56 protein-coding genes, 2 tRNA genes and 3 pseudogenes (1 of these 61 only partly in view) are annotated in these 57,671 nt (G+C 38.9%); 49 read left to right on the top strand and 12 right to left on the bottom strand.

The genetic code is table 11. The features are described from left to right. The 18 genes and pseudogenes from HMPREF2876_RS00590 to HMPREF2876_RS00505 form a co-directional block, all read left to right on the top strand. Positions 1–441, top strand: a pseudogene (locus HMPREF2876_RS00590) (TIGR01906 family membrane protein); it begins 197 nt to the left of the window's first position. Then, on the top strand, positions 441–1,391 hold the full coding sequence (locus tag HMPREF2876_RS00585) for a CPBP family intramembrane glutamic endopeptidase (protein ID WP_081333909.1): 951 nt from the start codon (positions 441–443) through the stop codon (positions 1,389–1,391). The pseudogene HMPREF2876_RS00590 and the gene HMPREF2876_RS00585 overlap by 1 nt, the downstream one beginning before the upstream one ends. A gap of 78 nt (positions 1,392–1,469) precedes the next feature. Then, the gene (gene ndk / locus HMPREF2876_RS00580; RefSeq protein WP_021001604.1) at positions 1,470–1,892 is read left to right on the top strand and encodes a nucleoside-diphosphate kinase; all 423 of its coding nucleotides are present in this window, start codon (positions 1,470–1,472) and stop codon (positions 1,890–1,892) included. Between the two features lie 151 nt (positions 1,893–2,043). Next, positions 2,044–2,934: an RNase adapter RapZ gene (rapZ, locus tag HMPREF2876_RS00575; protein WP_024052263.1), complete on the top strand. Its 891-nt coding sequence runs from the start codon at positions 2,044–2,046 to the stop codon at positions 2,932–2,934. Then, the gene (locus HMPREF2876_RS00570; RefSeq protein ID WP_024052262.1) at positions 2,931–3,908 is read left to right on the top strand and encodes a YvcK family protein; all 978 of its coding nucleotides are present in this window, start codon (positions 2,931–2,933) and stop codon (positions 3,906–3,908) included. The genes rapZ and HMPREF2876_RS00570 overlap by 4 nt, the downstream gene beginning before the upstream one ends. Then, on the top strand, positions 3,905–4,816 hold the full coding sequence (gene whiA / locus HMPREF2876_RS00565) for a DNA-binding protein WhiA (protein ID WP_024052261.1): 912 nt from the start codon (positions 3,905–3,907) through the stop codon (positions 4,814–4,816). Before HMPREF2876_RS00570 ends, whiA begins: the two co-directional genes overlap by 4 nt. Positions 4,817–5,097: 281 nt before the next feature. Then, positions 5,098–5,619, top strand: a complete 522-nt coding sequence (gene pyrR / locus HMPREF2876_RS00560) for a bifunctional pyr operon transcriptional regulator/uracil phosphoribosyltransferase PyrR (RefSeq protein WP_024052260.1) — start codon at positions 5,098–5,100, stop codon at positions 5,617–5,619. 4 nt (positions 5,620–5,623) lie between these two features. Continuing rightward, on the top strand, positions 5,624–6,892 hold the full coding sequence (locus HMPREF2876_RS00555) for a uracil-xanthine permease family protein (protein WP_024052259.1): 1,269 nt from the start codon (positions 5,624–5,626) through the stop codon (positions 6,890–6,892). A gap of 58 nt (positions 6,893–6,950) precedes the next feature. Next, complete coding sequence (locus HMPREF2876_RS00550; RefSeq protein WP_024052258.1) at positions 6,951–7,874, top strand: aspartate carbamoyltransferase catalytic subunit; 924 nt, start codon at positions 6,951–6,953, stop codon at positions 7,872–7,874. A gap of 38 nt (positions 7,875–7,912) precedes the next feature. Further along, positions 7,913–9,001, top strand: a complete 1,089-nt coding sequence (locus HMPREF2876_RS00545) for a carbamoyl phosphate synthase small subunit (RefSeq protein ID WP_024052257.1) — start codon at positions 7,913–7,915, stop codon at positions 8,999–9,001. 28 nt (positions 9,002–9,029) lie between these two features. Then, the gene (gene carB, locus HMPREF2876_RS00540) at positions 9,030–12,209 is read left to right on the top strand and encodes a carbamoyl-phosphate synthase large subunit (protein WP_024052256.1); all 3,180 of its coding nucleotides are present in this window, start codon (positions 9,030–9,032) and stop codon (positions 12,207–12,209) included. 106 nt (positions 12,210–12,315) lie between these two features. Continuing rightward, on the top strand, positions 12,316–13,275 hold the full coding sequence (locus tag HMPREF2876_RS00535; protein ID WP_024052255.1) for an ROK family glucokinase: 960 nt from the start codon (positions 12,316–12,318) through the stop codon (positions 13,273–13,275). Between the two features lie 151 nt (positions 13,276–13,426). After that, positions 13,427–13,774, top strand: coding sequence for a 50S ribosomal protein L19 (gene rplS, locus HMPREF2876_RS00530; RefSeq protein ID WP_003024326.1), 348 nt, complete (start codon positions 13,427–13,429; stop codon positions 13,772–13,774). Between the two features lie 39 nt (positions 13,775–13,813). Continuing rightward, positions 13,814–13,885, top strand: a tRNA-Arg gene (locus HMPREF2876_RS00525). 129 nt (positions 13,886–14,014) lie between these two features. Continuing rightward, on the top strand, positions 14,015–14,758 hold the full coding sequence (locus tag HMPREF2876_RS00520; RefSeq protein ID WP_070583914.1) for an alpha/beta fold hydrolase: 744 nt from the start codon (positions 14,015–14,017) through the stop codon (positions 14,756–14,758). A gap of 347 nt (positions 14,759–15,105) precedes the next feature. Next, positions 15,106–15,564 (top strand): hypothetical protein, encoded by a 459-nt coding sequence (locus HMPREF2876_RS00515; protein ID WP_024052212.1) that lies wholly within the window; start codon positions 15,106–15,108, stop codon positions 15,562–15,564. A gap of 274 nt (positions 15,565–15,838) precedes the next feature. Further along, complete coding sequence (locus tag HMPREF2876_RS00510; RefSeq protein ID WP_003024352.1) at positions 15,839–16,513, top strand: response regulator transcription factor; 675 nt, start codon at positions 15,839–15,841, stop codon at positions 16,511–16,513. Then, positions 16,503–17,849: a sensor histidine kinase gene (locus HMPREF2876_RS00505; protein WP_003024354.1), complete on the top strand. Its 1,347-nt coding sequence runs from the start codon at positions 16,503–16,505 to the stop codon at positions 17,847–17,849. Before HMPREF2876_RS00510 ends, HMPREF2876_RS00505 begins: the two co-directional genes overlap by 11 nt. A 433-nt stretch (positions 17,850–18,282) precedes the next feature. On the opposite strand, the gene HMPREF2876_RS00500 is transcribed toward HMPREF2876_RS00505, so the two are convergent. After that, on the bottom strand, positions 18,283–19,731 hold the full coding sequence (locus tag HMPREF2876_RS00500) for an alpha-amylase (RefSeq protein ID WP_070583912.1): 1,449 nt from the start codon (positions 19,729–19,731) through the stop codon (positions 18,283–18,285). A 176-nt stretch (positions 19,732–19,907) separates the two neighbouring features. Here HMPREF2876_RS00500 and HMPREF2876_RS00495 point away from each other — a divergent pair, with 176 nt between their 5' ends. Beyond that, a complete protein-coding gene (locus tag HMPREF2876_RS00495; RefSeq protein ID WP_070583910.1) occupies positions 19,908–21,521 on the top strand; it encodes a M20/M25/M40 family metallo-hydrolase in 1,614 nt (537 codons plus the stop codon). Between the two features lie 48 nt (positions 21,522–21,569). Here HMPREF2876_RS00495 and HMPREF2876_RS00490 read toward each other — a convergent pair whose 3' ends face one another. The 3 genes from HMPREF2876_RS00490 to coaA form a co-directional block, all read right to left on the bottom strand. After that, entirely contained in the window at positions 21,570–22,079 is a 510-nt protein-coding gene (locus HMPREF2876_RS00490; RefSeq protein ID WP_070583938.1) for a DNA topology modulation protein, read from the bottom strand. A gap of 63 nt (positions 22,080–22,142) precedes the next feature. Next, the gene (gene rpsT / locus HMPREF2876_RS00485; RefSeq protein ID WP_020999623.1) at positions 22,143–22,394 is read right to left on the bottom strand and encodes a 30S ribosomal protein S20; all 252 of its coding nucleotides are present in this window, start codon (positions 22,392–22,394) and stop codon (positions 22,143–22,145) included. A 53-nt stretch (positions 22,395–22,447) separates the two neighbouring features. Further along, positions 22,448–23,368 (bottom strand): type I pantothenate kinase, encoded by a 921-nt coding sequence (coaA, locus tag HMPREF2876_RS00480; protein WP_024052207.1) that lies wholly within the window; start codon positions 23,366–23,368, stop codon positions 22,448–22,450. A 92-nt stretch (positions 23,369–23,460) separates the two neighbouring features. On the opposite strand from coaA, the gene HMPREF2876_RS00475 reads away from it, so the two are divergent. The 8 genes from HMPREF2876_RS00475 to HMPREF2876_RS00440 all read left to right on the top strand — a co-directional run bounded on the left by HMPREF2876_RS00475 (position 23,461) and on the right by HMPREF2876_RS00440 (position 31,200). Beyond that, a complete protein-coding gene (locus tag HMPREF2876_RS00475; RefSeq protein ID WP_024052206.1) occupies positions 23,461–24,054 on the top strand; it encodes a class I SAM-dependent methyltransferase in 594 nt (197 codons plus the stop codon). Beyond that, complete coding sequence (locus HMPREF2876_RS00470) at positions 24,051–25,328, top strand: pyrimidine-nucleoside phosphorylase (RefSeq protein ID WP_024052205.1); 1,278 nt, start codon at positions 24,051–24,053, stop codon at positions 25,326–25,328. Before HMPREF2876_RS00475 ends, HMPREF2876_RS00470 begins: the two co-directional genes overlap by 4 nt. An 18-nt stretch (positions 25,329–25,346) precedes the next feature. Next, positions 25,347–26,009: a deoxyribose-phosphate aldolase gene (deoC, locus tag HMPREF2876_RS00465; RefSeq protein ID WP_070583908.1), complete on the top strand. Its 663-nt coding sequence runs from the start codon at positions 25,347–25,349 to the stop codon at positions 26,007–26,009. Continuing rightward, a complete protein-coding gene (locus HMPREF2876_RS00460) occupies positions 25,996–26,385 on the top strand; it encodes a cytidine deaminase (RefSeq protein WP_024052203.1) in 390 nt (129 codons plus the stop codon). Before deoC ends, HMPREF2876_RS00460 begins: the two co-directional genes overlap by 14 nt. A 72-nt stretch (positions 26,386–26,457) precedes the next feature. Further along, positions 26,458–27,513 (top strand): BMP family lipoprotein, encoded by a 1,056-nt coding sequence (locus HMPREF2876_RS00455; protein WP_024052202.1) that lies wholly within the window; start codon positions 26,458–26,460, stop codon positions 27,511–27,513. A 136-nt stretch (positions 27,514–27,649) separates the two neighbouring features. Continuing rightward, positions 27,650–29,185, top strand: a complete 1,536-nt coding sequence (locus HMPREF2876_RS00450) for an ABC transporter ATP-binding protein (RefSeq protein ID WP_003024370.1) — start codon at positions 27,650–27,652, stop codon at positions 29,183–29,185. Further along, positions 29,178–30,242, top strand: a complete 1,065-nt coding sequence (locus HMPREF2876_RS00445) for an ABC transporter permease (RefSeq protein ID WP_003036657.1) — start codon at positions 29,178–29,180, stop codon at positions 30,240–30,242. The genes HMPREF2876_RS00450 and HMPREF2876_RS00445 overlap by 8 nt, the downstream gene beginning before the upstream one ends. 1 nt (position 30,243) lies before the next feature. Continuing rightward, positions 30,244–31,200 carry an ABC transporter permease gene (locus HMPREF2876_RS00440; RefSeq protein WP_024052200.1) on the top strand — a complete coding sequence of 319 codons (957 nt, stop codon included), beginning with the start codon at positions 30,244–30,246 and terminating at the stop codon, positions 31,198–31,200. Between the two features lie 110 nt (positions 31,201–31,310). Here the strand turns inward: HMPREF2876_RS00440 and trhA are convergent, their stop codons facing one another. Together trhA and HMPREF2876_RS00430 are read right to left on the bottom strand one after the other, a co-directional pair. Continuing rightward, positions 31,311–31,958: a PAQR family membrane homeostasis protein TrhA gene (gene trhA / locus HMPREF2876_RS00435; RefSeq protein ID WP_024051674.1), complete on the bottom strand. Its 648-nt coding sequence runs from the start codon at positions 31,956–31,958 to the stop codon at positions 31,311–31,313. Then, a complete protein-coding gene (locus HMPREF2876_RS00430; RefSeq protein ID WP_024051673.1) occupies positions 31,942–32,400 on the bottom strand; it encodes a DUF1836 domain-containing protein in 459 nt (152 codons plus the stop codon). The genes trhA and HMPREF2876_RS00430 overlap by 17 nt, the downstream gene beginning before the upstream one ends. A gap of 113 nt (positions 32,401–32,513) precedes the next feature. Between HMPREF2876_RS00430 and yaaA the strand changes: the two genes are divergently transcribed. Beyond that, the gene (yaaA, locus tag HMPREF2876_RS00425; protein WP_024051672.1) at positions 32,514–33,245 is read left to right on the top strand and encodes a peroxide stress protein YaaA; all 732 of its coding nucleotides are present in this window, start codon (positions 32,514–32,516) and stop codon (positions 33,243–33,245) included. 42 nt (positions 33,246–33,287) lie between these two features. Here yaaA and HMPREF2876_RS00420 read toward each other — a convergent pair whose 3' ends face one another. After that, a complete protein-coding gene (locus tag HMPREF2876_RS00420; RefSeq protein ID WP_070583906.1) occupies positions 33,288–33,839 on the bottom strand; it encodes an NADPH-dependent FMN reductase in 552 nt (183 codons plus the stop codon). Between the two features lie 66 nt (positions 33,840–33,905). After that, on the bottom strand, positions 33,906–34,352 hold the full coding sequence (locus HMPREF2876_RS00415) for a MarR family winged helix-turn-helix transcriptional regulator (protein WP_024051670.1): 447 nt from the start codon (positions 34,350–34,352) through the stop codon (positions 33,906–33,908). 84 nt (positions 34,353–34,436) lie between these two features. Between HMPREF2876_RS00415 and HMPREF2876_RS00410 the strand changes: the two genes are divergently transcribed. The 6 genes and pseudogenes from HMPREF2876_RS00410 to HMPREF2876_RS00385 all read left to right on the top strand — a co-directional run bounded on the left by HMPREF2876_RS00410 (position 34,437) and on the right by HMPREF2876_RS00385 (position 39,953). Then, a complete protein-coding gene (locus tag HMPREF2876_RS00410; protein WP_024051669.1) occupies positions 34,437–34,925 on the top strand; it encodes a cell wall elongation regulator TseB-like domain-containing protein in 489 nt (162 codons plus the stop codon). Further along, positions 34,922–36,100: a pyridoxal phosphate-dependent aminotransferase gene (locus HMPREF2876_RS00405; protein ID WP_070583904.1), complete on the top strand. Its 1,179-nt coding sequence runs from the start codon at positions 34,922–34,924 to the stop codon at positions 36,098–36,100. Before HMPREF2876_RS00410 ends, HMPREF2876_RS00405 begins: the two co-directional genes overlap by 4 nt. 48 nt (positions 36,101–36,148) lie before the next feature. Next, positions 36,149–36,295 (top strand): annotated as a pseudogene (locus tag HMPREF2876_RS10715) (glyoxalase); the annotation flags it as partial. Between the two features lie 19 nt (positions 36,296–36,314). Continuing rightward, positions 36,315–37,661 (top strand): asparagine--tRNA ligase, encoded by a 1,347-nt coding sequence (asnS, locus tag HMPREF2876_RS00395; RefSeq protein WP_024051666.1) that lies wholly within the window; start codon positions 36,315–36,317, stop codon positions 37,659–37,661. Positions 37,662–37,772: 111 nt separating this feature from the next. Continuing rightward, positions 37,773–38,966 (top strand): MFS transporter, encoded by a 1,194-nt coding sequence (locus HMPREF2876_RS00390; protein WP_024051665.1) that lies wholly within the window; start codon positions 37,773–37,775, stop codon positions 38,964–38,966. 237 nt (positions 38,967–39,203) lie between these two features. Then, the gene (locus HMPREF2876_RS00385) at positions 39,204–39,953 is read left to right on the top strand and encodes a PHP domain-containing protein (RefSeq protein ID WP_024051664.1); all 750 of its coding nucleotides are present in this window, start codon (positions 39,204–39,206) and stop codon (positions 39,951–39,953) included. Positions 39,954–40,038: 85 nt separating this feature from the next. Here HMPREF2876_RS00385 and HMPREF2876_RS00380 read toward each other — a convergent pair whose 3' ends face one another. Both HMPREF2876_RS00380 and HMPREF2876_RS00375 read right to left on the bottom strand, forming a co-directional pair. Then, positions 40,039–40,362, bottom strand: a complete 324-nt coding sequence (locus HMPREF2876_RS00380; RefSeq protein WP_024051663.1) for a nuclear transport factor 2 family protein — start codon at positions 40,360–40,362, stop codon at positions 40,039–40,041. Positions 40,363–40,373: 11 nt separating this feature from the next. Beyond that, a complete protein-coding gene (locus tag HMPREF2876_RS00375; RefSeq protein WP_070583935.1) occupies positions 40,374–40,826 on the bottom strand; it encodes a DUF1694 domain-containing protein in 453 nt (150 codons plus the stop codon). 174 nt (positions 40,827–41,000) lie between these two features. Between HMPREF2876_RS00375 and eno the strand changes: the two genes are divergently transcribed. From eno to HMPREF2876_RS00355, 4 genes and pseudogenes are all read left to right on the top strand, one after another. Further along, the gene (gene eno / locus HMPREF2876_RS00370) at positions 41,001–42,305 is read left to right on the top strand and encodes a surface-displayed alpha-enolase (protein WP_003029634.1); all 1,305 of its coding nucleotides are present in this window, start codon (positions 41,001–41,003) and stop codon (positions 42,303–42,305) included. 78 nt (positions 42,306–42,383) lie between these two features. Further along, positions 42,384–43,124 carry an NAD-dependent protein deacylase gene (locus HMPREF2876_RS00365; RefSeq protein WP_024051661.1) on the top strand — a complete coding sequence of 247 codons (741 nt, stop codon included), beginning with the start codon at positions 42,384–42,386 and terminating at the stop codon, positions 43,122–43,124. Positions 43,125–43,256: 132 nt separating this feature from the next. After that, a pseudogene (locus HMPREF2876_RS00360) lies at positions 43,257–43,930 on the top strand (SatD family protein). Beyond that, positions 43,923–44,603: a DUF3307 domain-containing protein gene (locus HMPREF2876_RS00355; RefSeq protein ID WP_070583902.1), complete on the top strand. Its 681-nt coding sequence runs from the start codon at positions 43,923–43,925 to the stop codon at positions 44,601–44,603. Before HMPREF2876_RS00360 ends, HMPREF2876_RS00355 begins: the two are co-directional and overlap by 8 nt. 93 nt (positions 44,604–44,696) lie before the next feature. Here HMPREF2876_RS00355 and HMPREF2876_RS00350 read toward each other — a convergent pair whose 3' ends face one another. After that, the gene (locus tag HMPREF2876_RS00350; RefSeq protein ID WP_024051657.1) at positions 44,697–45,542 is read right to left on the bottom strand and encodes a DegV family protein; all 846 of its coding nucleotides are present in this window, start codon (positions 45,540–45,542) and stop codon (positions 44,697–44,699) included. Positions 45,543–45,675: 133 nt separating this feature from the next. Between HMPREF2876_RS00350 and HMPREF2876_RS00345 the strand changes: the two genes are divergently transcribed. From HMPREF2876_RS00345 to nt5e, 4 genes are all read left to right on the top strand, one after another. Then, positions 45,676–46,260, top strand: coding sequence for a TetR/AcrR family transcriptional regulator (locus tag HMPREF2876_RS00345; protein ID WP_070583900.1), 585 nt, complete (start codon positions 45,676–45,678; stop codon positions 46,258–46,260). Between the two features lie 17 nt (positions 46,261–46,277). Next, positions 46,278–46,745 carry a deoxycytidylate deaminase gene (locus tag HMPREF2876_RS00340; protein WP_003024408.1) on the top strand — a complete coding sequence of 156 codons (468 nt, stop codon included), beginning with the start codon at positions 46,278–46,280 and terminating at the stop codon, positions 46,743–46,745. Between the two features lie 47 nt (positions 46,746–46,792). After that, positions 46,793–47,428, top strand: coding sequence for a tetratricopeptide repeat protein (locus HMPREF2876_RS00335; protein ID WP_070241638.1), 636 nt, complete (start codon positions 46,793–46,795; stop codon positions 47,426–47,428). A gap of 159 nt (positions 47,429–47,587) precedes the next feature. Then, the gene (nt5e, locus tag HMPREF2876_RS00330) at positions 47,588–49,741 is read left to right on the top strand and encodes a cell surface ecto-5'-nucleotidase Nt5e (RefSeq protein ID WP_070583899.1); all 2,154 of its coding nucleotides are present in this window, start codon (positions 47,588–47,590) and stop codon (positions 49,739–49,741) included. A gap of 37 nt (positions 49,742–49,778) precedes the next feature. On the opposite strand, the gene plsY is transcribed toward nt5e, so the two are convergent. Beyond that, a complete protein-coding gene (gene plsY, locus HMPREF2876_RS00325; RefSeq protein WP_024051653.1) occupies positions 49,779–50,426 on the bottom strand; it encodes a glycerol-3-phosphate 1-O-acyltransferase PlsY in 648 nt (215 codons plus the stop codon). A gap of 182 nt (positions 50,427–50,608) precedes the next feature. Here plsY and parE point away from each other — a divergent pair, with 182 nt between their 5' ends. From parE to HMPREF2876_RS00295, 7 genes are all read left to right on the top strand, one after another. Next, positions 50,609–52,558: a DNA topoisomerase IV subunit B gene (gene parE, locus HMPREF2876_RS00320; RefSeq protein WP_024051652.1), complete on the top strand. Its 1,950-nt coding sequence runs from the start codon at positions 50,609–50,611 to the stop codon at positions 52,556–52,558. 11 nt (positions 52,559–52,569) lie between these two features. Continuing rightward, a complete protein-coding gene (locus HMPREF2876_RS10580) occupies positions 52,570–52,728 on the top strand; it encodes a hypothetical protein (RefSeq protein ID WP_024051651.1) in 159 nt (52 codons plus the stop codon). Then, the gene (locus HMPREF2876_RS00315) at positions 52,712–53,086 is read left to right on the top strand and encodes a hypothetical protein (RefSeq protein ID WP_024051650.1); all 375 of its coding nucleotides are present in this window, start codon (positions 52,712–52,714) and stop codon (positions 53,084–53,086) included. Before HMPREF2876_RS10580 ends, HMPREF2876_RS00315 begins: the two co-directional genes overlap by 17 nt. A 429-nt stretch (positions 53,087–53,515) precedes the next feature. Beyond that, complete coding sequence (gene parC / locus HMPREF2876_RS00310; protein ID WP_070583898.1) at positions 53,516–55,972, top strand: DNA topoisomerase IV subunit A; 2,457 nt, start codon at positions 53,516–53,518, stop codon at positions 55,970–55,972. A gap of 121 nt (positions 55,973–56,093) precedes the next feature. Then, positions 56,094–57,131: a branched-chain amino acid aminotransferase gene (locus HMPREF2876_RS00305; protein WP_224784207.1), complete on the top strand. Its 1,038-nt coding sequence runs from the start codon at positions 56,094–56,096 to the stop codon at positions 57,129–57,131. A gap of 103 nt (positions 57,132–57,234) precedes the next feature. Next, positions 57,235–57,465 carry a DUF2969 domain-containing protein gene (locus HMPREF2876_RS00300; RefSeq protein ID WP_024051647.1) on the top strand — a complete coding sequence of 77 codons (231 nt, stop codon included), beginning with the start codon at positions 57,235–57,237 and terminating at the stop codon, positions 57,463–57,465. A gap of 52 nt (positions 57,466–57,517) precedes the next feature. After that, positions 57,518–57,598: transfer RNA gene (locus HMPREF2876_RS00295), tRNA-Tyr, on the top strand. Positions 57,599–57,671 lie beyond the last annotated feature (73 nt).

The raw sequence follows: 57,671 nt of genomic DNA, 5'->3' as shown, positions 1-57,671 counted from the left end.
GCAAAAGCTCTTCATGCCTGATTTTCGCTCATCAGCAGCAGGTCTGCACCATTTTCAAGTCGTGAAATATCTTTTTCATCTGGCGCAAGTTGCTTTTCTAGTAACCTTACCAGCGGTTTGTTTGTTTGTAAAAAGCATTATAAAAAAAGATACCTATCTGTCTTTTCCAAAGTGATTTTAGCTATTATTTGGTTACCTATTGTAATTGCTGGTGTGGCGCTGGGGATTGGCTTTGATGCGTTTTTTACTCTCTTTCATCAGATTTTATTTGTTGGGGATAATACTTGGTTATTTGACCCTGCTAAAGATCCTGTCATTTGGATATTACCAGAAGAATTTTTCCTCCACGCCTTTCTTTTGTTTTTTGTTCTTTATGAAGGCTTTGCTGTGGGGTTATACTTGTGGAGTCGAAAAATCTATTTGAAGAAGGAGGAAAAATGATGTCAGCCAATCAGCAAGTGCGAAAAGATGTTAGTTTATTTTCTGCTTTGTGTCTGATTTATGTCTTCGTCGTGACAATGATTAGCTTAATCTATCAGACGATTGTAACCTTGTTTCAAGCGATTCGTTATTTCGGAAATCTTGAGAGAATCCAAAAAGCAACGGAAAGTTTTATGTCACGCGATGGCAGCTATTATCTAATTGCTGTTTGTGCAGGAGTATTTATCTTTTGGTTGTATCGGGACGGAAAATTATTTAAGTCTGATTTACGAACGCAGAAAAGGGTCATGACTCCCAAAACGTTTGGAATAGTTTTATCATTCTTACTTCTGGGTCAATTAGGTTTTGTACTCTTTAATCAAATATTTGAGGCAGTATTGAATATCTTTGGATTTAGCTTATTTAAAGCCATTGAATCAGCTTCCGCAGGCTCAGATAGTGTAACGATGTTTTTGTATGCAGGTTTTTTCGGTCCTGTTTCAGAAGAATTGATTTTTCGCGGGGCAGGCTTACGAACATTTGAAAAATATGGAAAAGTCTTTGCGATTTTGATGTCTTCCCTCATATTTGGTTTATTTCATGGAAATATCCCGCAGTTCTTTTTTGCGACTTTTGTTGGAATTATCTTCTCTTATGTGACCTTGGAGTATTCAATTCTCTGGGCAATGGTTTTCCACGTTTTTAATAATTTGGTCATTGGAGATGGTTTAACTTATTTGTATTCGTTTTTGCCGGACGATATAGGTGGTCTCTTACACTTATTTATCCTGCTAGTCGGTGCAAGTGTCGCAGTAATTTTCCTGATTAATAACAAAGCAGACATAAAAATGTATGTACAAGAAAATCGTTCATTTACAGGGGCCTATAGGCAAGCTTTTCGTTCTGTTTGGTTCTGGATTTTTACAATCTTCATGTTTTTAACATCTTTGACCTTGATAAGTCATTTGTGAAAGAAGATTTTTGAAAGGACTTTCAACTTTCTTTCATTTATGATAAAATAAAGGTAACAAAAGAGGAGCGTGTCAATCATGGAACAAACATTTTTTATTATAAAACCAGACGGCGTAAAACGTGGCTTGGTTGGAGAAGTACTGAAGCGCGTAGAACAACGTGGTTACAAAATCGAACGTTTGGAAATGAGAACCAATGTTTCAAATGAGTTAATTGATCAGCATTATGAAGCCCTGTTAGCGAAAGATTTTTATCCTTCAATCCGTGATTATATGACAAGCGGATCTGTGATTATCGGTGTTTTATCGGGAAGCCAAGTGATTTCAGGTTGGCGTCACATGATGGGCGCTACTCGTCCGGAAGAAGCTCTACCGGGAACTATTCGCGGAGATTTTGCACAAGCAGCTGAAGCTGGTGAAACGATTCGAAATGTTGTTCACGGTTCAGATTCTGAAGAGTCTGCCAAACGGGAAATTGCGCTTTGGTTTGGTAATCATTAAAACATAGTAGTATAAATTCTAGAGAGTACAGATAGTGATTGCTTTTGTTCTCTCTTTTTTACTATCCGAATTGTACTGGGTGTGTTATAATAAAAAGGAATTGGAAATATTTTAATATACTGGAAATTGATTGTTTTATCAAGGAGGAAATATGTCAGACAAACAAATTCATTTGGTTATCGTGACGGGAATGAGTGGAGCGGGAAAGACCGTGGTCATCCAGTCTTTTGAAGATTTAGGCTATTTTACGATTGACAATATGCCTCCTACACTTGTTCCTAAATTTTTGCAGTTGATCGAAACAACGCAAGACAATGACAAGATTGCTATGGTTGTAGATATGCGCAGTCGTTCCTTCTTTTCTGAGATTCAGAAAGTTCTAGATGAGATTGAAAGTAACGCTGGACTTGATTTTAAGATTTTGTTTTTAGATGCGGCAGATACGGAATTGGTTGCTCGTTATAAAGAAACGCGTCGCAGCCACCCCTTAGCAGCAGACGGTCGTATTTTAGACGGGATTAAGCTAGAACGTGAGTTACTGGCACCGTTGAAAAACATGAGTCAAAATGTAGTAGATACGACCGAATTAACACCGCGTGCACTGCGTAAAACCATTTCTGAACATTTTTCAGATCAGACAAAGCTTCAATCGTTTCGCATTGAAGTGGTGAGTTTCGGCTTTAAATATGGTATTCCGCTAGATGCCGACCTTGTATTTGATGTGCGTTTTTTACCAAATCCATATTACCAACCAGAACTTCGCAATCAAACAGGACTTGATAAACCAGTTTATGATTATGTGATGAATCATATGGAGTCAGAAGAATTTTATCAGCACTTAGTGGATCTTATCAAACCGATTTTACCGGGCTACAAAAAAGAGGGGAAATCTGTTTTAACAATTGCGGTTGGTTGTACAGGCGGTCAACACAGAAGCGTAGCTTTTGCACAACGTCTAGCAGATGATTTGGCAAGCGAATGGACCGTTCACTCATCACATCGAGACAAAGACCGCAGAAAGGAAACGGTGAATCGTTCATGAGGAGACCAAAGATTGCTGTTATTGGTGGTGGCACAGGGATTTCAGTCATTTTGGATAGTTTGCGTAAGAAAGACGTAGACATTGCTGCTATTGTGACGGTCGCTGATGACGGTGGAAGTTCAGGGGAATTGCGAAAAAACATTCAACAATTAACACCACCTGGTGATTTGCGAAATGTTTTGGTAGCTTTATCGGACATGCCGCGCTTTTATGAAAAAGTTTTTCAATATCGCTTTGCGGAAGAAGATGGTGCTTTATCTGGACATCCTCTTGGAAACTTGATTATTGCAGGTATTTCAGAAATGCAAGGGTCGACTTACAATGCTATGCAGCTACTGACTAAGTTTTTCCATACAACTGGCAAAATTTATCCGTCTTGTGATACACCTTTAACGCTTCATGCTGTATTTACTGATGGAAGCGAAGTCGCTGGAGAAAGTCATCTCGCAGAACACCAAGGTATGATTGAGCGGGTTTATGTGACCAATACCTATAATGACCAGAAGCCGGTGGCTAGTCGCAAAGTGGTACAAACAATTTTAGAAAGTGATATGGTAGTTTTGGGACCGGGATCATTGTTTACCTCTATCTTACCCAATATGGTGATAGAAGAAATTGGGCAAGCGCTCTTGAAAACCCAAGCAGAGATTGCTTATGTTTGTAATATTATGACGCAGCGTGGTGAAACCGAGCATTTCACAGATAGTGACCACGTAGCTGTTTTGCATCGTCATCTTGGGAAAGCATTTATTGACACGGTTTTAGTGAACATTGATCAAGTTCCTCAAGAATATATGAATTCTAATAAATTTGATGAATATTTAGTGCAAGTTGAACATGATTTTCAAGGCCTGAAAAAACAAGTTCCTCGTGTCATTTCGTCTAATTTTCTTCGCTTGGAAAATGGCGGAGCTTTTCATGATGGTGAATCAGTCGTAGATGAACTCATGCAGATTATACAGGTGCGCAAATGAGTTTTACCATTAAAGTGAAAGAAGAACTGCTTGGTCTAGGCAAAAAAGATAAAACGGAATTATCTGCTATTATTAAGATATCAGGCAGTTTAGGAATTTCTAGTCAAGGCTTAACATTATCTGTTACGACAGAAAATGCAAAAATTGCTCGTCATATTTATGAATTGTTGGCAGCTTTTTATAAAGTCAAGTCGGATATTCGTCATCATCAAAAAGCGAATCTTCGGAAAAACCGTGTTTATACTGTTTTTTTAGATGAAGGTGTTGAACAAATTTTAGCTGATTTGCACTTGGCAGACTCTTTTTTTGGAATTGAAGCAGGTATTGATCAAGCTATTTTATCAGATGATGAGGCTAGCCGATCGTATTTACGAGGAGCATTTTTATCAACGGGCAGTATGCGTGATCCAGATTCTGGGAAATATCAGCTGGAAATCTTGTCGGTCTATTTTGACCATGCGGAGGATTTAGCAGCTTTGATGCGAAAGTTTTTATTGGACGCCAAGACAATTGAGCGCAAAAAAGGCTCAGTAACCTATCTGCAGCGAGCTGAGGACATTATGGACTTTTTGATTGTGATTGGGGCTATGGAAGCGATGACTGAGTTTGAGTCGGTCAAACTTTTGCGGGAGGCTAGAAATGATCTGAATCGGACGAATAATGCAGAAACAGCGAATATTGCTCGAACGGTGACAGCTAGCATGAAAACCATTCACAACATTAGCAAAATCATTGACACAGTTGGTTTAGAAAGCTTGCCGGTTGATTTGCAAGAGGTAGCTTATCTGCGTGTCAATCATCCGGATTATTCTATCCAGCAATTGGCAGAAAGTCTTAGTAAGCCTTTGACGAAAAGTGGTGTCAATCATCGCTTGAGGAAAATCAATAAAATCGCAAATGAGTTGTAGAAAATGCAAAGAAATGTGGCTTATATATTATAGTCGGAATCAATTTGAGAATTTCCATTAAAACTTTACGGTTTTCTCTTGAAGATTTTCAAAAAGTGTGATATAGTAATAAAAATTAAATAATCCTTTAAATCTGTCCTGTGAGGCAGACAAGGAGTCAAAGTATAAGATGGTGTAGCACAGTGAGGCTGTTAGTAGTTTCTCTGTGCTTACCTAGATTTTCTGAAGTCTCCTTGTGAAGGAGACTTTTTCTTTTATCTTTTTTATGCAGGAGGTTTTCCATGAAAACAAAAGAAGTTGTTGATGGTTTGACAATGAAACGTGCCATTACACGGATCACTTATGAAATCATTGAGCGCAACAAAGAGCTAGACAAGATTATCTTGATTGGTATAAAAACACGGGGTGTTTACATTGCACAGCGGATTCAAGAACGATTAGCGCAACTTGAAAAGATTGATGTACCCATCGGTGAGTTGGATACCAAGCCATTCCGCGATGATTTTAAAGTGGAAGAAGATACAACACATGTTCCTGTTGATATTACAGACCGCGAAGTCATCTTGGTAGATGATGTCCTCTATACAGGACGCACCATTCGTGCTGCTATTGATAATCTAGTTAGCTTGGGACGTCCATCACGCGTGAGCTTGGCTGTTTTAGTAGACCGTGGGCATCGTGAGTTGCCGATTCGAGCAGATTATGTTGGAAAAAATATTCCGACAAGCCGAACAGAAGAGATTATTGTAGAAATGGTAGAACAGGATGGTCAAGACCGTGTCTTAATTGCGGAGGAGTTATAAGAAAATGAGTCAAGATGTGAAATATGATGTGCACGATATGCCAAAACCTGGTTTGCTTGTAGGATTGTCCTTTCAGCATTTGTTCGCTATGTTTGGAGCAACGGTTCTTGTTCCCATTCTAGTCGGAATTGATCCAGCAGTTGCCTTGTTTTCAAGCGGTCTAGGAACCTTAGCACATTTAACGGTTACCAAGTACAAAGTGCCAGCTTATATGGGGTCTAGTTTCGCTTATATCGCAGCTATGCAAATGTTGATGAAAACAGACGGTATCGCAGCAGTCGCTCAAGGTGCCATTACAGGTGGTTTGGTTTACTTCATTGTAGCTCTTATTGTGAAGTTCGCTGGGAATGCTTGGATTGATAAGATTTTGCCGCCAGTTTTGGTAGGACCAATCATTATGGTTATCGGACTAAGCCTAGCAAGCACAGCTGTAAATGATGTCATGTTAAAAGATGGTAAATACAATTTAACTTATTTCATCATTGGAATTGTCACTCTCTTTGCAGTCATCCTCTTTAATATCTATGGTAAAAAGATTGTTGGAATTATTCCAGTGCTGTTAGGCTTGATTGTCGGATATGTCTTCGCGCTCATTCTTGGAGCGGTAACAGGAGAAGAAATTATTTCCTTTGCAAAAGTCTCTCAAGCTTCATGGTTCCATGTCCCACCTATGCATCTTCCTTTCTTAGACTACAATTTAAAATTTTATCCAAGTGCGATTTTAACAATGGCTCCAATTGCCTTTGTGACGATGACAGAGCACTTTGGTCATGTCATGGTACTGAATAGCTTGACCGGAAAAGATTTCTTTAAAGACCCAGGATTGGATAAAACTCTTGCCGGAGATGGCCTTTCACAAGTTATCGCTGGGATTTTCGGTGCGCCTCCAGTAACGAGTTACGGTGAAAATATCGGTGTGATGGCTCTGAACAAAATCTATAGCGTTTATGTGATTGCAGGTGCGGCAGTACTTGCGATTGTGATGAGTTTTGTTGGGAAAGTTTCTGCCCTCTTGCAATCCATTCCAAGTCCCGTTCTTGGAGGAATCTCCATTGCACTCTTTGGAGTCATTGCCTCTAGCGGCTTGAAAATTTTGATTGAAAAGCAAACAGACTTTGATAATAAGAAAAACCTGTTAATTGCCAGTGTAATTTTAGTTGCAGGGATTGGCGGCTTAACGCTTCAACTTTTAGGTCTGCAAATTTCAGGGGTTGCCTTGTCAACCGTTCTTGGTATTGTACTCTATCTTATTTTGCCTGAACCTAAAAATTAGTTTGAATTCTTAATTTTATTGAAAGAAACGCTGTATCTAATAAAAGGAGAAATACACCATGTCATCTAATCAAATCGCTCTTAAAAACGTTGTCTCTATGGAAACTCTTACCAATGAGGAAGTCTTAAGTTTAATCAAACGTGGCATTGGATTTAAAAATGGAGCAAAAGCTCATTATGATGAACAGCATATTATCGCTAATCTCTTCTTTGAGCCCTCTACGCGAACACATAAAGCCTTTGAAGTAGCGGAATTAAAGCTAGGTTGTGACCTGTTGGATTTTGATTCAAAGACCAGCTCTATCAACAAAGGAGAGACCTTATATGATACGATTTTAACCTTGTCAGCGCTCGGAGTGGATGTCTGTGTCATTCGTCATCCAGAAGTGGACTATTACAAGGAATTAGTCGAAAGTCCAACGATTACAACTTCAATTGTGAATGGTGGTGATGGCTCTGGACAACATCCGAGTCAAAGTTTGCTAGATTTGATGACCATTTATCAAGAGTTTGGGCATTTTGACGGCTTGAAGATTGTGATTGCAGGCGACTTAGATCACTCGCGCGTGGCCAAGTCAAATATGCAAATATTGAAGCGTCTGGGTGCAGAACTTTATTTTGCAGGTCCAGAGGTATGGAGAAGTGAAGAATTTGCAGATTATGGGCAATTTGTCACACTTGATGAAGTCGTTGACCAAGTGGATGTCTTAATGCTTCTGCGCGTGCAGCACGAGCGTCATGATGACGATTCACTCTTTTCAAAAGAAAATTATCATAGATTGCACGGCTTAACTCAGGAACGATATGACAGACTGAAGGATACAGCCATCATCATGCATCCAGCTCCAGTCAATCGCGATGTTGAAATTGCAGATCATCTGGTAGAAGCTCCAAAATCGCGGATTGTAGAGCAAATGACAAATGGTGTATTTGTCCGTATGGCAATTATTGAGTCTGTTTTAAATGGACGAAAAGAGCAATAGACACTAAGGTATTGCTGTAAGGACAAACGGAGGGGAAAATGGAAAAACGCTTGTTAATTCTGGAAGATGGGACAGTATTTGAAGGAGAGGCATTCGGGGCTGATATGGATGTGACCGGAGAAATCGTCTTTAATACAGGTATGACCGGTTATCAAGAATCTATTACAGATCAATCATACAATGGGCAAATTTTGACCTTTACCTACCCGTTAATCGGAAATTATGGAATTAACCGTGATGACTACGAATCGATCACTCCTACTTGTAAAGGGGTGGTTGTTTATGAGTGGGCACGAAGGGCAAGCAATTGGCGCAATCAGATGACCCTAGACGAGTTTTTAAAGTTCAAGAAAATTCCAGGAATTGCTGGTATTGATACGCGGGCATTGACGAAAATCATTCGGCAGCATGGAACGATGAAAGCAACAATAGCCAATGTAGGCGACCAAATGGTGCATCTGCAAGATCAGTTGAAGGCGACCGTTTTGCCGACTGACAATATCAAACAAGTCTCAACGAAAACGCCATATCCAGCACCGGGTTCAGGTCCTAGTATTGTGTTAGTTGATTTTGGATTGAAACATTCGATTCTTCGTGAATTGGCGGCACGCAATTGTAATGTGACAGTTGTTCCCTATGATACAAGTGCAGCAGATATTCTTCACCTTCACCCTGACGGTGTCATGTTATCCAACGGTCCAGGTAATCCAGATGATGTACCGCAAGTGCTAGAAATGATTCGAGGGATTCAAGGGGAAATTCCTCTTTTTGGTATCTGTATGGGACATCAACTTTTTTGTAAGGCTAATGGAGCTCAGACCTATAAAATGAAATTCGGTCATCGCGGTTTTAATCATGCTGTCAGAGAGATTGCGACAGGGCGGATTGATTTTACCAGCCAAAATCATGGTTATGCTGTTAGTCGGGAAAATTTTCCGAGCGAGTTGTTGATTACACATGAGGAAATCAATGATAAGTCTATTGAAGGTGTGCGGCATCGATTTTTCCCTGCTTTTTCAGTGCAATTTCATCCTGATGCTGCAGCAGGACCGCATGATGCCAGCTATCTCTTTGATGAGTTTATGGAAATGATTGATGCTTTTAAACAACGGCATAGTTCATTTTAATCAATGGATTAGGAAATAGGAGAAAGACATGCCAAAACGTACAGATATTCAGAAAATTATGGTGATTGGCTCTGGTCCCATTGTCATTGGACAGGCTGCTGAGTTTGATTATGCAGGAACGCAGGCTTGCTTGTCTTTGAAAGAAGAAGGCTACACAGTCGTTTTAGTTAATTCCAATCCTGCAACGATTATGACAGACAAGGAATTTGCTGATAAGGTTTATATTGAGCCAATTACGCTGGAATTTGTCACCAGAATTTTACGGAAAGAGCGACCAGATGCACTTCTACCGACTTTGGGTGGGCAAACAGGTCTCAATATGGCAATGGAATTATCTAAAGAAGGCATCTTGGATGAACTGGGTGTCGAACTTTTGGGAACCAAGCTGTCGGCTATTGACCAAGCTGAGGATCGTGATTTGTTCAAGCAACTCATGGAAGAGCTGAAACAGCCTATTCCGGAATCTGAAATTGTTAATAGCGTTGACGAAGCTGTTGCATTTGCTGCTAAGATTGGCTATCCAGTCATTGTTCGTCCGGCATTTACTCTTGGCGGCACAGGCGGCGGTATGTGTGCAGATGAGAAAGAACTTCGTGAAATTGCTGAAAATGGTCTCAAACTGTCACCTGTAACGCAATGTCTGATTGAGCGTTCTATTGCTGGCTTTAAGGAAATTGAATATGAAGTTATGAGAGATAGTGCAGATAATGCTCTAGTTGTCTGTAACATGGAAAATTTTGATCCAGTTGGTATTCATACAGGGGATTCTATCGTTTTTGCGCCAACGCAGACACTTTCAGATATCGAAAATCAAATGCTGCGTGATGCTAGTTTAAAAATTATTCGTGCCCTTAAGATTGAAGGTGGTTGTAATGTACAGCTGGCTCTGGATCCGCATAGCTTTAAATACTATGTCATTGAGGTTAATCCACGTGTCTCACGTTCATCAGCTCTAGCTTCTAAAGCAACTGGCTACCCTATCGCTAAATTAGCTGCTAAAATCGCTGTTGGTTTAACTCTGGATGAGATGATTAATCCAGTTGCGGGGACAACTTATGCCATGTTTGAACCAGCTTTGGACTATGTAGTGGCTAAGATTCCGCGTTTTCCATTTGATAAATTTGAACATGGTGAACGTCGTCTTGGAACACAGATGAAGGCGACTGGTGAAGTCATGGCTATTGGACGTAATATAGAAGAAAGTTTGCTCAAAGCCTGTCGTTCTCTGGAAATTGGTGTTGACCATAATGAAATGCCAGAACTAAATCTAGTGGCAGATGATGATTTACTGGAAAAGGTCGTCAAAGCTCAGGATGATCGTCTTTTCTATATATCTGAAGCAATCCGCCGTGGCTATGATATCGAAGAAATTGCAAAACTAACCAAGATTGATTTGTTCTTTCTGGATAAATTACTTCACATCCATGAATTAGAGCAGGAGTTAATGACTCATATTGGAGATGCAAATCTGCTTAGACAGGCTAAGCAAAACGGCTTTGCAGATACTAAATTAGCTCGGCTTTGGAAAATGACAGCAGAAGAAATACGTCAATTTCGTAAAGAGGAGCGAATTCTTCCAGTCTATAAAATGGTTGACACCTGTGCAGCTGAGTTTGAATCAAGCACACCATATTTTTATTCTACTTATGCTTTGGAAAATGAATCAATCAAGTCAGACAAAGAATCTGTTCTGGTGCTAGGCTCTGGACCTATTCGGATTGGTCAAGGAGTAGAATTTGACTATGCGACCGTGCACTCGGTCAAGGCTATTCAAGCAACTGGCTATGAAGCAATCATTATGAATAGTAATCCTGAAACGGTCTCAACAGATTTTTCGGTTTCTGATAAGCTTTACTTTGAACCCTTGACTTTTGAAGATGTCATGAATGTCGTTGAACTGGAAAAACCTAAGGGAGTTATCGTTCAGTTCGGTGGACAAACCGCTATCAATCTAGCTGAGCCATTGTCAAAAGCTGGCGTGAAAATTTTAGGTACTCAGGTAGCTGACCTTGACCGTGCAGAAGACCGTGACCTTTTTGAACAGGCTCTTAAGGATTTGGATATTCCGCAGCCACTAGGTCAGACAGCGACGAATGAAGAAGAAGCGGTAGCAGCTGCTCGTAAGATTGGTTTTTCTGTTTTGGTTCGTCCGTCTTACGTTCTGGGCGGTCGGGCTATGGAGATTGTCGAGAATGAAGCAGATCTTCGTTCTTATATGCGAACTGCTGTCAAGGCTAGCCCTGATCATCCGGTGTTGGTGGACTCTTACATTGTTGGCAAAGAATGTGAGGTAGATGCTATTTCAGACGGTCGTCAGGTCTTGATTCCAGGAATTATGGAGCATATTGAACGGGCTGGAGTTCACTCAGGTGATTCTATGGCTGTCTATCCTCCGCAAACCTTATCTGCTCAAGTGCAGCAGACTATCGCCGATTATACTAAGAAATTGGCTATCGGACTTCACTGTATCGGTATGATGAACATTCAGTTTGTCATCAAAGATGAGAAGGTTTATGTCATTGAGGTCAATCCTCGTGCTAGCCGGACGGTGCCATTCTTGTCGAAAGTGACAAATATTCCTATGGCACAGGTGGCAACTCAACTGATTTTAGGTCAAACTTTGGCGGAGCTAGGGTATGAAGACGGTCTTTATCCAGAAAGCAAACAAGTACATGTAAAAGCGCCAGTTTTTTCCTTTACCAAGTTAGCCAAGGTAGATAGCCTTCTTGGTCCTGAAATGAAATCGACAGGTGAGGTTATGGGAACAGATGCAACTCTTGAAAAAGCTTTATACAAGGCTTTTGAAGCTTCTTATCTACATCTTCCAAACTTTGGCAATGTTGTCTTTACGATTGCAGATGAAAATAAGGAAGAAGCCCTCACATTAGCGAAGCGTTTTGCAGCGATCGGATATAGCATTCTAGCTACACAAGGCACAGCGAAATTCTTTGAGGAAAATGGTGTTTTGACGCAATTAGTTGAAAAAATCGGTACAGATGATCATAATGACATTCCTGCATTTGTTCGCAAAGGTAAGGTTCAGGCGATTATCAATACAGTCGGAACGAAACGAACAGCAGATGAACACGGTCAGGCTATCCGTCAATCAGCCATTGAGCATGGAGTGCCGCTATTTACAGCACTTGATACAGCTGATGCCATGCTAAAGGTCTTAGAAATTCGTAGCTTTATGACAGAAGCAATTTAAAGCAGTATTCTTTTTGTCATGATATATTAATTTCTATGCAAACCTTTTCAATTCGTAAAAAATCTGATATAATGAGAATGAAAAAAAGTTATTAGAGGAGAGTAGCATGTCTAAAAAAATTATTGGGATTGACCTAGGTGGTACATCTGTGAAGTTTGCGATTCTGACCCAAGAGGGAGAAGTTCAAGAAAAATGGTCTATTAAGACAAACATTTTAGATGAAGGTAGTCATATTGTTGATGATATGATTGAATCTATCAATCATCGCTTGCGACTATTGGGACTTGGGGCAGAAGATTTCATTGGAATTGGCATGGGTTCACCTGGTGTTGTGGATCGTGAAAAAGGAACGGTTATTGGGGCTTATAATCTCAATTGGAAAACTTTACAACCTGTAAAAGAAAAGATTGAGAAAGCAACTGGTATTTCTTTCTTTATTGATAATGACGCAAATGTAGCTGCTCTTGGCGAACGTTGGAAAGGTGCTGGTGAAAATCAGCCTGATGTCGTGTTTATGACTCTTGGAACAGGTGTCGGTGGCGGTATTGTTGCGGAAGGAAAATTACTGCACGGTGTAGCTGGAGCAGCTGGAGAGCTGGGACATATCACAGTTGATTTTGATCAGCCGATTCTCTGTACTTGTGGTAAAAAAGGTTGCCTAGAAACAGTAGCTTCTGCAACGGGAATTGTCAATTTAACGCGCCGCTACGCTGATGAATATGCTGGTGATGCAGAGCTGAAACAATTGATTGACAACGGCGAAGACGTTAATGCAAAAATTGTCTTTGATTTGGCTAAAGCTGGTGATGAGCTAGCTCTCATTGTTTATCGGAATTTTGCACGTTATCTTGGTATTGCTTGTGCGAATATCGGCTCAATCTTAAATCCGTCAACAATTGTCATCGGTGGTGGCGTCTCTGCAGCAGGTGAATTTTTACTAGACGGTGTTCGTAAGTTCTATGAAGAAAATTCTTTCCCCCAAGTGCGTACATCCACAAAACTTGCACTTGCAACTCTTGGAAATGATGCAGGAGTCATTGGAGCAGCTTCATTGGTTCTTCAATAATTCTACTAAAATGAAAAAAATAATCCAAATAAGGCATTTACAATTATTACAAAATTTGTTATGATATTAGTTAGTGTGTAATGGAAGCACTAGAAAACGACTAATCCGCTGTGGTCTTGAACTGTAAGATTAGTAAGATAGGAGAAGAAAAATGAATCCATTAATCCAAAGTTTGACTGAAGGTCAACTTCGTACTGATATTCCTGCATTTCGTCCTGGTGACACTGTTCGTGTTCACGCGAAAGTTGTCGAAGGAAATCGCGAACGTATCCAAATCTTCGAAGGTGTGGTTATCGCTCGTAAGGGTGCAGGTATTTCAGAAAACTATACTGTTCGTAAAATTTCTAACGGTGTAGGTGTTGAACGTATCTTCCCACTTCACACACCCCGTGTTGAAAAGATTGAAGTAGTACGTTACGGTAAAGTACGTCGTGCGAAATTGTATTACCTTCGTGCATTACAAGGTAAAGCTGCGCGTATTAAAGAAATTCGCCGTTAATGTAGAAATAACTCTGTCTGTCGGCAGAGTTTTTCTCTAGTCCCCTTAGTTCAATGGATATAACAACTCCCTCCTAAGGAGTAGTTGCTGGTTCGATTCCGGCAGGGGACATAATGTTCCCTCAAAAGTCCTTATTGTTGAAGGGCTTTTGTTTTTTTGGGTTCAATATTTGCTTGTTACTCTCAATAAAATATAAAAGTAAAGTTTGTTTTGGAAACATCTGACTGAAAGGATAAGAATATGAAGGCTTATTTTATTGGAGGACTAGGTTGCAATTGCTATTATCCCCAGGACTTTTTTAATGTCCTGTCTTTTCCAGTTACTTATCTAGATATGTATGATTCTAGGTTGGAAGAGCAACTGATTTCATTACAGGCGTTGAAAGATTGGTTTATGGCACAAGTTGATATGGATGACGATATTCTGTTAATAGCCCATTCTTTGGGAGCAGATTTAGCAGTTTATCTAACAAGTGTCTATGATAAAATTACGCATCTCGTCTTATTAGATGGTGGATACATTAATATGGATAAAATTTGCCCTTTGAATATAGAAATTGAAGATTCTCTGAATTATCTTCAAACGAATGTTTATGAGAGCCTAAAGAAAGTTGTTATAACTGAAAAACAAAGCTCTGTTATATGGTCAGAAAATTTGGAGAGGGCGGCAAAAGAAAGTTTTGTTTTTGATAAAGTTCAAAAACATTGGCATTTAAGCTTATCTGAAAAGTTAATGACTCACTTATTGACAATAAGACGGCAAGTTTTTAGAAATTTGTCCTTTTTGAAAAATAAAAATGTAATTTTGTTCATTCCAGAAATAAACAAGGAAACACCAATTTGGAAAAAGAGGGCTATACAGACCATCCCGAACTTTCTAAACCTCATAGAAATGACTATCTGTAGTCATTCATTGTATATGGAAAAACCGAAAGAAAAAGCAGCATTACTTGAAGATAAAATGGAAATTAGGTCACTCTTTTGAGAAAAGAGACTTTACTTTGCTCTTTGCCTTTTCTAGGACAAATTTGATGAGATAATCTTCTAAACTAAATTGGAACAATCTGATTTAGTTTTTTTATTTCTATAATTTCTGTATTGTTTTACTACTTATTTTCTTTATTTTTAGTTTCTTTTAAGAAAAAATTCAGTCACTTTTAAGAAAAAGTAGATATGATAGTTCCATTCAAAAGAAAGGACGTAATGAGATGAAAAACTTAAAGTTAAATTTGTTTGTCTGATAAATCTTGGCATTAAAGGAGTTATTGTGGCAATACTCTTTGGAATGCAATCTCTGATCGCTTAAAAATAGAAAGAAGGAATTTGACAAAAATGAAACAAGAGAACACAAGTAAGAAAGAGAAGATGATCATGGTTGAAAGAAGTACCAAATGGTGGATGACTGTTGTATCAAGCGGGGCACTCGCTGTTGGTCTTCTCAGTGGGCTAGGCATTGGCTCTTTAGCGATAAATGCACTCAATCAGCAGGCAAGAGTACAGACAAGCACAACAACTCAGGCACAAAATAATCAACAACAGGGAAATTCGCAGCCAAATCAAGGTGGTCCGGGAATGCCCCCAGGTGGACAAAATGGAAATAATCAAGGCGGTCCAAACGGAATGCCACCCAAACAAAATGACGATCAAAGTGACAATAGTAACAGCCAAAATGGCTCAGGAAACAGTAATAACTCAAAGAAAAAAGCTCCATCAAATGCTGACGGTTCAACCAAATCAGATAAGAATAGTAGCACGACAGAAAATAATGATTCAAATACAACAAATTCTTAATATTTCAGAGGAAGTCATGATATAATAGAATCAGAACGTCAGTAGATTGGTTTTCAAAAAGGTGAAGTGAGAAGAAGTCTTTACTTATACTTAGTTCACGATTAAGGGAATGGGGGCAGAACTGAACATTAAAAATATTTAGTTCGTGTTCTCATCCCCTCAAGCCTCAAAGTACTGTTTTGAGCAATCAGCTACTGCATCGTTAGTTTAGTGCATAACGAATTTTGAAACTGGAGACTTTTGTCCCAAACTCGTATTTTAGAAGGAAAAGCATATGATTAAGATTCTATTAGTGGAAGACGACCTCGGTCTATCTAATTCGGTATTTGATTTTTTGGATGATTTTGCAGATGTCATGCAAGTTTTTGACGGTGAGGAAGGATTGTACGAGGCCGAGAGTGGCGTGTACGACCTTATCTTGCTTGATTTGATGTTGCCAGAAAAAGACGGTTTCCAAGTATTGAAAGAATTGCGTGAAAAAGGCGTTACCACACCTGTTTTGATTATGACAGCCAAAGAAAGTTTGAATGATAAAGGACATGGTTTTGAACTGGGAGCTGACGATTATTTGACCAAACCATTTTATTTGGAAGAGTTAAAAATGCGGATTCAAGCTCTCTTGAAGCGTTCTGGCAAGTTCAATGAAAACACCCTTTCTTATGGCGATGTCACTGTTAATTTATCAACAAACACTACACTTGTAGACGGAAATGAAGTAGAATTGCTCGGAAAAGAATTTGACTTGCTGGTGTATTTCTTGCAAAATCAAAATGTTATTCTACCGAAGACGCAGATTTTCGATCGATTATGGGGGTTTGATAGTGATACAACCATTTCAGTCGTAGAAGTCTATGTTTCAAAAATCCGGAAAAAATTGAAAGGGACGACCTTTGCGAACAATCTTCAAACGCTTCGCAGCGTCGGATATATTTTAAAAGATGCTGAATAAACTTAAAAAAACATGGTATGCGGATGATTTTTCTTATTTCATTCGCAATTTTGGTATTTTTACTCTCATTTTCTCAGCCATGACTTTGATTATCATTCAGGTGATGCGCTCAAGCCTTTATACAACGGTCGATAATAACTTGAAAAGTCTCAGTCAGGATTCCGCTTCTGTCATCAATTTGGCGCTCGCTCGGAGAGTGGGGATGGAACAGAAGTCAGACAACGGAGAGCCTAAAACCGACACGGGTGACAAAGAGCTTACTGATAAACCAAATGTCAGTGCCAATACGGAAGTTATTTTATTTGATAAGAATTATAAGCCAATCATTACAAGCAATAATTTTCTGGGACTTAATAAACTTTCCTTTAATAGCAAGCAATTGGATCGCATTCGGCAAGTCCAGGTTAAAAGCAATTATGGTCGACAAGAAACCTATCGGATGATTTTATTTGAAGTGAAAATCCCAAATTTGGAAACCAATGTCAAATATGCAGCGGTCTTTATCAATATCAGTCAGTTGGAACAAACTAGTCAAAATCATGAGCAGCTGATTGTAGTTGTGATGATTAGTTTCTGGGGAATTTCCTTGATTGCCAGTGTCTATCTGGCTCGAGTTAGTGTTAAACCTTTGTTGGAAAGCATTCAAAAGCAAAAGAGTTTTGTCGAAAATGCCAGTCATGAGTTGCGCACGCCTCTAGCTGTTTTACAAAATCGTTTGGAGACTTTGTTTAGAAAACCAGAAGCCACCATTATGGAATCAAGCGAAAGCATTGCTTCTAGTTTGGATGAAGTGCGGAACATGAAAATGTTGACGACAAATCTGCTTAATCTAGCACGGCGTGACGACGGGATTAAACCAGAAATTGGCGATGTCGAGCCAAATTTCTTTAATACGACCTTTACCAACTATGAAATGGTTGCCGCAGAAAATGGGAAAACTTTCCGATTTGACAATAGGATTCACCGCATGATTAAAACAGACAAGACCTTGCTGAAGCAATTAATGACGATTCTGTTTGACAATGCTCTGAAATATACAGATGAAGACGGTGTGATTGAATTGACAATCTCTGCAAATGATCGAAATTTGTTTTTAAAGGTTTCAGATAATGGTCCGGGGATTAGTACGGCAGATAAGAAAAAGATTTTTGATCGTTTTTATCGGGTTGATAAAGCACGGACTCGGCAGACAGGTGGTTTTGGTCTAGGCTTGTCGCTTGCAAAGCAAATCACAGAAGCTCTTAAAGGAACTATTACGGTGAAAGATAATAAGCCGAAAGGAACTATTTTTGAGGTGAAGATTGCCATTAGAACGGACAATAGAAAGAAAAAATAAGTCAGGAATAACCTGTATTCATAGGGAAGGTTGTTTCGGAAGATGAGAAAAAACACGAACAAAGTCAGGATTAGTTGTTAGCTATCTTGATCTGTTCGTGTTTTTATCTTGTTTAAAAGCAGAGTTGAATGGTTGAGGCTGGGGAATGTCAACATCATTTTTTTAACTTCCGTCTGCCGGGCGGATGAGTTGTCTGACTTTTGGTTTATGCTGTCAGCTGGGCGGACGAGTTGCCTGACTTTTAGTTTATGCTGTCAGCTGGGCGGACGAGTCGCCTGAGTTTTAGTTTATACTGTCAGCCTGGCGAACAAACTGCCTAAGTTTTAGTTTATGCTGTCAGCTGAGCGGACAGGACTCCCAACTTTCGGTTTGCTTCATCGCCCTAATCGACAGAGAGAAGAATTTGGGTTCCAATCTCGCTATGTTCTTTATTTTATTGCGCAGACCAGACACTAACTGACTTTTCTGCAACTGGGAAATCTGCCCAGCCGTCTTTTTTGATTGTCACGGTTGATGAGCTGTTTCCTAAGTAATCTTTGAATTTCTTACCAGCCCAATTTTTACCGACATACATGCGTTTTGAACTGGCTTGATCGTTTGTTAAGATGACAGCAATCGGCTGTCCGTTGTCTTTTCCTGAACGGGTCCAAGCAATGCAATGCTCGTCGTCAAAATAATCTTTCTGTTTTCCATAGGCTAAGTTGAGACGAATATCTAATAATTTATCAAGAACTGTTTGGAAGCTGTCTTGAGCGAATTCGCCTTTGATACCATAGTAATCTCCATAGAAAACGCAAGGCAGACCTGCTTCACGCAACAAAATGAGAGCGTAAGCAGCAGGTTTAAACCATTCTTCAACAGTTGATTCCAGCGCTTGTCCACGTTGTGTGTCATGATTATCGACAAAAGTAACAGCCGATTTAGGGTGGTTTTTGACAAGCGTTTGTTCAAAAATATTTCTCAAATCATAGTCCGCCCCAGCGCGGCTAGCATCAAATAAGTTGTGGTGCAGTTTGACATCTACTAGATCAAAACGATAGTCAATACTTCCTAAATAATCGTTATTTGCAGTTTCATCACCATTCCAAAACTCTCCAAAGACATAGAAATCTTCTCCATACTTTGCCATAATGTCGCGGATAAAATTTCCCATAAAGAAAGAGTCAATATGCTTAATAGCGTCCAACCTAAAGCCATGAATGCCGGTTATTTCGATAAACCAATCTGCCCAATCATAAAGGTTTTGAATGACTTCTGGGTGCTTAAAATCAAGGTCAGCGTACATGAGATAGTCGAAATTTCCATTTTCATTGTCCACTAAATCATCGTCAGCCCAACCTTTGTTGTCCCCTTGAATGAGGTAAATCCCTGATTTATTTCGCTTAGCGTCATAATCCGTTCCTGTGAAGTGGTACCAACGCCATTCAAAATCATTGTATTTTTTATGGCGACCGGGGAATGTGAACTTGGTCCAGCCTTTTATTTCAAAAGGCTCAGAGAGGGCGACTGTACGATCATTTGGGTCAACTTCAATAACAGTAAATCTCTCTTTGTAATCCGCTGCCGCCTTGTGATTTAAAACGATATCTGCAATGGGTTCAATTCCATTTTCTTTGAGTGCCTTGATTGCGTTCAAATAGTCTTCCTTAAAGCCATACTTTGTCCGAACCGTTCCTTTTTGGTCAAACTCGCCTAAGTCAAATAAATCATAAATGCCGTAGCCGACATCGTTGGAACTAGTGGCTTTAAAAGCAGGTGGCATCCAAACCTTGCGAATGCCTTTAGAAGCCAGATGGGGAGCGTCTGTTGCCAAACGATTCCAATGTTGTCCGTCATTTGGTAGATACCATTCAAAATATTGCATTAATGTTTGATTTTCCATACGAGATACCTCTTTCTGGTCTTGTTGGCTATTATTTTATCAAAATAATCTTAACAGCGCAAACGATTGCGTAAATTTTATAGAGTCAAAGGATGAAAAATAGATTGAAACGATGATTGTTGAGGTATATAATAAGGTCAGCGAGCTATTTTTATAAAAAGTTGAAGGAGCCATTGATGAAAAATAGGATTCAAGATATTTTTGACAAGAGCATGGCGATTGAGAGTTTCACGCATACGAGTTCAGAAAGAAATATTGAAAATTTTCTCAATCACTATATTGGCGGTTTGCCGTATTTTCAGGAGCATTCAGATTATTTTGGCACCTATCAGATTCCGGATGATATTTACCAGCGTAGTGTTAATTGGGCTTTGGTAAAAGGTCATTGTGCAGATACAGTGATTTTGTTTCATCACCATGATACGGTGGATATTGAGGATTTTGGAAATTTAAAGGAATTTGCTTTTGATAATGTTGCTTTGAAAAAGGCTTTAGCGAGTGCTTCACTGGGTCAAGATGTGTTAGACGATATAGCTGCTAACGAATGGCAGTTTGGCCGTGGGTCATGTGATATGAAAGCTGCATTGGCTTTGCAATTGGGAGTGGTAGCAGAATATGCGAGCAAAGCAGAAGGAGAAGTGAATCTTCTTTATTTATCAGTTGGAGATGAGGAATCTTATTCTCAGGGAATGCGTGCTGCTGTAGGTTTGCTTGCTAATCTGAAAAAGAAATTTCATCTGAATTATATCTTGGCGATTGATTCAGAACCATTTGAAAGTCCTTCAGCTCAAGAAAAAGTACTGCATGTTGGAACAGTTGGAAAGATGATGCCTGTCGTGGTTACGCAGGGTATTCTTTCCCACATGAAAGAGCCTCTAAAAGGTATCAATGCTGTTTCACTCCTCGCAAAAGTGGTGGAAAAAATTGACCTTAATCCCCGCTTGTCGGATTCGATTTATGGAGAGCAGGCTCCTTTGCCTTCGTGGTCTTACATGCGTGATTTGAAGGAAAATTATGATGTGTCAACTGTTCTCAGAGCAGCAGGCTATTTTAGTGTTCTTTATTTAGATAAAAGCCCAAAAGAGCTGATGACGACGATTCAACAACTCTGCCAAGAAGCCATTGATGAGTTTTATGAGCGTTATCAGGCTTTGCAGGTAACTTATAAAGAGGATAAAAAAGTCACAAAACCTCATGTATTGACTTATGAAGAGTTAATACAGTTATGTCAAAAGAAGGCTGGATTTGAAGAATTTATGCACAAGGCAAACCAATCTGCTCATGAAGCATTTCAAGCGGGTTCAAGCTATCAAGAAATAACCATTGCAACTGTTCAAAAGGTGTTAGATTTCTATGATAAAAAGGAAGCATTTGTTGTGCTAGCTATTGCACCGCCTTATTATCCTTCTATGAATTGTCGACATCTGAAAAATAGCGTGGTTGATATTGAAAAACTCATTGCACTTTATAGTGGATACTTATCTGACACAGCGGCTGGTCGTCTCGCAGTAGAAGAGTTCTTTATGGGAATCTGTGACATTAGTTACTGTGCTTTAGAAAAATCTGTTAAAGAGTATCAAAAAATTATCGAGAGTATGGCTGTTCCTGAACATTTATATTCGATTGATTTTGAGAAAATTCAGGACATCAATGTTCCTGGCATCAATCTGGGACCTTGGGGAAAAGATTTACATCAGTTAACAGAACGCGTCTATGAAAAGGATATGTTGGAGACGATTCCTCAATTTCTGTTATATTTGCTAGAACATATTGACAGTATTAAAAAATAAAAAAACAAGAGCTATATTCATAACTGAGCTGAATATAGCTTTTGATGTTTATGAAAATTGCGCTAAAAAGTTATCTAGTTCTTTTTGGTTATGAAGAACTATAAATTTGTAGGGATACATTTTTTGAAGTTTCTCATATCGTTTCCGAATATTAGCAGTTCGTCCGTCAAGTAAGATCCAGCGGATAAATTCCCAGTCAAACTTTTCAGGACAGCCTTGTGCCATACTGCCTCTGACCTTACCTCTGTTCTTGGAATAACGCTTTGCAGCCCGTAAAAGACAATCCCAACGCGAGAAATTTAAAAAGATAATTTGGTCTGCTTGCTCCATTCTCTCTTCATAGCAGCAGGAGCTGTAGTTTCCGTCTATCACCCAAGACAGATTCTCGTTTAAGAAAGTCTTGACTTGCTCTTGCATCCAGCTGCGGTCACTCATTTCCCAATTGGGTAGAAACTGCAGCGTGTCTAAATGCAATTTGGGAATAGAGTAATACTGGGCTAATTTGGTCGTTAAAGTAGATTTTCCCGATCCAGAATAACCAATGATTATAATTTTCATGTCTAGCCTTTCTGTTTTCAGCAACAAAAAAAGCTCCTTTGAGCTCTTTTTACGTTATGCAGATTATTTTGCAAGTTTGCTAGCAAGGCGTGCTTTATCGCGGCTCGCTTTGTTTTTGTGAATCAAACCTTTAGTTTCTGCTTTATCGATAGCTGAGCTTGCAGCACGGAAAAGTTCTTCAGAAGGATTTGCTTCAAATGCTTTAATTGCAGAACGCATAGCTGATTTTTGAGCTGAGTTTTTTTCGTTTTGTTTAACGTTTAATTCAGCGCGTTTGATAGCTGATTTAATATTTGCCAATGTTTTCACCTCCAATGATATACTAACTATCTAATTATATATGAAAACTTGAGATTTGACAAGCCTTTTTATTTTTTTAAGTAAATTTCATCAATTTCATGATTTTCTGTTTTATGAAGAATAATTTCAGCTCGGTTGCGTGTGGGTTCGATATAATCCTGTAAATTGACAAGATTAATAGATTTCCAGACATTTTGAGCAAATTCCATAACTTTGTTTTCTGGCTGAGAAGTGAAAGGATGATAATAGTTATTTGGATCTTCTTTTGCTAACGTGAGCAATTTTTTAAAGCGGTCCAGATACCAAGTTTCGATATTTTCAACTTCCGCATCCACGTAAATCGAAAAATCAAAGAAATCCGTCATATAAAGGCGTTCATTTTGTGGATTTTGGAAAACGTTGATACCTTCAACAATGACAAAATCTGCAGCTGTAACAGACTGTTTTTTATCAGGAACAATATCATAAATTTCATGTGAATAAACAGGGATTTGGTAGTTCTGTCCATTTTTGATATTGTCAAGAAAATCAAGCAGCAGCTCCATGTTATAACTTTCTGGAAAGCCTTTGCGCTTGAGGAGATTTTGCTCCTGCAAGTGAGTATTTGGATAAAGAAATCCGTCCGTCGTCACCAATTCAACAGTAGCATTTGAAAATGTTCTAGATAAAAGGATTTGCAAGAGCCGACTGGTAGTAGATTTTCCGACAGCGACACTTCCAGATACACCTATGATAAATGGTTGGCGCTTGCTCGCTTTTTGTAAAAAAATCCCTTTTGAAAATGCTAAATCTTCTTTTGAGCGCTTATAAATTTGGATGAGGCTGGTCAAGGGCAGATAAACATCTGTCACATCTTGAAGGCTAATCTTATCATTGAAACTTTTGATAGAATTCAATTCTTTTTGCGTCAAAGGCGGGGTTGTTTTACGATGCAGATTTTGCCAAGTTTTTCGACTAATCTTTTCAAAATGGATAAATTCGTTCGTCATATTCACTCCTATAGTTGAAAAATAGTATAACATAATTTCAAACAAATTGTAAACGGTTTACAAATAAAAGGTCTTTATGTTAAAATAGTTTTATGGCTAAAATGTATTTCGCAGAAAATCCAGATGCAGAACATGATATTCACAAATTGAAGGTTCAACTTCTGGGGCAAAATGTGACTTTCTTGACTGATGCAGGAGTATTTAGTAAGAAAATGATTGATTATGGCAGTCAAGCTCTTTTAAAGTGTCTTGATTTTCATAATCAAGAAAGCGTATTAGATGTCGGCTGTGGCTATGGAACATTAGGACTTACTTTGGTCAAAGCTAAAGAAGTCGAAGCAACGCTTGTTGATATAAATCAGCGCGCTCTTGATTTGGCGCGTCAAAATGCTGAGCGCAATCAAGTCCTAGCTACGATTTTTAAATCTAATCTTTATCAAAATGTAGAAGGGAGATTTCATCATATTATCAGTAATCCACCGATTCGAGCAGGGAAACAGGTCGTTCATGAGGTGATTACAGGAAGTTATACGCACTTACTAGACGGGGGCGACTTGACGATTGTGATTCAAAAAAAACAAGGGGCACCAAGCGCAAAAGCTAAGATGGAAGAGGTTTTTGGAAACTGCGAAATTCTAAAAAAAGATAAGGGATATTATATCCTTAGAAGTAGGAAGGAAATATGAGAGCAGTTGATGTTATTCAGAAAAAGCGAGACGGCTTAGAATTAACTAGTGATGAAATCAAGTGGTTAATTGAAGGCTATGTTGCCGGAACTGTGCCAGATTATCAAATGTCAGCTTTTGCAATGGCAGTGTATTTTAAAGGCATGACCACTCGTGAAATATCTGATTTGACCATGACCATGGTAGGGACAGGTCAGCAAATTGATTTGTCAGCTATTTCTGGAATCAAGGTTGATAAGCATTCAACCGGAGGCGTAGGAGACAAGGTAACGCTTGTACTGGTGCCTTTGGTAGCTAGTTTTGGAATTCCCGTTGCTAAAATGAGTGGTCGTGGACTCGGTCACACAGGGGGAACGCTTGATAAATTAGAATCCATTAAAGGATTTCAAATTGAGCGTAGCCAAGAAGAATTTATTAAGCAAGTACAGGATATTGGACTATCCGTCATTGGTCAGTCTGATCAGTTGGTGAAAGCGGATAAATTGCTGTATGCTTTGCGTGATGTGACCGCGACCGTTGATACTATTCCTTTAATTGCAAGTTCTGTTATGAGCAAGAAAATTGCAGCTGGTGCAGATAGTATTTTGCTAGATGTTACAGTTGGTGAAGGTGCATTTATGAAGAACTTGGATGATGCGCGTGCTCTAGCTCGTACTATGGTTGATTTAGGAAAGGCAGTTGGGCGTAAGACGACAGCAGTTATTACTGATATGAGCCAACCTCTGGGAACTAGCATTGGTAATCGTTTGGAAATCCTTGAAGCTTTGGATATCCTGCAAGGAAAAGGACGAGAAGATGTAACAGAATTTATTTGTGAATTAGGTCAAATTATGCTCAGCTTAGCAAATGTCGAAAAAACTGTAGACGAGGTTCGAGAACATCTATTTAATGGTGCAGCTCTTCAAAAATTTGAAGCTATGGTTGCAGCGCAAGGTGGCGATTTAGAAGATTTGTACAGCCCTTCATCAGCAAAATACGTTGTAGAAGTGACTGCAGATGAAGCGGGTTATATTTCTGAATTGCCAGCTATGGAATTTGGTTTATTTGCCATGCGGCTAGGTGCAGGCCGAGCGGTGAAAACGGATGCCTTAGACTTTGAAACAGGAATTGTTTTTGAAAAGAAAGTCGGAGAATCAATCAAAATTGGTGAAATTGTTGCAAAAATTTATGCAAATGCAAAAATTTCACAAGAACTAGTTACAGAATTCAAAAAAAATGTTAAAATAAGTAATGAGCCGAAAAAAGTTCAAGAGATTATTGAAGTAATCGCTTAACTTACAGGAGAACCGAAAATGAAGTTAAATAAATACATCGATCATACGCTTTTGAAACCAGATGCTCAACAAGAGCAAATTGAAAAATTGATTGAAGAAGCAAGAGAATATGATTTTGCAAGTGTCTGTGTCAACCCAACTTGGGTCAGCTTTGCAGCAGAAGGATTACGAGATACAGATGTTAAAGTTTGTACCGTTATTGGATTCCCACTGGGAGCAAATACGCCTGCTGTGAAAGCATTTGAAGCAAGAGATGCTATCAAGAATGGTGCAGACGAAGTGGATATGGTGCTCAACATTGGTGCTTTGAAATCACAAAATCTTGTTTTGGTAGAAGAAGATATTGCAGCAGTAGTAGAAGCTAGTGGTGACACGCTTGTAAAAGTAATTATTGAAGCTTGTTTGCTGACAGATGAAGAGAAAGTAATCGCTTGTCAATTAGCTAAGAAAGCTGGTGCAGACTTTGTGAAGACTTCAACTGGTTTTTCAACTGGAGGCGCTACTGTTCATGATGTGGCTTTGATGAGAAAAGCAGTTGGTCCGAATATGGGGGTCAAAGCTTCAGGAGGCGCTCGCTCATACGAAGATGCAGTCGCATTTATTGAAGCAGGCGCAACGCGTATTGGAGCTTCTTCTGGTGTAGCCATTATGAAAGGAGAAAAAGCTAGTGGCGACTACTGAGTTGATTAATCTAGCTATTGAGACAAGTAAAAAGGCCTACGTTCCTTATTCTCATTTTCCAATTGGTGCTGTACTAGTAGCAAAAAATGGTCAGATTTTTACAGGTGTGAACATTGAAAATGCTAGTTTTGGTCTGACGAACTGCGGTGAGCGGACAGCCATATTTAAGGCTATTTCAGAAGGTGTTACGGAGTTTGAGGAACTAATCGTTTATGGTGAAACTCAAAAGCCCGTTTCTCCGTGTGGAGCTTGTCGTCAAGTAATGGCAGAATTTTTTCCGCAGAATTTAAAGGTAACACTTGTTGCCAAAGATAAATCGACGGTCGTGATGACGGTCAAGGAATTACTTCCATATTCTTTTACTAACTTAGACTAGTTAGTAAAAAAGGTCATTTGACCATAGTTAATCTTGCAACGTTGTTGCACATCTTATTTAGGAGGTTCAGAGATGAACAAGAAACAATGGCTAGGCCTTGGTCTAGTAGCTGTCGCAGCAATTGGACTTGCTGCATGTGGTAATCGTGCATCTAAATCAGATAATAAAGATGCAAAGACGGATTTGAAAGCTGCAATTGTTACAGATACAGGTGGTGTAGATGATAAATCATTTAACCAATCTGCTTGGGAAGGTTTGCAAGCTTGGGGTAAAGAAAATGGATTGACAAAAGACCATGGCTTTACTTACTTCCAATCTACAAACGAATCTGAATACGCTACAAACCTTGAGCAAGCTGCTTCTAGCAATTACAAATTAGTATTTGGTATTGGATTTGCTCTTCGTAATGCAGTAGAATCTGTTGCAAAGGATCACTCTGATATTAACTATGTTATTATTGATGATGAAATTAAAGGTCAAAAGAATGTAGCTTCTGTACTCTTTGCAGATAACGAAGCTGCTTACCTTGCTGGTGTGGCTGCAGCCAAAACAACTAAAACAAAAATGATTGGTTTTGTTGGTGGTATCAAAGGTGCTGTATTAACTCGTTTTGAAAAAGGTTTTGAAGCAGGTGTGAAATCTGTTGATCCTTCTATTAAGATTGATGTGAAATACGCTGAAAGCTTTGGAGATGCTTCTAAAGGGAAGACAATTGCAGCAGCTCAATATGCAGCTGGTGCAGACGTTGTTTATCAAGTAGCCGGTGGTACTGGTGCTGGTGTATTCAACGAAGCAAAATCTATCAACGAAACTAGAAATGAATCTGACAAAGTTTGGGTCATCGGTGTTGACCGCGACCAAAACGATGAAGGTAAATACAAATCTAAAGACGGCAAAGAATCTAACTTTGTTTTGGTATCTAGCTTGAAAAAAGTTGGTGGTACTGTAAAAGATATTGCTAACAAAACAGCAAAAGATAAATTTCCAGGAGGAAAAACTACAACTTATGGTCTGAAAGACGGTGGAGTAGATTTGACAACTAAGAACTTATCAGATGATGCTAAAAAAGCTGTTGAAGATGCAAAAGCAAAAATCCTTGACGGAAGTATTAAAGTTCCTACAGAATAAATAATAACCTGACACTCAAGAAGCGACCTTCGTGGGTCGCTTTTTTGAGATTGAGCCAGCTTTTGTCTCAGTAAAGCTGGCTAATCTTTTAGTGAGTTTTACTGAAATAAAATAATTTCTGAAAGGAATCAATCATATGGCACATGAGAATGTCATTGAAATGCATGAAATAACCAAGATTTTTGGTGAATTTGTCGCAAATGATAAAATCAACTTAAATCTAAGACGCGGTGAAATTCATGCACTTTTAGGAGAAAACGGAGCGGGCAAGTCCACTCTGATGAATATGTTAGCTGGCTTGCTTGAGCCAACAAGTGGTGAGATTACTGTGAATGGAAAATCAGTGACAATTGATTCTCCATCGAAATCAGCATCTTTAGGAATTGGAATGGTTCACCAGCATTTCATGCTGGTAGAGGCTTTTACGGTTGCTGAAAATATCATTTTGGGTAGTGAAACGACCAAAAATGGTGTTTTAGATATTCGAAAGGCAATCAAAGACATCAAGGAACTATCCGAAAAATATGGTTTAGCTGTGGATCCGACTGCAAAAGTTGAAGATATTTCAGTTGGTGCGCAACAACGTGTTGAAATCTTGAAAACATTGTATCGTGGCGCAGATATCTTGATTTTTGACGAACCAACAGCAGTATTAACTCCTTCAGAAATTGAAGAACTAGAACATATCATGAAAAATCTAGTCAAAGAAGGAAAATCCATTATTTTGATTACACATAAATTGGATGAAATCCGTGCTGTTTCTGATCGTGTAACTGTCATCCGTCGCGGTAAGAGTATTCAAACCGTTGAAATTGGTGGCGCAACGAATAAAGATCTTGCTGAAATGATGGTGGGACGTTCGGTATCCTTTACAACGGAAAAAGAAGCTTCAAATCCAAAAGAAGTTGTTCTATCTATTAAGGATTTGGTTGTGAATGAGAATCGTGGTGTGCCTGCTGTTAAAAATTTATCTTTGGATGTACGAGCTGGTGAAATTGTTGGGATTGCCGGGATTGATGGCAATGGACAAAGCGAGCTAGTTCAAGCAATCACAGGTCTTCGGAAGGTGAAATCAGGTAGCATTACCATTAAGGGGAAAGAAGTCGTTGGCTTATCTCCGCGGAAAATTACCGAAATGCAAGTTAGTCATGTGCCGGAAGACCGTCATCGTGATGGCTTGGTTTTAGATATGATGTTGTCTGAGAATATGGCTCTGCAAACTTATTACAAGGAGCCATTAAGCAAAAATGGAATTTTGAATTACAATAATATCACTTCTTATGCACGAAAGTTAATGGATGAATTTGATGTTCGGGCTGCAAGTGAAAGTGTTCCAGCATCTGCTCTTTCAGGAGGAAATCAACAAAAAGCCATTATTGCTCGTGAAATAGACCGCAATCCTGACCTTCTAATCGTTAGTCAGCCAACTCGTGGATTAGACGTTGGAGCGATTGAATACATTCATAAACGTTTGATTGAAGAACGTGACAAGGGTAAAGCAGTGCTTGTGGTCAGCTTTGAATTAGATGAAATCCTGAATGTTTCAGACCGTATTGCTGTTATTCATGATGGTAAGATTCAAGGTATTGTAACTCCAGCAGAAACTAATAAACAAGAGTTGGGTATCTTGATGGCTGGTGGTGAAATTAAGAAGGGAGATTCAAATGACTAAGAAAACGCAGCAAATTGCGGTGCCTTTGATTTCCGTTGTTCTTGGAATTTTACTTGGTGCCATTATCATGTGGATTTTTGGCTATGATGCTATCTGGGGTTATGAAGAGCTGTTCAAAGCTGCTTTTGGTACTATCCGTAGTATTGGTGAAATTTTCCGTGCAATGGGTCCACTTATTTTAATTGCTCTTGGGTTTGCAGTAGCAAGTCGGGCTGGATTCTTTAATGTCGGTTTGCCAGGGCAAGCTTTAGCTGGTTGGATTTTGAGTGGCTGGTTTGCACTTTCGTTTCCTAATCTTCCTCGTCCAATTATGATTCTTGCTACAGTTGTCATTGCAGCAGTAGCTGGTGGGATTATCGGTGCTATTCCTGGTATTCTTCGTGCTTATTTGGGAACAAGTGAAGTTATCGTTACGATTATGATGAACTACATCGTTCTCTATGTTGGAAATGCAATGATTCATAGTTTCCCAAAAAGTGTTATGCAAAGTATTGACTCAAGTGTTAAGGTTGGAGCTAATGCAACCTATCAAACAGAATGGCTGCGGGCATTGACCAATAATTCACGGATGAATATCGGAATCTTCTTTGCGGTCATTGCAGTTGTCCTTATCTGGTTTATGCTGAAAAAAACAACGCTTGGATTTGAAATCCGTTCTGTCGGGCTAAATCCAAATGCGAGTGAATATGCAGGGATGTCTGCTAAACGGACGATTATTCTTTCAATGATTATCTCAGGTGCCCTTGCCGGTGTCGGAGGTGTTGTTGAAGGACTTGGAACTTTCCAAAATGTCTATGTACAAGGAAGTTCCCTAGCTGTCGGCTTTAATGGTATGGCCGTTAGCTTGCTGGCAAATAATTCACCAATTGGTATTCTCTTTGCAGCATTCTTATTTGCCGTGCTTCAAGTCGGAGCTCCAGGTATGAACACCGCAACGATTCCAGCGGAACTGGTAAATATTGTAACAGCATCAATTATTTTCTTTGTAAGTATTCATTACATCATTGAACACTTTATCAAACCAAGAAAACAAGCGAAAGTAAAGGGAGGAAAATAAGATGAATTTTGTAACAATGTTAAGTCTGTTAGTTTCCTCTATGCTGATTTATGCAGCACCTTTAATCTTTACTAGTATCGGTGGTGCCTTCTCAGAGCATGCTGGGATTGTCAATGTCGGACTTGAAGGTATTATGGTTATGGGGGCTTTCTCAGGCGTTGTCTTTAACCTTACTTTTGTGAATACCTTTGGAAGTTTAACGCCTTGGTTAGCACTTTTAGTTGGTGGTATTGTGGGACTAATTTTCTCACTCATTCACGCTGTAGCGACTATCAATTTCCATGCGGATCACGTTGTTAGTGGTACAGTACTTAATTTGATGGCGCCTGCGTTAGCGATTTTCTTGGTAAAAGCTTTCTATAATAAAGGGCAAACAGATAATATTCAAGTATCATTTGGTAAATTTAATTTTCCACTATTATCAGATATTCCTGTCATTGGAGATATCTTCTTTAAACACACCAGTCTAATGGGGTATATTGCAGTTGCGTTTGCTTTCCTAGCATGGTTCATTATGTTTAAGACGAAATTTGGGCTTCGTTTGCGCTCCGTAGGTGAACACCCACAAGCGGCAGACACCCTCGGTATCAATGTTTATCTCATGCGTTATTACGGTGTGATGATTTCAGGTTTTCTTGGCGGTGTTGGTGGAGCGATTTATGCACAATCTATTTCCGTAAATTTCGCTGCTACAACCATTATCGGACCAGGATTCATCTCACTGGCTGCTATGATTTTTGGTAAATGGAATCCAATTGGCGCTATGCTTTCAAGTCTATTCTTTGGGCTATCTCAAAGTTTAGCCGTTATCGGAAGTCAATTACCATTCCTATCACATGTACCAGCTGTGTACCTACAAATTGCACCTTATGTATTGACTATTGTTGTGTTGGCAGCATTCTTCGGAAAAGCTGTTGCACCAAAAGCAGACGGTGTCAATTATATTAAATCAAAATAAACTATTGCAAAAAGCCAAGTTACTTTTCAAAGTAGCCTGGCTTTTTTGATAAAAAAAACAATCATTCTGCTAAGAAGAGCGACTTAGAGAATGATTGTTTTTAAAATGTTTTACATACAATAGACAATAGCAAGATATTGAAGTGCAGAAGCAGCTAGGATAAAGAGGTGCCAAATCATGTGGAAATATGGTTTTTTCTTAGCATAAAATCCTGCACCAACAGTATAACAGAGTCCTCCAGCTAACATCAATCCCCAGAAAATAGGTCCCGTTTGACCAATGATTTGCGGAATAATCAGAATCACTAACCAGCCCATAATAAGATAAAGTGCTAAGCTAAATTTTTCATTAACTTTTTTAGCAAATATTTTATACAAAATACCAAAAATGGTCGTTCCCCATTGAATTGTGATAATAAGATAACCCAACCAATTGTTCATAAGGGATAGTACGACTGGCGTATAACTTCCCGCAATAGCAATGTAAATCATTGAATGATCGATGATCCGTAGAATATACTTATGCGTAGAACCATAGCTCATTGAATGGTAAATCGTTGAAGAAAGAAACATCAGAAATAAACTGATGACAAAAATTGAAACTCCGACAGCAGCAAGCATACCATGTTCTTCATAGCTATAAATGGCTGAGATAGGAAGCAGTACTAACATAACCACAGCCCCGACAGCGTGAGTGACAGCATTGGCAATTTCTTCCCCGAAGCTGAGTTGTTTGCTGAGTTTAAGCGTTTGATTCATTTGTTTTACCTCCTTCTAAGGCTAGAGCTAATTTCTTTGTTTGATGAAATAATTTCACCGTTTGGCAAGCTGCTTCAATAGCAGGTGCGACTGTGTCAGCTTTTTCTTCTCGCATGCAATTAACGAATTCATTATAAAGAGTAGCCGAATCTTTTTCGTCTACCAGAAGTTGAATCGTCTTGATAATATCTGGTATTGGAAAGACAGGTTTTAACGTCGTCAGTACAATCAGACGAGCAATCTGTACGCGATTGTATTTTTTCTTAATTGGCTTTGGAATGTGGGTGTGTTTCACATAATTATTGACCATAGCAGCCGTTAAAGGCTTATCTGTGCTATGAAATGCTTGTTCGTTGACACCATTCACATAGAGGAGAACCTGGTCAAGATAAAGATCTAACTCTGGTAGTTCTTCCCAAGTTGGGAATTTTGTGATTTTCAAAATATCCACCTCTTCCTTATCTAGTCTCGATAACTAGATTATATGATAATGATTGTCTGTTGTCAAGAGAAAAATCATTTGTTCTGCAAAATAACTTTTGATACAATAAGATTATGAAAATTTTAATTCCAACTGCAAAAGAAATGAATCTTAGCCTTAAGCCTCATGGCAAGTGTTTTCTTTCAGAGCAAACAAAAACAATTGTAGCTAGTCTATCACAGTATTCTATTGAAGAATTAGCAGATTTCTATCATATTAGTCTGGAACGTGCAGAAGAAGAGTATATTCATCTTCAACAATTAAAAAATGGGCAAGCCTTGACTTACCCAGCTTTGCATTTATTTGATGGTCTTATGTATCGAAACATCAAAAGAAGTCACTTAACGGAGCAAGAGTTGAGGTATGTAGACAAGCATTTGTTCATCACTTCTAGTCTATATGGTGTTATACCAGTTATGGCGTTGATTTCACCTCATCGCTTGGATTTTTTAGTAAAATGTACTATTTTTGGCAAAAGCTTGAAAAATTATTGGTGCAATGATTATGACGTAGCTATTTCAGATGAGGAAATGATTTTATCTCTGCTATCAAGTGAGTTTGAGACAGTGTTTTCCAAATCTGTGCGTGATAAGATGCTTCGGTTTAAATTTTTAGAAGATAGAGAAGGAAGTTTGAAAGTTCACTCAACTATTTCTAAAAAGGCTCGTGGTCAATTTTTAACTGCCTTAATTGAAAATCAGATAACAAGCAAAGAAGAAATCAAGCAATTGCAATTTGCAGGTTTTGCTTTCCGAGAGGATTTGTCTACGATAAATACCTATGTCTTTGTTAAGGAGAATAAATAAAAACGGAATGATGTAAAAATATCATTCCGTTTTGGGTTGTTTTTAGTCAATAGCTGCTAATAATGCTTCAGCTTGAGCTGCGAGTTCAGCTTGTTTTTCTTCGGAAACTGTCAGTTGACCTGTTCCCCAGGCTTCCGGGTTAACGGCAACACCAGTAAATGGTTCAACAACTTTCATACGAATAAATGGAAGAAGGCTGCGATAATGTTTGAAAACTTCATCTGGAGAAGTTCCATTGGCTACAGAGGAAACTGTTACAAGTTTTTCATTAAGAGCAGAAGGTCCTGATGGGTTTGAAAGGTCAAGCGCACGTGATAGCCAATCTAAGAGATTTTTAACAACTCCTGGAATTGCCCAGTTATAGGTTGGTGAGAAGAGCCAGATAGCATCAGCAGCGAGAATTTCTTCACGAGCTTTGGCAACAGCCGCAGGAGCTGGGCTTTCAATATCTTGATTGAAAAATGGAACATCTTTGAAATCAAGATAAGAAACTTCAGCTTTGCCAGCAAGAATGTTTTCAGCTTGAGAAGCTAACTGATGGTTGAATGAGCCTTGGCGAAGAGACCCGACGATAAATAGCACTTTTTTAGACATATAAGTCACTCTCCTTTTCTTTTGTACCTGCTTGTGTTACAACAAATACCACTAGTTAGTAAGAAATTAGCTCAACTTTTTAAATTTCTTTAAAATCCGAATCAAATCTTCTTTATCTTGCTCTGTTAAAATGTTAAATACTTGTTGAATATTTTGAATATGATCTGGAAGTACCGCTTCAATTTTACTACGTCCTTCTGGAGTCAGTCCGACTAAAAAAGAACGTCGATCAGATGGGTCACAGGTACGAAAAATCCAACCGTCCCGTATCATATTTTTAATGACAACGGTCATATTTCCAGATGTAGCAAGCATTTTATCAATTAAATCTTGAATGCGTAAGTTCCCTTTGCTATAAAGGGTTTCTAAGACTGAAAATTGAGTGGGAGTCAGATTGTGTTGTTTTGCCGCCTGATTTTCAAAAGTTCGAATCGTTCGAATAGCTTTATTTAAAATAATCATGGTTTTTAAATCTAAATGATTTTCTTGAAAAAGTTTTGTAAGTTTGTCCATAACTGTATTTTATCAATAAGTAGTAATAAAATCAAATTTTAGAAAAAGATAGAAAAAAATCATTATTTATAGTATAATGGACGAGTGAAAAATAGAAGAAAAAATGATAGAAATTTCATTATTTGGCAATATATTATCGGAAGTGTGATAGTTTTGGTCGTTCTCACTTTTTCTTTTCTTTACATTTTAAATCTATCTATAGATCCTTACCAATCAGCTAAGGTAACGGCTAGTAAAATTGCTCGTCAATATGCGGATTTGGATAAAGTGGATCGCTTTGCTATTTATAACGGTGAAAAAAGTTATTATAGTCTTTTGGGGAAAAATCGTAAAAAGACGCAGCTTGCTGTTTTAATAGAAGCAGATAGTGATAAAATCTATACTTATGAGTTGTCCAAAGGGATTAGTCAAGAAAAAGCAAAACAAATCGCTAAAGAGATTGGTGCCAAACAAATTGATAAAGTGACATTTGGCTATGTAAAAGAGCAACCAATCTGGGAAGTCAAGTCTGGAACAATTTATTATAATGTTGGATTTGAAACAGGAACATTGCTCAGCAAGGAGGGGCTATGATATTATCAAATCGTGTTTTAGATATGGAAGAAAGTGTAACCTTAGCAGCAGCAGCGCGCGCAAAAGCTTTAAAAGCACAAGGGCGTGATATCCTTTCGCTGACTTTGGGAGAGCCAGATTTTCCAACTCCGAAGAATATTCAAAATGCTGCTATCTCTGCAATAAAAGACGGTAGAGCTAGCTTTTATACGGTTACCAGTGGTCTGCCTGAATTAAAGGAAGCAATTGTAGCATATTTTGCAAAATACTATGGTTATACGATTAAACCAAATCAAGTGACCGTTGCGACGGGTGCAAAGTTTTCCCTTTATACCTTTTTTATGAGTGTCATCAATCCAGGTGATGAAGCGATTATTCCGGCACCGTGTTGGGTTAGTTATGGCGACCAGATTAAGATGGCAGAAGGGATACCAGTTTTTGTTCAAGCGACGGAAGCAAATCATTTCAAAGTGACCGTTGAGCAATTAGAGGCTGCTCGGACAGAGAAAACGAAAGTTTTGGTGTTCAATTCTCCTTCCAATCCAACGGGAATGATTTATACTGCTGAGGAGTTATTAGCGATAGGTAATTGGGCTGTAGAGCATGATATTCTCATTTTGGCAGATGATATTTATGGCCGCTTGGTTTACAATGGAAATGAATTTACACCGATTTCGAGTCTTTCTGAAGCTATTCGCAAGCAAACAATTGTTATTAATGGTGTATCTAAGTCGTATTCGATGACTGGTTGGAGACTTGGTTATGCTGTTGGAGAGTCTGAAATCATTGCAGCGATGAGTAAAGTGGCTGGACAAACGACTTCTAATCCAACCGCTGCTTCCCAATATGCGGCGATTGAAGCTCTAAAGGGTCCTCAAGATACTGTTGAAATCATGCGTCAGGCTTTTGAAGAACGTCTCAATACCATTTATCCTTTGCTTGCAGAAGTTACTGGCTTTGAAGTGGTGAAACCACAAGGAGCGTTTTACCTCTTTCCAAATGTTAAAAAAGCAATGGAGCTGAAAGGCTATTCAGATGTGACAGAGTTTACAACAGCAATCCTAGAAGAAGTAGGTGTCGCTCTTGTAACGGGTGCTGGCTTCGGTGCGCCAGAGAATGTTCGCCTGAGCTATGCGACGGATATGGATACCTTGATAGAGGCCGTTCATCGTATCAAGGCGTTTATGGAGGATTAAAAAATGATCGATCATTTTACCCTTAAGGTAAAGAATTTAGAAGTTTCTAAAGCTTTCTATCAAGCAGCTTTGGCTGCTGGAGAAAAGGATAATGGTGCACCTAGCTAACGTAAAAATTACCATGTGGGATACTATGCGGCCTTTGTGATAGATCCAGACAGGAACAACATTGAGGCTGTTTATCATAAAAAATAAAATAGAAAAGAGAAAAAACATGTCAACAAAATATACTTCAATTATGGATGTTAAAAATCATGTCGGAGAAGAAGTGACGATTGGTGCTTGGGTTGCCAATAAATCAGGAAAAGGAAAGATTGCTTTTCTGCAATTACGCGATGGGACAGCTTTTTTTCAAGCTGTGGCTTTCAAGCCAAATTTCCTTGAAAAATTTGGTGAAGAAGAGGGTTTGAATAAATTTAATATCATCAAACACTTGAACCAAGAAACAGCTGTTTTGGTAAAAGGAATCGTCAAAGAAGATGAGCGCTCAAAATTTGGATATGAATTAGACGTGACGGATATTGAAATCGTTGGAGAGTCTAATGATTATCCTATCACACCAAAAGAGCACGGAACAGACTTTTTGATGGATCATCGTCACTTATGGTTGCGTTCACGCAAGCAAATGGCAATTATGCAGATTCGCAACGCAATTATCTATGCTTCCTATGAATTTTTTGATCGCAACGGCTTTATCAAATTTGATAGTCCGATTTTATCGGGAAATGCAGCAGAAGATTCCACAGAGCTTTTTGAAACAGATTATTTTGGAACTCCTGCCTTTCTAAGTCAATCTGGGCAACTTTACTTAGAAGCAGGTGCTATGGCACTTGGTCGTGTATTTGACTTTGGTCCTGTTTTCCGTGCCGAAAAATCCAAAACACGCCGCCATTTGACAGAATTCTGGATGATGGATGCAGAATATCCATTTGTTACTCATGATGAGTCGCTTGATCTTCAGGAGGCTTATGTGAAGGCTTTGATTCAAGGAGTTTTGGATCGTGCACCACATGCGCTTGAAGTGTTGGAACGTGATACTGATCTTCTTAAAAAATACGTGACAGAACCCTTCAAACGTATTTCTTACGATGAAGTAATTGACCTCTTACAAGAACACGAAAATGATGAAGAAGCTGAGTATGAGCATATCGAACGAGGTGATGATTTCGGGTCACCACACGAAACTTGGATTTCAAACTATTTTGGTGTGCCAACTTTCGTTGTGAACTACCCTGCTAGCTTTAAGGCTTTCTATATGAAACCTGTTCCTGGTAACGAAGAACGTGTGCTTTGTGCAGACCTTTTAGCACCAGAGGGCTATGGAGAAATCATAGGTGGATCAGCTCGTGAAGAAAGCTACGAAAAATTATTAGCGAAGATTGAAGAAAATGGTCTGAACTCCGATGACTACGCTTTCTATCTTGATCTTCGTAAATACGGTTCTGTTCCTCATGCTGGATTTGGACTTGGTTTAGAACGTATGGTGACGTTTGTTGCAGGAACGAAACACATCCGTGAAGCCATTCCATTCCCACGTATGCTCCACAGAATTGAGCCTTAGGAAATGTAAAAACGCCGATTGGCGTTTTTTTTAAAATTAAAAGAATATGAAAAATGAATAAGTTAGAAAACTGAACGGAAAGTTCGGTTTCTTCTTAGTAAAGGAAAAAGTATGTCTAGGAGAAGTTACAAAAGAAATATTCCTCTTATGGCAGGAGTGGAATTCTTAGGATTTTTAGGTATTACGAGTTTTTGGATTTTATTCCTCAGTCAAAATGGTATGTCTTTACTGCAAATTGGGCTGTTAGAGAGTATTTTTCATGCAACAGGCATTGTTTTTGAAATTCCGTCAGGCATGTTGGCAGATCGATTTTCTTATAAGACCAATCTGTACGTAAGCCGCTTGACTAGCATTTTATCATCTATTTTAATGTTGACAGGGCAAGGGAATTTTTGGATATATACAATGGCAATGATAATCAATGCTTTGTCTTATAACTTTGATTCAGGAACGAGCTCTGCACTGCTATATGACTCTGCTGTTGAAGCTGGTTTAAAAGACCGTTATTTGAAAATATCAAGTTTGATGTCAGGTGTTTCTGAGGCAGCAATCTCTTTAGGAACGGTACTAGCGGGGTTATTTGTACATGGATATTTGTATATTACTTATTATATCATGATTGCGGTTTCTATTATTGTTTTAATTCTGATTTGGTTGATAAAAGAACCGACAATGAAAAAGAAAAATGACGAAGTGGTCACGATGAAGAAAATAATCCTGACGGTAAAAGAAGAAATGAAAAGTAATCCCAGTCTTTTTACATGGATGATGATTTTTCAATTTGTTGGAACAATAATGTGCATGTTTTACTTTTACTATCAAAAGCAATTGCCAGACTTGGCAGAATGGCAGATTTCGACAGTTATGTTGATTGGCAGCGTCTTAAATATTTTGGCAGTTTCTCTTGCCAGTAAGATTGGGAAAACATGGCATTCTTTTCGGATTTTTCCAGTAGTTGTCAGCTTAACAGGAGCAGCTTATGTACTGTCATTTTTGGGAACACCATTCATGTATATTATGATTTATTTGGCAACAAATGCTCTGTATGCCATGTATCAACCAATATTTTACAATGATTTGCAACAGTATTTACCAAGTTCAGCCAGAGCGACCATGTTAAGTGTTGCTTCAATGATGTTCAGTTTAAGCATGATTATCATTTTTCCGATTGTTGGTTGGCTGATTGACAGTTTTGGTTTTGATCAGACTTTTATTGGATTAGGGCTAGTTCTTATCTTGCTAACGCCACTTTTAGTGATTGTTTTTCAAATGATTCGTAAACAATTGAAATCAATCAAAAATTAGCTCATTATTTATTATCTGCAGTAGTGATTTGTATCTAATTTTTAATTAATGCAACCAGTTGTTGCTGCTTATGATAAAAACAGTAAATATAAGGAAAATTATATACTTATTTTTTACACAACTACAAAATATAATTATCAAATTTAGGAAACTCTTGTTTAAAAATACTATATATTGTAGTTAGTATAAACTGCTATATAATTCCTTAGTGTTATAGATATGATAGGAGGAAAACTTATGCGCGATAATCATCTTCATACTTACTTTTCTTATGATTCAGATGCTGATTTCAGAGATTATTTGGAACATTACGATGGTGAAATCGTGACGACTGAACATCTGGATTTATCTAATCCCTATCCGTATGATGCAGGCTCTCCTCACGATGATATTCCTGATTATGAGTCTTATTCTAGAAAAATAGCTACTCTCAATCGGAAATATGGAAATCGAATCAAAAAAGGAATTGAGATTGGCTATTACAGACCACGAAAGAAAGATATTTTAGCTTTCTTAGAAAATAAAAATTATGATTTAAAACTGTTGTCTGTTCACCATAATGGGAAGTTCGATTACTTAGAAGAACCTGCTTTACAATCTGATAAAATGAAGGTGATTCCAACTTATTTTAAAGAAATGGAAGAAGCTATTGAAAGTATTCCAGCTGATGTTTTGGCTCATTTTGACTATGGTTTTCGTAAATTTAATGTGACGGTTGAAGAACTGAAAAACTTTGAACCCCAACTTCGTACCCTCTTTCAGAAAATGATAGAATACAACTTGGCTTTTGAACTAAATTGCAAGTCTATGTATCTCTATAATCACGAAGATATTTATATCTATGCTCTATCTTTGGTGAAAGAATTAGGCGGGACAAAGTATTCTGTTGGCTCTGATGCCCATACGTTAGAACATTTTCGCTTGAATTTCGACCGAATCCAGCAAATCCTAACGGAATTTGACATAGACGAAGGAATGTTGCTATAAAAAAGGGGTTAGAACAAAAAGTTCTTAACCTCCCATTATATTTGTTTTAGATTACAAGGTGTAGTAGTTGTCGGACATGGAAACATCATAATAAATATTCATATTCTCTGATAATTAAACCATTTTCAAACTCAAAAATATCACAGGATAGTTGACCAAAATCGTTTTTGAAAATAGTAACAATCCGATTTTCATTAGTTGAAAAAGTATGCAAGCAGGAAAATTGAACGTTGCTCTGATGATAGGCTTGCTGAATCTTCAGAAGATAGTCATCTATTCCATGAATGACTGAAACTTCTTGCCCGTGCAATTCCCAAGTAATATCAGAATGTAAAAAACTTTGGTACATTTCCCAATCTTTTTGATTTTCTGCTTGAAAGAATAAGGTTAGTTTTTCTGAATTTGGCATCAATCGCCCCTTTAATGAAACAACTTTTTCCAAAAAGAAGTTTTCTTTTCTGTTTTTTGAGTTGAATCTGTTTGGAAAAACTCAGAAAAATGTTTAGCAATTTCTTTTTCAGCTATTTCTACTGGATGATCACTATGAATGACCAAGCCAAACGGAGAATTCTTGCAGTTACTAGACACGATTGTTGCTTTGCAGCCAAGGTCTTTTGCTATTTTTAAGTAAAAAATTTGATACTGATTGGTAACCTCGGGAGATATTTTCACAGTTACAGGCTGATAGTCCAAGATAATCTTTTGTAACATTTCTTTAAAGTGGTCGTGGATAGGAGCACTATTAGCCTCATCAATGCTACATTCTGCTACGACCCGTTCTTCAAATGTTCCTAAAAATTTTCTTTGCTCATCAGGATTTAATTTTAATCCCCCTTGAGCTTTTTCGATTATTGCTTTGTTTATATCTGTCATAAAGTTAGTATAACATACTTTTTTGAAATTTATCCAAGAAACATTCGGAAATATAAAACGCTTACACAGAAAATTATCGCAAATTTCATAGAAAGGCACGATTTTTCCTTGAAAAAAACTGATTTTTAAGGTATGATAGGAATGTAAATAAAATAACTCAAAGGAGAGTAAAAAATGTCAATTATTACTGATGTTTACGCTCGCGAAGTCCTAGACTCACGCGGTAACCCAACACTTGAAGTAGAAGTTTATACTGAATCAGGTGCTTTCGGACGTGGTATGGTTCCATCTGGAGCTTCTACTGGTGAACACGAAGCAGTTGAACTTCGTGATGGTGACAAATCTCGTTACGGCGGTCTTGGTACACAAAAAGCTGTTGACAACGTAAACAATATCATTGCTGAAGCAGTTATTGGTTATGACGTTCGCGATCAACAAGCTATTGACCGTGCAATGATTGCACTTGACGGTACTCCAAATAAAGGTAAATTGGGTGCAAACGCAATTCTTGGTGTATCTATTGCTGTAGCGCGTGCTGCTGCTGATTATCTTGAAATCCCACTTTACAGCTACCTTGGTGGATTCAATACTAAAGTTCTTCCAACTCCAATGATGAACATCGTCAACGGTGGTTCTCACTCAGATGCTCCAATTGCTTTCCAAGAATTTATGATTGTGCCTGCTGGTGCACCTACATTCAAAGAAGCTCTTCGTTGGGGTGCTGAAATTTTCCACGCTCTTAAGAAAATCCTTAAATCTCGTGGTCTTGAAACAGCTGTTGGTGACGAAGGTGGATTTGCTCCTCGTTTTGATGGAACTGAAGATGGTGTAGAAACTATCCTTGCTGCTATCGAAGCTGCTGGTTATGTTCCTGGTAAAGATGTATTCCTTGGATTTGACTGTGCATCATCAGAATTCTACGACAAAGAACGTAAAGTTTATGATTACACTAAATTCGAAGGTGAAGGAGCTGCAGTTCGTACAGCTGACGAACAAATAGAATATCTTGAACAATTAGTTGACAAATACCCAATCATCACTATCGAAGATGGTATGGATGAAAATGACTGGGAAGGTTGGAAGAAACTTACTGAACGCCTTGGTAAGAAAGTACAACTTGTTGGTGATGACTTCTTCGTAACAAACACTTCTTATCTTGAAAGAGGTATTAACGAAGGATGTGCTAACTCAATCCTTATTAAAGTTAACCAAATCGGTACTCTTACTGAAACATTTGATGCTATTGAAATGGCAAAAGAAGCTGGTTACACTGCCGTTGTATCACACCGTTCTGGTGAAACTGAAGATTCAACAATTGCTGACATCGCAGTTGCAACTAACGCTGGACAAATTAAGACTGGTTCATTGTCACGTACTGACCGTATTGCTAAATACAATCAATTACTTCGCATCGAAGATCAACTTGGTGAAGTAGCTGAATACCGTGGTTTGAAATCTTTCTATAACTTGTCAAAATAATTCAGTTATAATATGAATCGGCTAGTTCTGCTAGCCGATTTTTTCTTTAATAATATTGGTAACTTTTAGGAGGGCGATATGGACAAGATTGAAGAACTGGCTCAGAACATTCAAAGTAGCCAAAATATTGTATTCTTCGGTGGTGCAGGTGTTTCAACTGAATCTGGTATTCCGGATTTTCGCAGCTCAAATGGTATCTACAATATTGAGTTAAACCAGCATTTTTCAGCAGAACAATTAGTTTCGCATACGATGTTTGAACGTTATCCAGAACAGTTTTTTGACTTTTACAAGAAATATCTTATTTATCCTAACGCTAAGCCAAATGTAGCCCATGAATATTTAGCTTATCTAGAAAAGCTAGGGAAATTAAAAGCAATTGTTACCCAGAATATTGATAGTTTACACGAGATGGCAGGAAGCAGGAACGTATTAAAAATTCATGGTAGTGTGGACCGAAATTTTTGTACCAATTGTCATCGTTTTTATGACTTAGAGGATTTTTTGAAATTGCCGGGAATCATTCCTTATTGCGAGGCTTGTGGTTGTGTAGTTAAGCCAGATGTGACTCTTTATGAGGAACCGTTAAATATGGAAGTTTTTTCTCAAGCTATTCAGGTTATCAGTCAAGCTGACCTACTCATCATTGGCGGAACATCGCTAGTTGTTTATCCAGCTGCTAATTTGGTTCATTATTTTCAAGGACGGCACTTAGTTGTTATCAATAAATACAATGTACTACAAGATAGTCAAGCTGACTTAGTCATCAAGGGCAAGATTGGAGAAGTGCTGGATAAGGCATGGAAAGTAATGGGGTAGTCATTTTCAAATCAAATGATGGTTTCAATCATGTGCTTAGCTGTATTTTTTAGAGATAGTAGATTGAAAAATGTCCTCCATGACGGAAATTTTTTAAAATTTCCATTATAATAGACAAAAAGAGGTGATAAGATGATGTACATTGCTCTTATTGGAGACGTTATTGAATCAAAAAAATACAAGACCGAGCGCAGGCGCAACAGAAATTGTTGCAATTGATGAAAGAGTTGAATCAGCAATATCAGAAATATTTAGTTTCTCCCTTTACAGTCACAGCTGGCGATGAATTTCAAGCTTTGTTTTTACCAAATTCGGATATATTTCAAATCATAGAACAGCTTTCTATAGCATTTGCTCCTTATGAAATTCGATTTGGGATTGGTGCTGGAGACATGATTACAGAAATTAACAAAGAACAAAGCATTGGTTCTGACGGTCCGGCGTATTGGCTCGCGAGAGAAGCGATTAATTATGTTCATGATAAGAATGACTATGGCATCAATCACATTTCGGTTTCTTTGGCAGACTAAGAAGTCGGTCAGACAATCAATGCTATTTTAGCTGCGTGCTCTTTTATTCAGTCCAAGTGGACAGATGTCCAATATGATGTCCTCAAACAATTACTAGCTGAAAATATATACGATGAAACATTTTCGCATAAAGAAATGGCAAAACTACTTGGTATCACTCCAAGTGCTTTCAACAAACGTATCAAGGCGAGTGGGTTAAAAATTTATCTCAGAAATAAACGAGTTGCTATGAACTTGATGTTAAATGCGATAGAGAAGGAGGAGAAACATGTCTAATTTGTGGGGATTTTCAGACTATTTTGTACAACATCCAATCTTGTTGTTAACCTTATTAGCGCATGTTTTAGCTGATTTTCAATGGCAAAGTCAAAAAATGGCAGATTTAAAATGTCGAAAATTGCCTTATTTATTGCTGCATTTAGCCATTGTTTTTCTTCCGTTGCTGATTTTGAGTACCTTTTTCCCGAAAAATATTATTTACTTTATCGCTGTTTGGCTTAGTCATGTAGTTATTGATTTCCTGAAATACAGGCTCAACACGTTTATAGAAATAAAGAAACTCACAAAGCACGTTTTCATCATTGACCAACTCCTTCATTTGATTTATATTTTTCTATTTTATGCTTTATTAGCTAATAAAATCAACCCACAATGGCTGAAAAATGGAGCGTCAGTTGCTCAACCCCTCCTTTTCTTAGCAATCGTTGGCAAGCCTGTTAATATTTTATTTAAGCTTTTCTTCAGTAGGTATCAGTCAAAGGGAGATAACCAAGACACTATAGCAGGTGCAGGGGCGATGATTGGGATTTTAGAGCGTTTTATTATGGCTTTGTCTCTTATATTTGGGCAGTTCGCTTCCGTTAGCTTAGTCTTTACTGCTAAGTCAATCGCACGGTATAACAAAATTTCTGAAAGTCAGTCCTTTGCAGAATACTATCTCATTGGCTAACTTTTTAGCATGATTAGTGTGTTAATTGTTTTTGGTTTGCTTTATTTGTAATATAAAAACTGTAGTTTAGTGATTGACTACAGTTTCGTTATATTATTGAATTTCATAGCCCATGAGGAGACCATTTTCTTCAGCATAAAAGCTACAAAGTCCAGAAGTCGGGATGACTTCAATAACAGCTTGTGGGAATCTTTTACGAACCATTTCGGAAAATTGCTGGCAAAACTTGGGATTATTTCGATGAGCAATAATGATTTGTCCACCGGCATAGCCTTCTTTGATGAGTTCATCAAAAGCTGCGACTAGTGATTTTTTAGCACCACGCGCCTTTTGAAGCAACTCCAACTTGCCGTCTTGACTGGCTTCGCCGACCATACGAATATTCAGTAATCCTACAACGGCTCCAAGTAATTTGCTCAGCCGTCCGTTTTTGACTAAATTGTCAACTTTTGCAAGAACGAAAAGCAATTTTGTCTTGGTTTGATAGGTTGTAATTTCTTTTATGACTTCTTCATAACTTAAACCTTGACCGATAAGAAGATTAAGCTTTTTGATAATCAAATCATTTTCACCGCCAGCAGAAAGAGTATCAATAATGTGGATATTCACGTCAGGATGGTCTTCAAGATAGAGTCTTTTAGCCACTTGTGCGCTATTATAGCTTCCTGATAGGGTTCCTGTAATGGTGACCACAAAAATATTTGAAGCTCCATCAAAAGCTTTCATATAGTCATCTGGACTAGGGCAAGCAGACTTTGAAGCCGAAGAAGTGGTATACATTTTTTCCATCATATTATCAATATTGAGCTGAGCATTATCTATAAAGATTTCATTGCCCACTTGAATGGTCAGAGGAACACTTTCAAATAAGGTGTCAACAGCAAGGTTTTCGATAGTTCTATAATCACAGCCTGAATCAGCTACAATTTTCCAAGTCATTCAATTCTCCTTTAGTGGGATGATCCCTTAATTAGACATTGACAAAAGGTTTGCCTTTTTTTACAATTATATCATGGAAACATCGCTTTAGAAAGCCTTTACAGTCGGTTGTTACATGTAGAAAGAAAATGTTATGTCGGAACGTAAAATATCGAAAAAATCTTTAGAAAATCTAAAAATATCAAATCGGGAATCTAACCGAATTACAAAAGAATCCTTAGAAATCTCGCTATTGCAATTGTTAGAAAAGAAAGAGTTGACCAAAATTACCATTTCTGAATTAGTAGAGAGAGCGGGTGTCTCGCGAGCAGCTTTTTATCGAAATTATGATTCAAAAGAAGCAATTTTACAAGAGATTTTCCAACGAACAGTACAAAAGATTACCGATAAATTGGAACAATTCAATATGAGAACCGAGCTTTATCAAGTGTGGCTGTTCTTGTTTAAAGAAGTCAAAAAAGAAGCACAAATCCTTAGCTTAGCAGTGGATTATAATTTAGAAAAACTGTTGACAAGTGCTGTGTTTGATATGTTAGAGCAACAAAATTATTCCAGAAAAGAGGCTTCAACGTACATGAATTCTTTTTGGAGTTCGGCAGTGGTTTCTGTTTTGATTAAATGGATAAAAGACGGTATGAGGATTCCAGCAGAGAAGATTGCATCGCTCGGACTTCCGCTTTTTCCACATCGAAAAAATGATAAACTGAGTGATAAGTAAGAAAAGAAGGTGACAATATGGCGACAAAAAGATTGGCTTGGGACGAATATTTTGCAGCACAAGCGCTCTTGATTGCAAATCGCTCAACCTGCAAGCGAGCAAGTGTTGGTGCAGTTATTGTAAAGGATAATAAAGTTATATCAACAGGATATAATGGATCTGTTTCAGGAACGGAGCACTGCATCGATCATGAATGCCTGATAGTTGACGGGCATTGTGTGAGGACTTTGCATGCAGAAGTAAATGCAATTTTGCAAGGTGCAGAGCGTGGAATCCCAAAAGGATTTACTGTTTATGTCACACATTTCCCTTGTCTCAATTGTACAAAGCAGCTCTTACAAGTTGGTTGCAAGCGAGTGGTTTATATCAATCAATACCGTATGGATGATTATGCGCGCTATTTATATAGCGAAAAGAAAGTTGAGCTAGTACATTTGCCAATTGAAAAAGTAAAAGAAGCAATCTCGGAGACTGATTTGATATAACTTTTAAAGTGTGACTTTTGTTTTCTATGAATAAAAGGAAAGAAATTATGACAGAAGAACAACTTCAAAAAGCCTGGCAAGCATTGTTTGACGGGCAATATCAGCTTGCCAAGCAATTCGTTTATCAAATAGACCAAGATAGTTATAGTACACTGAATTTAAAAGCTTATATTGCTTTGGAAGAAAATGATTTTCAGTTGGCTCGTCAGTTTTTAAAAGACTATTATGCTCAAGCTGTGTCTGAAAAGAATCTGGAAGAACAGCATGTAGGCTTACATCAATTAGCGATGGTCGAACGAGAAGAAGAGCATTTTCAAAAGGCTTATGACTTGATAATGGCAGAAGCTGCAATTATTACAGAGAATTTCCCTGATGATGTCCTAAAGACATCGGTCAATTTGTACGAACAGGGGTATTTAAAATTCAAACTTGGAAATATTCACCTTGCAGAAGAACCTTTGCAAGAAACATTAAATTTAGCGTTGCAGACAGATGATTTAGTCAACCATGCTTGTGCTTATCGCGCCTTGGCTGAGGTAAGATTAGCTAAGGGAGATATAAAAATGGCTAAATCTGATTCTCAAAAAGCATTGGCGTGTTTTGAAAAAGCAGGTGATACCGTTGGAGCAGCAGGACTGAAGGACTTAATGACACAGATAAACTCACAAGATAGAAGTTTATAAATAATGTTTGTGAAATAAGATATTCTAATGTAAAAGTTAGAATATTTTTCTTTTTAGAACAATTTTAGCGAACGATAAGATAAAGTTTGCTTAATAAAGTTTTATTTTACCAAAAAATCTTGTATAATAGAATCAAAAAAGAATAAAAGAGGATTGATTATGAAAAAGAAAAAATTCATTATCCCCATTTTGTCAGCATTGCTAATTGCTCCAGCAATTTTAGCACATCAGGTTTCTGCTGATGCTGTAGATCCAACTGCTTCAACAGCACCTGTAGAGCAAGTAGAAGTTCCTAAAGAAAATCAGTCGGTTGCCCCTACGATCGCTCAAGGAGATTCAGCAGTTTCGCCTGCTACTGAAGCTTCCACGGAGAAAGTAACAGAAAAGAGTGAGAACAAACAAGTTGAAACTTCTGTAACTCCAGCAGATTCTATAACTCCAGCCGCTCAAGCGGTTGCTGCACCTACAACTCAATCTGAAAAAGATACGGTTATTCTTCATACAAATGATGTACACGGTCGTATTGTGGAAGAAAAAGGAGTCATTGGCGATGCTAAATTAGCAGCAGTCATTGAGCAAGAACGTGCAAAGACTAATCAAACAACACTTGTTGTGGATGCAGGCGATGCTTTTCAAGGGCTTCCGATTTCCAATAGCTCAAAAGGAGAAGAGCGCGCGAATATTTTAAATAAGATTGGCTATGACGCAATGGCGGTCGGAAATCATGAATTTGACTTTGGTTTGGATGAGGTGAAAAAATACAAAGAAATTTTGAAATTCCCTCTTCTTAGTGCCAACACTTATGTCAATGGAGCACGTCTTTTCCAAGCTTCTACGATTGTTGATAAAGACAAGAATGTTGTGGGAGATGAATTTGTGGTTATTGGGGTGACAACGCCAGAAACTGCAACAAAAACACACCCACGCAATGTTCAAGGGGTTACGTTTACAGATCCAATTTCAGAAGTCAATAAAGTCATTGAAGAAGTGGAATCTCGTGCGAAAGCGGAAGGTAAAACTTACAAACATTATGTCGTTTTGGCGCATTTGGGTGTAGATACGACGACACCAGTTGAATGGCGCGGTTCTACCTTGGCAGAAGCATTATCAAAAAATCCTTTGCTAAAAGGAAAACGTGTGACGGTGATTGACGGGCATTCACATACTGTAGAATCAGTAACCTATGGAGACAATGTTACTTATAATCAAACAGGTAGTTACTTGCATAATATCGGAAAAGTAACATACAAATCTGGTCAACTTCTAGGAAATCCTCAACAAATCTCAGCTGATTCAGTTAAAGGAATTACTCCAGATCCAGCTATTCAGCAATTAGTAAACAAAATCAAAGAGAAATATGACCAAGAAAACGCAAAAGTGGTCGTTGCTAATAGCCCAGTTGAGTTAAATGGCAATCGGGAAAATGTGCGTGTGCGGGAAACCAATCTTGGAAATGTCGTAGCAGATGCGCTCTATGAGTACGGGCAAACAGGATTCAGTCATAAGACAGACCTTGCTGTAACTAACGGCGGCGGACTTCGTGAAACAATTGCGAAAGGAAAACCAATCACCAAAGGAGATATCATTGCTGTTCTACCATTTGGTAATACCATTACTCAAATAAAAGTAACTGGGCAAAACATCGCAGACATGTTTGCTAAGTCTTTAGGTTCTATTGTACAAGAAAAAGACGGCAAACCAGTCCTAGATGAAAATGGGCAACCGTTACTTGAACCAAGCGGCGGTTTCCTACAAGTTTCTGGAGCAAAAGTTTATTATGACACTACCTTGCCAGCCGATAAGCGTATTCTTGGCATTGAAATCAAAAATCCTGAAACAGGAAAATACGAAAAATTAAATCTCGCAAAAACTTACTATCTTACAACCAACGATTTCTTGGCTGCAGGTGGTGATGGTTATAGTATGTTGGGCGGGGCTCGCGAAGAAGGTCCTTCAATGGATGTGGCTTTTGCGGACTATTTAGCAAAAACAGACTTAACAGCTTATGCGGTTGTCAATCCTAATTCACGAACTATCTCAATCTCAACTGCACAATACAAGAAACTTCAGGATCAAGCTGCTAACCAAGTGAAGCCAAATGAAACTGGAGAAAAAGAACTTGTGCCAGCAGTTCAAACAAATACAGCTCAAAGAACGGCAACGATTCCAGTCAATGTACATAAACAATTTATGCCTTCAAGTCAAAAGAGCTTGCCAGAAACAGGTACAACAGATACTACCTTTATCAGTTTATTTGGCTTTGTTGTTGGACTTTTAGGATTATCCAGATTTAAAAAAGCTCACAAAGAATAGAATAAAAGGAAGCTAAGATTTTTTATCCTAGCTTCTTTTATTTCTGTTTAGGTTGTTGTTTTGTGATATTCAATCCGAAGGGAATGAGGTTTTCTTGTTTCATCCGAATTCGCTGGATATTATCTTTGTGTCGAACGATAATGATAAGCGCTAGTGCGAGCACAATCACGGTAAAGAGTACATCATAACGTGGCAAAAGAAAGCCAAATAGTGGGAAAATTAAGACTCCCAGAATAGCGGAGGCAGCAGCTGTCACACTTGAAAAGGAAATCATACTAGTCAGATACAAGCAGCTGAAAAAGATGACAGCTAAATAAGTGAAGAAAGTCGGTGAGAAGCCCAGAATGGCACCTGCACTGGTTGCCACGGCTTTACCGCCTTTAAATTCAGCAAAAATGGGGAAGGTATGCCCAAGAACGGCTAAAAGTCCAAAAACGAGAGGAGATATACCGTTGATATGAAGGAAAAATGGCAATAGTGTCGCAAATGTCCCTTTAAAAAAGTCAAAAATAAAGGTGATGATGCCTGCTTTTTTTCCAAGGACACGAAAGGTATTGGTCGTCCCTGTATTTCCGCTGCCGTATTCGCGGAGATTTTTCTTGTAAAATACTTGTCCAATCCAAAGCCCGGCAGGGATTGAACCAATCAAATAAGCTACTATCAATGTAAAAACTATCTTTATCATGTTTTTATTATACCATGAATTTTGATTTTGATAGTTGAACGACCAGAAATATTTTATAAAATTTGTCTAGGCTGAAAAAATAGCGGTGAGAAGCAGAAAGAATACACTATTTTCTAAAAATCTTTGCAAAATTCACTAAAAACTTGTAAGATAGAAAGGATGAATGATTCAGGAGGTTCCTTGTGGCAAAAAAGGAAATCAATATTAACAATTACAATGATGATGCCATTCAAGTATTAGAAGGATTGGACGCGGTTCGTAAACGTCCTGGTATGTATATCGGCTCAACCGATGCAACTGGGCTTCACCATTTGGTCTGGGAAATTGTTGACAATGCAGTTGACGAGGCTCTGTCTGGCTTTGGCGATAAGATTGACGTGACGATTAACAAAGACGGGAGTTTGACTGTAGCAGACCACGGTCGGGGAATGCCGGTCGGTATGCACGCTATGGGAATCCCGACAGTGGAAGTCATCTTTACAGTGCTCCACGCTGGGGGTAAATTCGGTCAGGGGGGTTACAAGACCTCTGGGGGGCTGCACGGTGTGGGTTCTTCTGTGGTCAATGCACTGTCTAGTTGGCTGGAAGTTGAAATCACACGTGGCGGAACGGTTTATCGGCAACGATTTGAGCAGGGTGGCAAACCTGTTACCAGTCTGGAAAAGATTAGCAAAGCTCCTAAATCAAAAACGGGCACAAAAGTGACCTTTATGCCAGACGATACGATTTTCTCAACGACAGATTTCAAATACAATACCATTTCGGAGCGGCTCAATGAATCAGCCTTTCTCTTGAAAAACGTTCACCTTTCTCTGACAGATGAGCGAACGGGCGAGTCTGTTGATTTTCATTATGAAAATGGGGTGCAGGACTTTGTCAGCTACTTGAACGAGGACAAGGAAACTTTGACACCAGTTCTTTATTTTGAAGGAGAAGAGGGTGGTTTTCAAGTGGAAGTGGCTCTCCAGTACAATGACGGTTACTCAGACAATATCCTATCGTTTGTAAATAACGTCCGCACCAAGGACGGCGGAACGCACGAGACGGGGCTTAAATCAGCTATTACCAAGGTCATGAATGACTATGCAAGAAAGACTGGATTGCTGAAAGAAAAGGATAAAAATCTGGAAGGTTCTGACTACCGTGAGGGCTTAGCGGCTGTTCTTTCTATCTTAGTTCCAGAAGAGCATTTGCAGTTTGAAGGACAGACCAAGGACAAGCTGGGCAGTCCGCTTGCTCGTCCTGCGGTGGATTCGATTGTGTCAGACAAGTTGACTTTCTTCCTCTTGGAAAATGGGGAATTGGCATCTAATCTCATCCGCAAGGCGATTAAGGCGAGAGATGCGCGCGAGGCAGCCCGCAAGGCGAGAGATGAAAGCCGAAGTGGCAAGAAAAACAAAAAAGACAAGGGGCTTTTATCTGGAAAGCTAACGCCAGCTCAATCCAAAAACCCAGCTAAAAACGAACTCTATCTAGTCGAAGGCGATTCGGCAGGTGGCTCTGCTAAGCAAGGACGCGACCGCAAGTTTCAGGCGATTCTGCCCCTACGTGGTAAAGTCATCAATACTGCCAAGGCTAAAATGGCAGATATTCTTAAAAATGAAGAAATCAACACCATGATTTACACCATTGGTGCGGGTGTTGGTTCGGACTTCTCTCTCGAAGATGCCAACTATGACAAGATTATCATCATGACCGATGCCGATACGGACGGCGCCCATATCCAGACGCTCTTGCTGACCTTCTTTTACCGCTATATGCGCCCACTCGTAGAAGCGGGGCATGTCTATATCGCTCTGCCTCCTCTTTATAAAATGTCCAAAGGCAAAGGCAAGAACGAGGTTGTCGAGTATGCTTGGACGGACGGTGAGCTAGAAGACCTGCGCAAGAAATTTGGCAAAGGTGCCACGTTGCAGCGCTACAAAGGGCTTGGGGAAATGAACGCCGACCAGCTCTGGGAAACCACCATGAATCCTGAAAACCGCACCCTCATTCGCGTCACCATTGACGACTTGGCCCGTGCCGAGCGCCGCGTCAATGTCCTCATGGGTGACAAAGTCCCACCTCGCCGTAAATGGATTGAAGATAATGTCAAGTTTACGTTGGAGGAGAGTGGAGAGATGGTGTTTTAGGAGAAGAATATATGGATATACAAAAATTTATTTCTGCTTTAGTTGGAACTGCTGGGTTGGATTTAGATAAGTTTTTAGCGGGATTGGGAATAGACGAAAAACTTGAATATCGGAAAATTCAAACCGCAGTAGAATATTTTAAAGAATTATATATTGAAGAGACATGGTGAGAATCCGAGTTATGATGGTATAGCCAAATTTTGGAAAGAAAATCAAGTTTTTGAAGAACTTGTGAAGATTCGCTATTTATTGAATAGTAAGTATGACAGTTATGAAGGGTTTAAAAATCACCTCAAAACAGAGAATAGTAACCAAGATTTTAATAGTTCTCTGTTATTTGAATTGATGGATGAATTGGACAAATACTTATCTGATACAGTAAAGGATACTTCCAATCTTACGCAAGCTGATATTGCAGTACATAACGAAATGCATGGGCAAACTAGGGATAGAATTGATCACTTGTCAGAAAAAATTGACAGCCTTACTCAGAGAGTTACAGAAAATAACAAGACTCTCGACAACTAGAACAAGAAAAAACAAAAAGTCTTTCCCTCAATAGTGATTTTAATGCCGAGACGGAAGTAGATATAATAAAAAGAATATTGCAAGAAGATTTTCCTATCGGAAATTATAAAACGAATCTTCAAAATTTTTTTCTGATGGGTATAAAAATTATTATCCGGTGAAGAAAAAAGAACAAGATTTTACGTTTGACGAAAAATTTACTTCCATTGAGCAACATTATAATGGCGTTGCTCATTCATAAGAGATGCCTCTTACATCAGGGAGCATTAAAAAAGAAAATTACAGAAAGGATAGTTTGGTTGTATAGCAACTGAACACGGGACTAAGACTTAGAAAAAAGATAAATCGATTGGAGTTCATCGAACCCTGCATCGATTTCCTATTTTTCTACAGAAATTTTCGGAAAGCCGAAACGTCCCTTTGTATCTTATGAGTAACATTCAAAACATGTCCTTGGAGGACATCATGGGAGAGCGTTTTGGGCGCTACTCCAAATACATCATTCAAGAGCGGGCTTTGCCCGACATTCGTGACGGGCTCAAGCCTGTGCAGCGTCGGATTCTTTATTCGATGAACAAGGACGGCAATACCTTTGACAAGGGCTACCGCAAGTCAGCAAAGTCTGTCGGAAATATCATGGGGAATTTCCACCCGCACGGTGATAGCTCCATTTACGACGCCATGGTACGTATGTCTCAGGACTGGAAGAACCGTGAGATTTTAGTGGAGATGCACGGAAATAACGGTTCTATGGACGGCGATCCGCCAGCCGCTATGCGGTACACCGAAGCTCGCCTGTCTGAGATTGCGGGCTACTTGCTCCAAGACATCGAAAAGGACACCGTGCCCTTTGCTTGGAACTTTGACGATACGGAGAAAGAACCGACCGTATTGCCTGCTGCCTTTCCCAATCTTTTGGTGAATGGGGCGACGGGGATTTCTGCTGGGTATGCGACGGACATTCCGCCTCACAATCTGGCAGAAGTCATAGATGCGGTGGTGTATATGATTGATCACCCCAAAGCCAAGGTTGACAAACTCATGGAGTTTCTGCCGGGGCCTGACTTCCCAACGGGGGCCATTGTGCAAGGGCGAGATGAGATTAAGAAAGCCTATGAGACTGGAAAGGGTCGCGTTGTCGTGCGTTCTCGGACGGAGATTGAAAAGCTCAAAGGCGGCAAAGAGCAGATTGTTGTCACTGAGATTCCTTACGAGATTAACAAGGCTGTTCTGGTCAAGAAGATTGATGACGTTCGGGTCAATAATAAGGTAGCTGGTATTGCGGAAGTACGGGATGAGTCTGACCGTGACGGGCTTCGTATTGCCATTGAGCTGAAAAAGGATGCCAATACCGAGCTGATTTTGAATTATCTCTTTAAATATACGGATTTGCAGGTCAATTACAATTTTAACATGGTGGCGATTGATCATTTTACACCGCGTTTGGTAGGGATTGTGCCGATTCTGACTAGTTACATCGCCCACCGAAAAGAGATTATTCTGGCGCGTAGTCGATTTGACAAGGCAAAAGCAGAAAAACGCCTGCATATCGTAGAAGGCTTGATTCGAGTGATTTCTATCTTGGATGAAGTGATTGCGCTCATTCGTGCGTCGGAAAATAAAGCTGACGCCAAGGAAAATCTCAAAGTCAGCTATGATTTCACCGAGGAGCAGGCAGAGGCTATCGTCACTCTCCAACTTTATCGTTTGACCAATACAGACGTGGTGATTCTGGAGGAAGAGCAGGCGGAATTGCGCGAGAAAATTGCCATGCTCTCAACCATTATCGGTGATGAGCGGACCATGTACAATCTCATGAAGCGTGAACTTCGCGAGGTCAAAAAGAAATTTGGTAATCCTCGTCTTAGTGAATTGCAAGATACGGCTAACGCCATTGAGATTGATACGGCTAGTCTGATTGTGGAAGAAGAAACCTATGTCAGCGTCACTCGTGGGGGCTACCTCAAACGCACCAGTCCACGTTCTTTCAATTCATCAACGGTTGACGAGGTCGGCAAGCGCGAGGACGACCGTCTGATTTTTGTCAGCTCGGCGAAAACCACTCAGCACCTTTTGATTTTTACCAATCTTGGAAATGTCATCTATCGACCGGTACATGAATTGGCAGACATTCGCTGGAAAGAAATCGGGGAACACCTCAGCCAGACCATTACCAATTTTGAGACGAATGAAGAAGTCATCTACACTGAGTTAGTAGATAATTTTGACGAAGGCACTTATTTTGCGGTAACAAAACTAGGGCAAATCAAGCGCGTAGAGCGAAAAGAATTCAGTCCTTGGCGCACCTATAAGTCCAAGTCTGTTAAATTTGCTAAATTAAAAAATGAAGACGACCAAATTATCACACTTTCTCCAATCAAGCTAGACGATGTTATGCTAGTGACCCAGAACGGCTATGCCTTGCGGTTCAATATCGAAGAAGTACCAGTTGTGGGCGCTAAGGCAGCGGGTGTCAAAGCTATCAATCTCAAAAAAGATGATGTCTTAGCAGCAGCTTTTATTGCCAATACTGATTCATTTTATATCTTGACCCAGCGCGGAGCACTCAAGCGAATGGCAGTTGCAGATATTCCTGTGACCAGTCGAGCAAATCGTGGCTTGCAAGTGTTGCGCGAGCTGAAGTCCAAGCCACATCGTATTTTCCAAGCAGGTCCTGTCTTTGGAGAGCAACCTGCAGAACTAGACCTCTTTAGTTCAGATCATCCAACGGCAGAAGAAGAGCAGATTCTTTCTATTGTTTCTAACAAAGGAACGACTTACCAAGTGAATCTTGCTGACCTCGGTTTGTCTGAAAGAACCAGCAACGGTAGCTTTATCTCTGATACTATTTCTGATGAAGAAGTGTTCTCTGCGAATATTAAATAAGTGAAAATCAGTCCAAGCGGCTGATTTTTTGTTCAGGTATAAACTGAAATTAAAAAATTTTCAGAATTTTGCAAAAAACTATTGAAAATATCTAAAAATAGTGTAAAATAAAAATCATAAAATTAAAAAGGAGAATGTTATGTCAGTAAATCTTGATTGGGAAAATCTTGGTTTTTCCTATATGAAATTGCCTTATCGCTATCTTGCTTATTATAAAAATGGTCAGTGGGAAAAAGGAGAATTGACCGAAGATGCTACTTTGCATATGTCCGAATCTTCTCCTTGCCTTCATTATGGGCAACAAGCCTTTGAGGGAATGAAAGCCTATCGCACGAAAGACGGTAGTGTACAGCTATTTCGTCCAGATCAAAATGCAAAACGTCTGCAACGCACCTCAGACCGTCTCTTGATGCCGCAAGTTCCGACTGATATGTTTGTTGATGCTGTAAAGCAAGTGGTTCGTGCAAATGAAGAATACGTTCCGCCGTACGGAACGGGAGGAACCCTTTATATTCGTCCGCTATTGTTAGGTGTTGGTGACATCATCGGTGTTAAACCAGCAGATGAATACATTTTCACCGTGTTTGCCATGCCTGTTGGAAATTACTTTAAAGGGGGCTTGATTCCAACAAACTTTATCGTTTCTGACAAGTATGACCGTGCTGCTCCTTATGGAACAGGTGCTGCTAAAGTCGGCGGTAACTACGCAGCAAGCTTGCTTCCAGGACAAATGGCGCATGAAAGGAAATTCTCTGATGTTATTTATCTAGACCCAGCTACTCACACGAAGATTGAAGAAGTGGGATCTGCAAACTTCTTTGGAATTACCAAAGACAACGAATTTGTAACGCCGTACAGCCCATCTATCCTTCCTTCTATCACAAAATATTCTCTTCTATACCTAGCAGAACATCGTTTGGGCTTGAAAGCTATCGAAGGAGATGTGCCAATTGATGATTTGGATCGTTTTGCTGAAGCAGGGGCTTGCGGTACAGCAGCGGTCATCTCTCCAATTGGTGGTATTCAGCACGGTGACGATTTCCATGTCTTTTATAGCGAAACAGAAGTTGGACCTGTCACTCGAAAACTCTATAATGAATTAACCGGTATTCAATTTGGCGATGTTGAAGCACCAGAAGGTTGGATTGTAAAAGTTTAAAAATTTTTGAAGCTATCTCTCGATTGAGGTAGCTTTTATTTTCACGTAGCACTTGCTAGTTTTTCTATTTTTTTGTAAAATAGAAACTTGAAAGAGGTATATGATGAGTAAAAAAGATAAAAAGATTGAAATCCAATTGGCAGATAGCAAAGTTAAAATAGGAACTGACCAGTACGAAGGTTATGTTTTATCTATTGGTAAAAAAGTCATTGGTCAAATTGCTGAGTTAGACGGGCAATTTGCTATTATAAAAAATGAAAATGTTGATAGTTTTTATAAAAAAATTGAAAATGCCGTGGAAAAATTGATTGAAACCTATAATTTGGGGAAATAAATGCTTGTGTTTTCTCTTCATCAATGGTATAATAAATACTGTTGATTATACAGGAGAGGTAGCGAAGAGGCTAAACGCGGCGGACTGTAAATCCGCTCCTTCGGGTTCGGGGGTTCGAATCCCTCCCTCTCCATGAGCGTACTTAGTTTTTAATGGTATGACCACGTTCTTTTTGGGGTATAGCCAAGCGGTAAGGCAAGGGACTT

It is taken from the genome of Streptococcus sp. HMSC073A12 (assembly GCF_001812815.1).
Taxonomy (GTDB): Bacteria; Bacillota; Bacilli; order Lactobacillales; family Streptococcaceae; genus Streptococcus; species Streptococcus vaginalis.
This window is presented reverse-complemented; position numbering and strand designations above follow the sequence as displayed.

Bases quoted from the DNA above. Each gene is read 5' to 3' on its own strand.
- HMPREF2876_RS00585 (WP_081333909.1), top strand. From the start codon at position 441: ATGTCAGCCAATCAGCAAGTGCGAAAAGATGTTAGTTTATTTTCTGCT.
- ndk (WP_021001604.1), top strand. From the start codon at position 1,470: ATGGAACAAACATTTTTTATTATAAAACCAGACGGCGTAAAACGTGGC.
- rapZ (WP_024052263.1), top strand. From the start codon at position 2,044: ATGTCAGACAAACAAATTCATTTGGTTATCGTGACGGGAATGAGTGGA.
- HMPREF2876_RS00570 (WP_024052262.1), top strand. From the start codon at position 2,931: ATGAGGAGACCAAAGATTGCTGTTATTGGTGGTGGCACAGGGATTTCA.
- whiA (WP_024052261.1), top strand. From the start codon at position 3,905: ATGAGTTTTACCATTAAAGTGAAAGAAGAACTGCTTGGTCTAGGCAAA.
- pyrR (WP_024052260.1), top strand. From the start codon at position 5,098: ATGAAAACAAAAGAAGTTGTTGATGGTTTGACAATGAAACGTGCCATT.
- HMPREF2876_RS00555 (WP_024052259.1), top strand. From the start codon at position 5,624: ATGAGTCAAGATGTGAAATATGATGTGCACGATATGCCAAAACCTGGT.
- HMPREF2876_RS00550 (WP_024052258.1), top strand. From the start codon at position 6,951: ATGTCATCTAATCAAATCGCTCTTAAAAACGTTGTCTCTATGGAAACT.
- HMPREF2876_RS00545 (WP_024052257.1), top strand. From the start codon at position 7,913: ATGGAAAAACGCTTGTTAATTCTGGAAGATGGGACAGTATTTGAAGGA.
- carB (WP_024052256.1), top strand. From the start codon at position 9,030: ATGCCAAAACGTACAGATATTCAGAAAATTATGGTGATTGGCTCTGGT.
- HMPREF2876_RS00535 (WP_024052255.1), top strand. From the start codon at position 12,316: ATGTCTAAAAAAATTATTGGGATTGACCTAGGTGGTACATCTGTGAAG.
- rplS (WP_003024326.1), top strand. From the start codon at position 13,427: ATGAATCCATTAATCCAAAGTTTGACTGAAGGTCAACTTCGTACTGAT.
- HMPREF2876_RS00520 (WP_070583914.1), top strand. From the start codon at position 14,015: ATGAAGGCTTATTTTATTGGAGGACTAGGTTGCAATTGCTATTATCCC.
- HMPREF2876_RS00515 (WP_024052212.1), top strand. From the start codon at position 15,106: ATGAAACAAGAGAACACAAGTAAGAAAGAGAAGATGATCATGGTTGAA.
- HMPREF2876_RS00510 (WP_003024352.1), top strand. From the start codon at position 15,839: ATGATTAAGATTCTATTAGTGGAAGACGACCTCGGTCTATCTAATTCG.
- HMPREF2876_RS00505 (WP_003024354.1), top strand. From the start codon at position 16,503: ATGCTGAATAAACTTAAAAAAACATGGTATGCGGATGATTTTTCTTAT.
- HMPREF2876_RS00500 (WP_070583912.1), bottom strand. From the start codon at position 19,731: ATGGAAAATCAAACATTAATGCAATATTTTGAATGGTATCTACCAAAT.
- HMPREF2876_RS00495 (WP_070583910.1), top strand. From the start codon at position 19,908: ATGAAAAATAGGATTCAAGATATTTTTGACAAGAGCATGGCGATTGAG.
- HMPREF2876_RS00490 (WP_070583938.1), bottom strand. From the start codon at position 22,079: ATGAAAATTATAATCATTGGTTATTCTGGATCGGGAAAATCTACTTTA.
- coaA (WP_024052207.1), bottom strand. From the start codon at position 23,368: ATGACGAACGAATTTATCCATTTTGAAAAGATTAGTCGAAAAACTTGG.
- HMPREF2876_RS00475 (WP_024052206.1), top strand. From the start codon at position 23,461: ATGGCTAAAATGTATTTCGCAGAAAATCCAGATGCAGAACATGATATT.
- HMPREF2876_RS00470 (WP_024052205.1), top strand. From the start codon at position 24,051: ATGAGAGCAGTTGATGTTATTCAGAAAAAGCGAGACGGCTTAGAATTA.
- deoC (WP_070583908.1), top strand. From the start codon at position 25,347: ATGAAGTTAAATAAATACATCGATCATACGCTTTTGAAACCAGATGCT.
- HMPREF2876_RS00455 (WP_024052202.1), top strand. From the start codon at position 26,458: ATGAACAAGAAACAATGGCTAGGCCTTGGTCTAGTAGCTGTCGCAGCA.
- HMPREF2876_RS00450 (WP_003024370.1), top strand. From the start codon at position 27,650: ATGGCACATGAGAATGTCATTGAAATGCATGAAATAACCAAGATTTTT.
- HMPREF2876_RS00445 (WP_003036657.1), top strand. From the start codon at position 29,178: ATGACTAAGAAAACGCAGCAAATTGCGGTGCCTTTGATTTCCGTTGTT.
- HMPREF2876_RS00440 (WP_024052200.1), top strand. From the start codon at position 30,244: ATGAATTTTGTAACAATGTTAAGTCTGTTAGTTTCCTCTATGCTGATT.
- trhA (WP_024051674.1), bottom strand. From the start codon at position 31,958: ATGAATCAAACGCTTAAACTCAGCAAACAACTCAGCTTCGGGGAAGAA.
- yaaA (WP_024051672.1), top strand. From the start codon at position 32,514: ATGAAAATTTTAATTCCAACTGCAAAAGAAATGAATCTTAGCCTTAAG.
- HMPREF2876_RS00420 (WP_070583906.1), bottom strand. From the start codon at position 33,839: ATGTCTAAAAAAGTGCTATTTATCGTCGGGTCTCTTCGCCAAGGCTCA.
- HMPREF2876_RS00415 (WP_024051670.1), bottom strand. From the start codon at position 34,352: ATGGACAAACTTACAAAACTTTTTCAAGAAAATCATTTAGATTTAAAA.
- HMPREF2876_RS00405 (WP_070583904.1), top strand. From the start codon at position 34,922: ATGATATTATCAAATCGTGTTTTAGATATGGAAGAAAGTGTAACCTTA.
- asnS (WP_024051666.1), top strand. From the start codon at position 36,315: ATGTCAACAAAATATACTTCAATTATGGATGTTAAAAATCATGTCGGA.
- HMPREF2876_RS00390 (WP_024051665.1), top strand. From the start codon at position 37,773: ATGTCTAGGAGAAGTTACAAAAGAAATATTCCTCTTATGGCAGGAGTG.
- HMPREF2876_RS00385 (WP_024051664.1), top strand. From the start codon at position 39,204: ATGCGCGATAATCATCTTCATACTTACTTTTCTTATGATTCAGATGCT.
- HMPREF2876_RS00380 (WP_024051663.1), bottom strand. From the start codon at position 40,362: ATGCCAAATTCAGAAAAACTAACCTTATTCTTTCAAGCAGAAAATCAA.
- HMPREF2876_RS00375 (WP_070583935.1), bottom strand. From the start codon at position 40,826: ATGACAGATATAAACAAAGCAATAATCGAAAAAGCTCAAGGGGGATTA.
- eno (WP_003029634.1), top strand. From the start codon at position 41,001: ATGTCAATTATTACTGATGTTTACGCTCGCGAAGTCCTAGACTCACGC.
- HMPREF2876_RS00365 (WP_024051661.1), top strand. From the start codon at position 42,384: ATGGACAAGATTGAAGAACTGGCTCAGAACATTCAAAGTAGCCAAAAT.
- HMPREF2876_RS00355 (WP_070583902.1), top strand. From the start codon at position 43,923: ATGTCTAATTTGTGGGGATTTTCAGACTATTTTGTACAACATCCAATC.
- HMPREF2876_RS00350 (WP_024051657.1), bottom strand. From the start codon at position 45,542: ATGACTTGGAAAATTGTAGCTGATTCAGGCTGTGATTATAGAACTATC.
- HMPREF2876_RS00345 (WP_070583900.1), top strand. From the start codon at position 45,676: ATGTCGGAACGTAAAATATCGAAAAAATCTTTAGAAAATCTAAAAATA.
- HMPREF2876_RS00340 (WP_003024408.1), top strand. From the start codon at position 46,278: ATGGCGACAAAAAGATTGGCTTGGGACGAATATTTTGCAGCACAAGCG.
- HMPREF2876_RS00335 (WP_070241638.1), top strand. From the start codon at position 46,793: ATGACAGAAGAACAACTTCAAAAAGCCTGGCAAGCATTGTTTGACGGG.
- nt5e (WP_070583899.1), top strand. From the start codon at position 47,588: ATGAAAAAGAAAAAATTCATTATCCCCATTTTGTCAGCATTGCTAATT.
- plsY (WP_024051653.1), bottom strand. From the start codon at position 50,426: ATGATAAAGATAGTTTTTACATTGATAGTAGCTTATTTGATTGGTTCA.
- HMPREF2876_RS10580 (WP_024051651.1), top strand. From the start codon at position 52,570: ATGGATATACAAAAATTTATTTCTGCTTTAGTTGGAACTGCTGGGTTG.
- parC (WP_070583898.1), top strand. From the start codon at position 53,516: ATGAGTAACATTCAAAACATGTCCTTGGAGGACATCATGGGAGAGCGT.
- HMPREF2876_RS00300 (WP_024051647.1), top strand. From the start codon at position 57,235: ATGAGTAAAAAAGATAAAAAGATTGAAATCCAATTGGCAGATAGCAAA.